The sequence below is a fragment of the Aurantimonas coralicida DSM 14790 genome (assembly GCF_000421645.1).
Classification (GTDB): domain Bacteria; phylum Pseudomonadota; class Alphaproteobacteria; order Rhizobiales; family Rhizobiaceae; genus Aurantimonas; species Aurantimonas coralicida.
Genome location: NZ_ATXK01000011.1, coordinates 111668 through 154565 on the forward strand (window position 1 = coordinate 111668; position 42898 = coordinate 154565).

Consider the following 42898-nt stretch of genomic DNA (forward strand, 5'->3'; position numbering starts at 1 on the left):
GCCCCGGCGTCGAGCTTTCCTGGTGCAGGACGACGAGGATCGGACGGGGATCGTCGGTTTCCAGCGTATAGGCATGCCGGGCGATGGCCTGCGCGACCGTATCGGCGCCGTCACTGATGCTGTTGTCGTAGTAGGCCATGAAATCAGTCGGCGACCCCGCTTCTCGTCGCTGCCTCCCGCTTCATCAACATCCGGTCCCGCGTCGAAACGCCGAGCAGGTCGGAGACCCGCCAGATCAGATTGTCTTCCAGCTCGTGAACCGAGCCGTCGGCATAGGTCACTTCCCACAAAAGCTCGACGAAGCGGATGCGCTCGGCCTCGCCCAGCCGGTTCTTCAGGACCGAGGTGAAATTATAGAGATCCACCGCCTCCGTGTCGGCCTCGTCCCCCGCCGCGACGATCCTGTCGACCTCGTCGGGCGCCAGCGCGAATTCCTCGCGCAGGACATCGTGCAGGCGGGTGCGCTCGTCATCGGTCACGACGCCGTCCGCCCGAACGATGTGGAACAGGAGTGCGGCCGTCGCCACGCGCAGATCGTCTTCCGGGTCCTTGCGGCTTTCCGCCGGCCCGGCCCCGATATTGCGCAGAAAATCGCGGAATGCTTCGAACATCGTTCCTCGCCGTGAGCGGCCGTCGGCCTCAAGAGCCGTCAGCCGAACCGCGCTTCCTTGCGCTCTTCGCTGGTCGGCGCGGGTTTGGTTTCCTTCGGCGGGTCAACTGCCTCGGGCTTGCGCGGTTCCGCCGGCTTCGTCGCATCCGTGGCGGCCGGCTGGGTCGCCGCTCCGCCGGTTCCGCCGCCATTCGCCGCGGGAGGCGTGGCCGGCTTTGCCGGTTCGGACGCCGCCGGCTTGGCCGGCGCAGGCGTTGCGGCAGGCACGGCCGCCGGTGTCGCCGGCTCGGGCGTTTTCGCCTCGGCACCGATCGTCTTTGAAGGACCGTGATCGGCCTCGCCATCATGCGCGTCGATCATCGGACCGTCGCCATCGCCGATCCGCTCGACCGGCACCTTCCATTCGAAGGCGTCGAGACGTCCGGTGACCGGCGAGATCGGCGCCCAGTTGCGCGACACGACGCCATCGGCCGTCCAGGCCGGATCGCGCGGCGCGCGGATGGCGCGGCCAAGCCACTCGCGCACCCGGCCGACTTCGCCGGTCTGCGCTTCCTCGATATCGGCGAGCAGCAGATAGGTGCTCTCGCGCGGCTCCGCATCGGCCGCAGCCATTGCGGATTTGCGGGCCAGATCGAATTCGCCGGCATCGAGCGCCGCCCGCGCCAGGCACATCTCGGCTTCCGCGCCGCTGTGCAGGCCGTGCAGCTTGCGGGCCCGCTTCAGCCGGTCCTCGGGCGAATCGCCCGGTCGGGCATGCACATAGGCCTCGGCGATGTCGGGATGCGGCTGGCTGATCCAGCTGGTCTCCAGCACCTTCGAGCCGCGGCGCAGATCGCCCAGGCGGAACAGCGCCTCGGCGGCGACCAGGGCCGCAGGCGGCAGGTCGGGCGCGAGCTTCTGCGCTTCCAGCCCGGCGGTCTTGGCCCCCGCCGGATCGCGCTCCGACAGCGTCATCGCCTTGGCGGTCAGAAGCACGGCGCGCATCCGCTTGGATTCGTCGCGATCGACAAGCCGGGTGTTCTTCTGGGCTTCCAGGATGGCGAGCGCGCCGTCCCAGTCGCCGGCATGGCACTTCGATTCCAAGACGGCGCCGCCGGCCCAGGGCACATGCGGCGCAATCCGCACGGCGCGCTCGGCATAATGGCGCGCGGCGGATTCGTCGCCGACGCGCTCGGCTTCGAGGAACAGGCCGCGCAGGGCGAGAAGCCGGGTCTCCGGGTCGCGCTCCATCTGCTCGAAGGCCGAGCGGGCGCGGGCGTGATCGCCCTCGATCATCGCCGTCTGGGCGTCGAGGAAGCGGATCAGCGGCTCGCGGCGCGTGCCGAGCAGCTTGTCGCTGCGCTTGGTCATGCGGCGGGCAAGCACGGCATCACCGGCGCCGGCGGCGATGATGCCGCTCGACAGGGCCTTGTAGCCGCGGTCGCGCCGGCTCGTGCTCCACCAGTTGCCGATGGCGCCGGGCGTCTTGAAGAAGGCCCGCACCAGCCAGACGACGAGCAGCACGGCGAAGATCAGGACGCCGAGGCCGATGAGGAAGACCATCAGGCTGGTGGCCACCTGCTGGCCCTGCCAGACGAAGGTGACGCTTCCCGGATTGTCGGCCAGCCAGGCAAAACCGATGCCGGCGGCCAGAACGACGAGAAGGAAGGCGAGGATTCGCAGCATGTCTGTTCCTTAGCCCTGATTGTCCTGGGCAGCCGGCTGAGCCGGCGCCGTGGCCGACGCAAGCGCGTCGGCGATGACCCGGTCGGCGGTCTGCCGGGCTTCGACCTGATCGGCGAAATCCTGGCTGGCCTCCTTGGCCGCGTCGGGAAGCGTCTGCCATTCGGCGGTCCAGGCGGACAGATCGCCCGCGCCGATGGCCGCGTCGAGCCGTGCCAGGCTTTCGTTCGGTCCGCCTTCGCCGGGCTCAGCCGAAGCCGACGGCTCGACCGGTCGCACCTGCACCAGCGAGCGCAGGCCCGACAGGAGCTGGTCGCCCACCGGCGCATCCGGTGCAACCGGCGTCAGCTGGCTGGCGATGCGGTCCTCGACCTCGGGCCAGCGCGTCGCCAGCTCGCGCTCGGTCGGCACGCCGTCCGCTGCAAGGGCCCGCAACTCCTCCGTCGCGCCCTCGCCACCGGCGATCTGCGCGTAATTCTCGAGCTGCTGCATGAACGGCCCGCCCGCATCGATCGCGGCCTTCAGATTGGCTGCCGCGAAGGCCTTGGAAGCCTGCAAGTTGCGCGCTTCAACAGTGGCGATCCGGCTGTCGAAGCCGGAAATCGTCTCGTTGATGCCGGCGATCCCTTCCTGCGCGCTGGCCGCCGTCGCCTGCGCGTCGCTCGCCGCCTTGGCGGCGGCATCGGCGCTCGACTGGGCCGCATTCGCCGCCTCCTGCGCGGCGCTGGCGGTCTGGCCGGCCTGATCGGCAGCCTGCTGGGCAGCCGTCGCGGTCTGGGTCGCACCCTCGGCGGCCGTGCGGGCCGCCTCGGCTGCCTGCGCAGCGCTGTCGTCCGCCGGTGCGGCTGCGGCCTGTTCCAGCGCATCGACGCGGCCCGTCAGGGCCTGCGTGTCCGCACCATCACCGGCCGGCGTCGCCGGCAGCGCCGCGAACTGCTCGCGCAGGGCCGCCACTTCGCCGTCCAGATCCTGCAGCGCGCTCTGGCTGGCGTAGCTTTCGCCGGTGGTCTGCTCGCTCGTACCGAAATTCGGCAGATAGCCGGCCGACTGCAGCGCGGCGCCGCCCACCAGGGCGACGATCGCGCCAACGAGGCCTGCCGCCGCCGCACCGCCGAAGCCGAGCCCGGAGGACCGGTCGGTCGCCGCCGATGTCGTCGTGCGGCCCGTCGATGGACCCGTGGTGCCGGTCGTGCGCGACGCGGCGCTCGTGCTGGAACTGCCGGACGAGGACGTCGTGGACCCCGTTGCGGCGGACGCTGGCTTGCTGCCGGGAGCCGTGCTGCCGGTCGTGGCTGGCGTTGCCGATGCCGGCCGCGCAGCACCCGTGGTCGAACCGGTGCCGCCCGAACCCGTCGAGGCGGGCTTGCCGGTGGTTGCAGCCGATGCGGTTGCCGATGCCGGGGTGGATGTCGGCTTGGCAGGCGAACTGCCGGTGGTCGCGGACCCACCGCTTGCGGAGGATGGTGCCGAACCGGAGGAGGCGGACGTCGGCGAAGCCGCGCCGCTGGAAGCCGCAGGCTTCGATGCGTCCTTGCCCGCGGTGGCTACCGGGCTGCCGGTCGCCGATCCCGTCGTCGGTGTTGACGTCGCGCCGCCCGATGCCGGTGTTGCGGCCGCACCACCCGTTGCAGGCGTTGCCGGCTTCGCGGTCGCGGTGGTCGCAGCCGGGGACGCGGTCGTGCTCGATGGCTTTGCAGTCGTTGCGGAGGATGCCGGTGCGGTTGCCGCCTTCGCATCGCTCGCCTTGGCGCCGGTCGCGGCGTTGGCCGAAGCCGACGTCGCAGCGGTCGCGGCGCTGGCGGAGCCGGTCTTGTCGGAGGCCTTCGGATCGCTGGCGGACTTGGCGACCGGCGACGATGTCGCTGCCGTTGCCGGCTTCGACGGCTCGGCCTTGGCCGCACCGGTCCCGGCCGTACCCGATGCCGACGCATCGCCGGTCTTGGGCTCGCTCGCACCGCGGCTCGAGGTGTACTTCACCTCGCTCTTCGCCGTGCCGGCGGACGCCGTGGACGCAGCGCCGCTCTTCGGCGCCGTCTTGCCATCCTTCGATGCGTCGGTCGGGCCGGCGGGCTTGGCAGATGCCGTCGCGCCGGTGTCGTCGTTTTTCTTGTCGGTCACCGGTTCGTTCTTTTCCGCTTTGAGATCGATCGTCTGGCCGCGCGTCTTGCTCGGCCTTGAGCGCCGGGGACGGTTGGTCATCGAAACTGCTCCATTCTCACCGGGCTTGGCAGGGATATCGGTCGATTTCCGCACCGCACGCATTCACGCTATTCGTCCTTCATTCGCACGGGCCGCGCAAGCGCCGCATCAGACCTGATCCTTCAACTAGGTTAGTCGAGCCGTTCGAAAAGCGAGGCAAGCCGGGTGTCGTCAGATAGGCGAACCGTTTCGGCGAGATTCGTGGGCAAAGCCGCGGCAATTCGCGCCGAGAGCGCCAGGATCTTCGGCGCTGGCTGGAAGAGATCGGGACAGGTCGCGACCAGTTCGCCATAGGCCGTCGCCTGCCCGGCCGACAAAAGCAGCACTGCGTCGGGCGGCCCGTCATGCAGGACAGCCGCGACGGCGCTCCGCTTCGGGCGATGGGCCACCGTCTCGTAGACCTCCCAAACGCGGCAGTCGATTTCTGCAGCGGCCAGCGCGGTTTCCAATGTTCCGGTGCGGGGCCGTCCGGCGGCATAGAGGATCGTCGCGGTCTCGCCGAGCCCTGCGCCCCGGGCCAATCGGGCCATATCCCCGGCCTCCCCCGCGGCACCCCGCACATCGGTGAAGCCGGCCGCCCGCAGCGCCGAGCCGGTCCGCTCACCGACGGCGAAGACCGGGCGCCCATCGCCCGGAAACGCCTTCGCCAGGGCCGGCACCGCGCGCATGCTGGTCGCGGCAAGCGCGGCGAAGTCGCCTGTCGGAGCGGGGCCGCCGATCGTCCGCATCGATTCCACCGGCAGAACGAGCGGCCGATGGCCGCGCTTGGCGAGCGCCTCGGCCGTCTGCACGGCCGCGTCCGCCGCGCGCAGAATCAGCACCCGGGCCATGGCCGGCCGCGCCGCGTCAGGCGCCCCAGCCGTCGAAGAAGCCCGGCCCCGCCGCGTCCAGCACGTCGCGGCCGGCCAACCGGCCCAGCGCTTCGGCATCGGTGGCGATGCCCGTGCGCCGGGTCTCGTGCATCCGGCTGCCGTCCGGCGTCAGGATCATGCCGTGCAGGGTGACCGTGCCGTCCTCGGCCAGCACCGCATGGGCGGCGATCGGCGTGCGGCAGGACCCGTCGAGTTCGGCGAGGAAGGCCCGCTCGGCGGTCAGCGCCACCGTCGTCCGCGGGTCGGCGATCGCCGCGACGAGGCCGTGCACCCGTTCGTCGCCGATCCGGTTCTGGATGCAGATCGCCCCCTGCCCCGGCGCCGGCAGGAAGCGCTCGACCTCGAGGATTTCCGTCGCGACGTCCTGCATCGCCATGCGGTTCAGGCCGGCCAGCGCCAGCAGCGTGGCATCCACCTGGCCCTCTTCCAGCTTGCGCAGCCGGCTCTGGACGTTACCCCGGAAGGTAATCACCTTCAGATCCGGGCGCATCCGCTTCAGGAGCGACTGGCGGCGCAGCGAGGCCGAGCCGATGGTCGCCCCGTGCGGCAGTTCGTCGATGGTCGCCGCCGTGCGGCCGATGAAGGCGTCGCGGACATCCTCGCGCGGCAGATAGGCGGAGACCTCCAGCCCCTCCGGCGAGGCGGTGGCCATGTCCTTGGACGAATGGGCCGCGATGTCGATGCGCCCGTCGATCAGCGCCGCCTCGATCTCCTTGGTGAACAGCCCCTTCCCGCCGACTTCCGACAGCGGCCGGTCGAGGATGCGGTCGCCGGTGGTCGAGATCACCTCGATCTCGAAGGCCTCCTCCGGCAGATCGTGCGCCGCCATCAGGCGGGCGCGCACCTCGCTCGCCTGCGCCTTGGCAAGCTGGCTGCCGCGCGTGCCGATCCGGATGATGTCGCTGGCCATGGTCTGTCCCGTCAGTTCGCTTTGCATGTCGTCGGCTCGTTCATAGGGCGGGCGAGCGCCCACCGGAACCGTCCGGGCCGGAATTTCGACCGCCGGTGACCGGTTCCGAGCGGCGATCGACGGTGGCGGGACGCGCGCCGATCGCCTATGTCGGCAGCACGCCATTACCGCCCGGACCGAACGTGACGCCTGCCAATCCGCCCCGCCCCCTGATCCTCGGCATCGAGACGAGCTGCGACGAGACCGCCGCGTCGGTCGTCGGGCGCGACGATGCGGGCGCGCCGGTGATCCTGTCCAATGTGGTGCTGAGCCAGGTCGAGGAACATGCCGCCTTCGGCGGTGTCGTGCCGGAGATCGCCGCGCGGGCCCATGTCGAGGCGCTGGACGGCATCGTGAAGGCGGCGATGGACGAGGCCGGCATCGGTTTCGACGAGCTCTCCGCCGTCGCGGCGACCACCGGCCCCGGCCTTGTCGGCGGCCTGATCGTCGGCGCCATGACCGGCAAGGCGATCGCCGCAGCGCGCCGGCTGCCCTTCCTGGCGATCAATCATCTCGAAGGCCACGCCCTGACGCCGCGCCTGACCGACCGCCTCGCCTATCCCTATCTCCTGCTGCTGGTCTCCGGCGGCCACAGCCAGATCGTGCTGGTGCGCGGGCTCGGCGCCTATGAGCGCTGGGGCACGACCATCGACGACGCGCTGGGCGAGGCCTTCGACAAGACCGCCAAGCTGCTTGGCCTGCCCAATCCCGGCGGGCCGCATGTCGAGCGGCGCGCGGCGGCGGGCGATCCGAAGCGCTTTGCCCTGCCGCGCCCGATGAAGGGCAATCCGCGGCTGGACTTCTCCTTCTCCGGCCTGAAGACGGCCCTGCGCATGGCGGCCCAGGCCGCCGCGCCGCTGTCGCCGACCGATGTCGACGATCTGTGCGCCGGTTTCCAGGCTGCCGCTGCCGACAGCCTTGCCGACCGGGTCGGCCGCGCCCTGACGCAGTTCCGCGACCGCTTTCCCGATCTGGCCGATCCGGTGCTGGCAGTGGCCGGCGGCGTCGCCGCCAACCGGGCGATCCGCACCGCGCTCGAGGTCGAGACTGCACGGACCGGCGTTCGGCTGGTCGCGCCGCCGCTGGCGCTGTGCACCGACAATGCCGCGATGATCGCCTATGCCGGGCTGGAGCGTTTCGAGGCCGGCATGGTCGATGGTCTCGACGCGCCGGTGCGCTCGCGCTGGCCCCTGGACGGGGATTCGGCGCCGATGATCGGCTTCGGCCGACGGGGAGCCAAGGCATGAGCCACTTCGCCATCATCGGCGGCGGCGCCTGGGGCACGGCGCTGGGCTGCCTCTATGCCCGGGCCGGCCACGCGCCGCGGATCCTGGCCCGCGACGCCGGGACCGTTGCCGCCATCAACGAGAGCCGGCGCAACCCGCGCTATCTGCCCGACACGCCGCTGCCGGCGGGCCTCACCGCCACCACGGACCCGGCCGAAGCCCTCGCCGGCGCCCGCACCATCCTCTTCGTTGTGCCGGCCCAGAGCCTGCGCACCGTCGCCGCCGATCTCGCCCCGCACATTGCCTCCGACGCCCTAGCGATCCTCTGCTCCAAGGGCATCGAGCGCGAGACCGGCCGCTTTGCCACCGATGTTCTGGCCGAGGTGCTGCCGGGCCGCCCCCTCGCCGTCCTCTCCGGCCCGAGCTTTGCCGCCGACGTGGCGCGCGGCCTGCCCACTGCGGTGACCATCGCGGCCGAGACCGAAGAGGCCGCCGACGCGGCGGCGCGGCGTCTATCGACCGAGACCTTTCGCGGCTATGCCACCGCCGACATGCGCGGCGTCGAGGCGGGCGGCGCGTTGAAGAACGTCCTGGCGCTGGCCGCCGGCGCGGTCGCCGGCCGCGGCCTCGGTGCCTCCGCCCAGGCCGCCATCGTCACCCGCGGCTTCGTCGAGCTGCGACGTCTGGGCGCGGCGCTCGGCGGCCGGCCCGACACGCTGATGGGCCTCTCCGGCCTTGGCGATCTGGTGCTGACCTGCTCCAGCGCCCAGTCGCGCAACTTCGCCTATGGCATGGCGCTCGGCCGCGGCGACGACCGCGCCGGGCTTAAGCTCGCCGAGGGCGTGTTCACCGCCGAGATCGCCGCCCGCCTGGCGCAGGAGCACCGCATCGACGCGCCGATCATCGCCACCGTCGCCGCCATTCTCGCCGGTCAGCTCGACATCGACGCGGCGATCGAGGCCCTGCTCGCCCGCCCTTTGAAGCGGGAAACCGTTTGAACCCGCGGCACCGGGCTGTCGCTCGCGTGCCGTTTTTCTGACCCACCAGACAAGGATCACCCGATGCTCTTTGCCATTCTCTGCGACGACAAGCCGGACAGCCTGCAGCTGCGCCTCGACACCCGCGCCGACCATCTGGCGTTCCTGCACGGTCTCGGCGACGGGCTGAAATTCGCCGGCCCGTTCCTCGGCCCCGACGACAAGCCCTGCGGCAGTCTGGTGGTGATCGAGGCGGACTCGCTGGAGGCAGCGAAGGCGACCGCGGCGAAGGATCCCTATGCGCTGGCCGGGCTCTTCGCCAAGGTCGATGTCCGCCCGTGGAACTGGGCCATCAAGAACCCGGCAGCGACGGCATGAGCGAGGGCATGCGCTACTGGCTGTTCAAGTCCGAGCCGTTCAAATGGTCCTTCGACCATCAGAAGAAGGCCGGCGACAAGGGGCAGGAGTGGGACGGGGTCCGCAACTACCAGGCCCGCAATTTCATGCGCGAGATGAAGGTCGGCGACCGCGGCTTCTTCTACCATTCCAACGAGGGCAAGGCCGTCGTCGGCATCGTCGAGGTGATCGCCGAGGCCCATCCCGATTCCACCGCCAAGGACGGCAAGTGGGAGTGCGTGGACATCAAGGCGGTGATGGACGTCCCCAATCCGGTGACCCTCGATGCGGTGAAGGCCGAGCCGGCGCTCAAGGACATGGTGCTGGTCAACAATTCCCGCCTGTCGGTGCAGCCGGTCGAACCGGACGAGTTCCGCAAAGTCTGCGAGATGGGCGGGCTCGACCCCGCCAGGGCCATGGGCAAATAGCCGCAGCGACGGCGCAACGGTGCTGTCGCGGGAACGGAGCCGCGCCATGAACATTTCCGGAACAACACAATCTTCGGAGACACGTCATGGATACTGCGAACGCCAAGGTCGACACCGGCTCGAACACCGAGAAGGACCCCGAAACCTGGACGACGGGCGGCGAGCCCATGACCGGGGCACAGGGGTCCTATCTCAAGACCCTCTGCGAGGAGACGGGCCACCCCTTCGACGAGACGCTGAGCAAGGCCGATGCGTCGATCCTGATCGACAAGCTGCGCGCCGAAAGCGATCGCGTGAAGAACGAAGCCTGATCGGTTTCCTTAAAGACGGTGCGGGCCGCTTCGGCGGCCCCGCTTTTTCATCGCCCGTACAGCCCGGCCTTCCGGCATGAAGGATCGCATTGTCCCCGCCGACGCCGAGCGCTTCATCCGCGCCAACACGGCGATCCTCGCTCCGCCCCATGTCCCGGAAATCCGGCTGCATCTGGCCGACGAGGCGCATGACCTGTGGCTGAAGACCGAGGCGGAACTGGACGCGATCGGCCTGCCGCCGCCCTTCTGGGCCTTTGCCTGGGCCGGCGGACAGGCGCTCGCCCGCCATGTCCTCGACCATCCCGAGATCGTTCGGGGCCGGCGCGTCGCCGATTTCGCGACCGGCTCCGGGCTCGTCGCCATCGCCGCCGCGCGTGCCGGCACGGCCGCCGTCACCGGCTACGACATCGACCCGTTCTGTGCCGCCGCGATCCGCCTCAATGCCGCCCTCAACGAGACACCGGTCGGCTTCGAAGCGCGCGACATCATCGGCGAGATCCCGCAGGCCGACATCATGCTTGCCGGCGACGTCTTCTTCGACGCGGACATGGCCCGGCGGATCACGCCGTGGTTCGACCGGCTGGGTGCCCAGGGCATCGCTATTCTCGTCGGCGATCCGGGTCGGGCCTATCTGCCGGCCGATCGCGTCAGCCGGCTGGCGACCTACGAAGTGCCGGTCACTCGGGCCCTGGAAGACGCCGAAATCAAGCGCACCAATGTCTGGCAGTGGACGGGCGCCTGATCGCCAGGCACCCGTCCTGCGCATGATTTCCGGGCCGTCAGCGGCGGAAGACCGGGACCCGGCTCAGGCCGCGGCCTGCCGGCCCCGCTTGGTCAGCCGCACCGGGATCGACTTGGCGGCCGGCACATGGGCCCGCCTGGAATGGTGCCAGAGCGGCAGCAGGGCGTTGAGTTCCGGGTAATAGCCGCCGCAATTGCCCTTCGGCATCGCCCAGGCATGGACCCGGTAATCCTCGACCTTGCGGACGATCCCGTCGTCGGTATGGGTCTGGACATCGACGCGGTCGTCGTTCCGAAGACCCAGCCGCTGCATGTCCTCCTCGTTCATCAGGATGACCATGCGGGTGCCGAACACCCCGCGCAGACGGTCGTCATAGCCGTAGATCGTCGTGTTGAACTGATCGTTCGAGCGCAGGGTGATCAGCTTCAGGACATCGGCGCTGGTCGTGTCGATGTCCGGGTCGACGTCGAAGGTGTCCGGGGTGAGGAAATTCGCCTTGCCGGATTCCGTGCGCCATTCGCGATAGGAGGCGCCGATGTCGCGATGGAACCCGCCGGGCGTGCCCATGCGCTTGTTGAAGTCGCGGAAATCGGTCGGATAGGCCCGCTCGATCGCGTCGCGGACCTTGGCGTAGTCGCCGACCCATTCATCCCACGGCACGGTCGATTTGCCCGGCACCAGCGCCTTGGCGAGTTCGGCGACGATCTTGGGCTCCGACAGGAGCTCGCGCGACGCCGGCTCGCGGTGGCCGAAGGAGGCATGGATGCAGGCGGTCGAATCCTCCATGGAAACCGTCTGCGGCCCGCTCGCCTGCGTGTCGCGCTCGATGCGGCCGATGCAGGGCAGGATGTAGTTGATCTCCGCCGTCAGCAGGTGGTTGCGGTTCAGCTTTGTGGAGATCTGGACATTGAGGCGCATACGCCGCCAGGCATCCTCCATGCGGGCCGTGTCGGGAATGGCGCGGGAGAAATTGCCGCCCAGCGCCACGAAGGCCTTCACCGATCCGTCGAGAATGCCCTCGCAGGTTCCGATCGTGTCGAGACCGTCTTCCTTGGGAACCGTGAAGCCGTAGAACTCCTCGAACTTTTCCACCGGGATCAGCTTCAGCTTCTCGGTGATGCCGACGGTGCGCTGGCCCTGCACGTTGGAATGGCCGCGGATCGGCGAGATGCCGGCGCCCGGCTTGCCCATCATGCCGCGCATCAGGAGGAGGTTGACCAGCATCTGCACGTTCTCGATGCCGTGCCGGTGCTGGGTGAGGCCCATGCCGTAATTGCCGATGACCTTCTCGGCCTTCGCATAGACCCGGCCGACATGCTCCAGCTCGTCCCGCGGCAGGCCGGAGCAGCGCACGATCTCGTCCCAGTCCGCCTGCCGCACGAAGCGCTCGAACTCGTCGAAGCCGTGGCAATGCGTCTCGATGAAATCGACGTCGAGCACTCGCGACCGGCCGGTCTCCCGGGCCGCATCGTCGAGGGCGAAGACCGCCTTGGCGATGCCGGTCATGGCCGCGATGTCGCCGCCGCCGCGCACCTGGTAATAGTCGCTCGACATCTTCGTCCCCTCGTCGGGGGACAACATCTCCGTCGGCGATTGCGGGTTCTTGAAGCGCATCAGGCCGCGCTCCAGCACCGGATTGAAGGTGATCACCGGCGCCCCGCGCTTGCGCGCCTCCTGCACCCAGTGCAGCAGCCGCGGCGCATTGGTGCCGGTGTTGTGGCCGAAGAAGAACATCATGTCGCACTGGTCGAAATCGTCCAGCGTGACCGTGCCCACCGGCGAGCCGATCGATTCCGGCAGGCCGACCGACGTGGATTCGTGGCACATGTTGGAGGAGTCGGGCAGGTTGTTGGACCCGTAGATCCGCGCCATCAGCTGCCACATATGCGAGGTCTCGAGCGCGGCGCGGCCCGAGACGTAGAACACCGCCGATTTCGGATCGATGGCGTTGAGCTCGGCGGCGATCTCACGGAAGGCGTCCTCCCACTTCACCGGCACATACTGGTCGAGCGTGCGGTCGTAGCGCATCGGGGTCGTCAGCCGGCCCTGCTTCTCCAGATCGTGGTCCGTCCACTCCAGAAGCTCGCTCACCGTATGCTTCGCGAAGAACTCGCGGTCGCAACGCTTCGGCGTCGTTTCCCAGATCGTCGCCTTGGCGCCGTTCTCGCAATATTCGAAGGTATGCGGCTCGGCGGGCTTGGCCCAGGAGCACGAGACGCATTGATAGCCGTCGGCCTTGTTCTGCTTCTGCAGGGTCGCCCACAGGGTGGACGCCAGCATGCCCTCGTCCTTGGCGTGGGACAGGAGCGACTTGACCGAGCCCCAGCCGCCGGTCGGCTGGTCATATTGTTCGATGGTCGGATTGTCGGTGTTTTCGCTGCGTTCCATGTCCGTCTCCATGCAACCTGTCAGGAGAGCTCAGGAGCCACTCCCGGCAAACCGTAAGCCTGACGGGTCAACTCCGCAGGCTCGCACGCGGTTGCATGTGACGAATTGTCGGGCCGCTGAAGAACGCCGCGCGTCAGCGCTGCACCACCAGCCTTGCGCCGCGCCTCAGATACGGCGCCAGCCGCAGCATGTCGGCCGGCGCCACCGCGACGCAGCCCTGCGTCGGTGGATAGCCGGGCTTGGCGACATGCAGGAAGATCGCGCTGCCGCGGCCCCGGCCGCGCTGCCGGATGTTCCAGTCGAGCACCACGACGAAATTGTAGAGGCGGTCGGCACGCGCCATTCGCTCGGCACTCGCCGGAAACGGCAGCCGGACATGGCGATTGTAGGCCGCGTGGTTGGGCGCGTCGCACCATCCGTCCACATCGGCCCGGATCCGCCGGATCGGCAACGGCGCGGCCGGGCGCGCCATCCGGCCCGGCCGGTGCCAGGCCGACAGCACGTCCATCGCGGCGACCGGCGTCGCGCCGTCGCCTTCGCGCTTGAAGATCGTCGTGCCCGACCGGCCGAGCGCGCAGGGCAGGCGCAAAGGCCCGGCACACAGGATGCCGCGACGGGGATTGCCGGGCGCGCGCCGGACCATCAGCACCGGTTTTTTTGGAATCATTCGCAACTGGACCATGACACGGCGGGAAAACCGCCTATGTCTATCACGAATTGTTACAGCCGCGAGCCGCTCCGTCGGCGCGACGGCAGAGAAAACCGGGCGACGATATCGCATGAGCGTACGCAGCATTCTCATCGTCGATGACGACACCGATCTTCGGCAGACCCTGGCCGACCAGCTCTCCCTCCACGAGGAGTTCACGGTCCTGCAGGAGCCCGACGCGACCAAGGGCATCAATGCCGCGCGGGCCGGGCTGATCGACCTCGTGGTGATGGATGTCGGCCTGCCCGACATGGACGGCCGCGAGGCGGTGAAGGTCCTGCGCAAGACCGGGTTCAAGGCGCCGATCATCATCCTGACCGGCCAGGACACCGACGCCGACACCATTCTCGGCCTCGAGGCGGGGGCGAACGACTACGTCACCAAGCCGTTCCGCTTTGCCGTGCTGCTGGCCCGCATCCGCGCCCAGCTGCGCCAGCACGAGAACAGCGAGGACGCCACCTTCCAGGTCGGCCCCTACATCTTCAAGCCCAGCCAGAAGGTGCTTCTCGACGACAAGGGCGGCAAGATCCGCCTGACCGAGAAGGAGACGGCGATCATCCGCTATCTCTACCGCGCCGACCGCCGGGTGATCACCCGCGACGTGCTGCTGGAGGAGGTCTGGGGCTACAATTCCGGCGTCACCACCCACACGCTGGAGACCCATGTCTACCGGCTGCGCCAGAAGATCGAGGCGGACCCGTCCAGTGCGCGGATCCTGATCACCGAATCCGGCGGCTACAAGCTCGTCCCCTGATGCTGGCCGCCCCGGAAAGCTGCGGATGAGCGCTGCCTGCCGGTCGGAAGCGGCAGGTCGTGAGTTTCCATCAATTCGCCGCTCCCGTATAACCATTCGCTAACGCTCCCTTGGCGGGGAAACAGGTCCGGCTGCGCCGGGCAACGAAACGACGGGCAGCCAGAGCTGCGACGGTGCTGGTCAACGGGCCGCCGCGAACCCGGCAGGAGATCGGTGCGCCGACCAGATGAGTCTCGAAAGCGACATCGCCGTCCTGCGCAACGTGCCCCTGTTCGAGGATCTGCATGCCGACCAGTTGCGGCTGCTGGCCTTTGGCGCCGAGCGCCGGCGGCTGCACCGCGACGAGTTCGTGTTCCGCGAGGATGCCCGCTCCGATGCCGGTCTGGTCATCGTGTCGGGCGAGATCGCGCTGCTGCGCGGCCGGCCGGAGCGCCAGATCGTCGTCGGCACCTACGGCCCCGGCACGCTTCTGGGCGAAATGGCCCTGATCACCGAGACCCGTCGCCCGACAAGCGCCCGCACGCTGACCGACTGCGAGCTGATCCGCATCACCCGGCCGCTGTTCCGGCGCATGCTGGAAGAATATCCCGACTACGCCGCCGGTCTTCACGCCAAGCTGAAGGCCCGGTTGGCCGAGATGACCGGCGACATCCTCGCCATGGAACACCGCTTCACGAGTTGAACCCAGGGCCGCGCCCGCAAGGGGCGCCCGTTCCCTAACTTAATCGATGTTGAAGCTCGCCAGCACCGGCACGTGGTCGGAGGGCCGCTCCCAGCTGCGTGCGGCGCTCATCACGTCGATCGTGGTCAGGGCCGGCGCGAGGTCCTGCGATCCCCAGATATGGTCGAGGCGTCGGCCGCGATTGGACGCCGCCCAGTCCTTGGAACGGTAGCTCCACCAGGTGAAGAGCTGCTCGTCCATCGGCACGTGATGGCGCATCAGGTCGGTCCAGCGCCCGTCGGCCTGCGCCCTCAGCAGCCCCTCGCATTCGATCGGCGTATGCGAGACCACCTTCAGAAGCTGCTTGTGCGACCAGACGTCGGTCTCGAAGGGGGCGATGTTGAGATCGCCGACGAGCAGCGAGGAGACGCCCGGCTCGGCCTCGGCGCTGATCAGCCGCATCTCCTCGATGAAGTCGAGCTTGTGCTTGAACTTGACGTTGACCTCCGGATTCGGCTCGTCACCCCCCGCCGGCACATAGAAATTGTGCACCCGCAGCCGCCGCCCGCCGATGCTCAGCCGCGTCGACAGATGGCGCGCATCGCCGATCTGGCAGAAATCCTGGCGCACGATGTCGTCGAAGGGCTGCTTCGAGACCGTGGCGACGCCGTGATAGCCCTTCTGGCCATGGATCGCGATGTGCTCGTAGCCGAGCGCCTTGAAGGCCTTTTCCGGAAACTGGTCGTTCGGGCACTTGGTCTCCTGCAGGCACAGGATGTCCGGCTGCCGCTCTTCCAGGAGCCGCTGCACCAGGGGCATGCGCAGGCGCACCGAATTGATGTTCCAGGTCGCGATGGTGAAGGGCATGGGCAGTTCCGGCGAAAACACGATGGGGCCCCCGCTTAGGCGGCCTGCCGGCACCGTTCAAGTCTTGCCCGCTCATGCAACCGGCGCCGCACGAGGCGGCGCCGGTCCGGTACGGTATGGCGAAGAAGCCGAAGGCCGGCACAGTCCTGCCGCCGTGCCGCGGCCCCACTCCAGCCGAAGGCCGATCAGCGGACCTGCTGCACGACCTTGCAGAGCGCCACGAGACCGCGGTCGAAGGCGTTCGGATCGGCCATGATGCCGGCGCAGCGGCGCACCATCGCCGTCTGCTCCGACCGCGACATGCCCTCGAAGGCCGCATGATAGCGCGCCTCGTCTCCGTCGAAGCCCTGCGCGGCGCCCGGATTGGGGATCTGCGGGCCGGTCGGCGCGGGCACGGCGGTGCCGCCCGGCTGCTGCGCCGTGCCGCCAAGGGAGACGCGGCCGTTCGTGTCGATGCCGTTCTGGCCGCCAAGGGCGACAGACACGCCCGCATCGGCGCCGCTGCCGCCGCCAACCGAGGCCCCGACACCGGCGTTCACGCCATTGCCGCCACCGATGGATGCACCGGCCCCCGCGTTGACGCCGCTGCTGCCACCGACCGAGGCCCCCGCACCAGCGTTGACGCCATTGCCTCCGCCAACCGATGCGCCGGCGCCCGCGCCGACACCGCCGCCGTCATGGCCTCCGGCCGAGGCGCCAGCCCCGGCACTGATGCCGCCGCCGCCACCGACCGACGCGCCCACGCCGGCACTGACCCCGCCGACGGAGGCGCCGACGCCCGCGCCAATCTGCGCCAGTGCGGGCGACGCCACCGCAAGCGCCGATCCGACAAGAAGAGTAGAAAGGATGATCCGAGGGTTTGCTGCACTCATGACTGCCTCCTTTTCTCGTGACTGCCGAACAGCAGTCGTCGAGCGGTTAATCCAGTCGGAGGACGGATCGTTTCAGGCCACCCGTCTTGCGTTAATCTTTTGATTAACACCGGGTAACCATGAAAAACCTGTTTCGAGCAAGATATTGCGCTGCGATACGCAGGGCGATGCCGGTCTTGGCGCCGCGGGATCGTGCCCGCGGCCGCCGAAGCGTGAACCGGCGAAGCGCCGCAGGGCTAGGCTTGCCAGCCCCGCGACGCGGGCCGCGTCAGTTGCCGGTCTGGCCCTGGGCGATCGCGGTATAGGGGATCTTGAACGTCGATTCGGCGATGTCCCCGCCATGCTTGACGTTGTAGATCATCACCGTGGTGTCCTTGCCCTGCTGGTCGCGGATCGTCCACTGCTTGAGTTCGTAGCTCTTCGGATCGAACATCAGCGTGATCCGCGAATTGCCGAAGATCGAGCTGTCGCCCATGACGATCGTCGTCAGGTCCGGCTCTTCCTTGACGCTCTGGATATTCGCCTGGGAGAGGTCGATCCGCCGGTCGAGCAGCAGCTTAAGCGGCGTCTTCGACAGCGGATAGGTGTCCCAGGTGTTCAGCTTCTTGTTGTTGATCGCCACGGTGGAGCCGTCGGCGATCACCCGTAGCGGCTGCTGGGTGTAGTCGAAGCGCACCTTGCCGGGCTTCTCGATATAGAACTTGCCCTCGGTCTGCCGGCCGTTCGGATCGAACTGCACGAAATCGCCGTGCATCGAGGGGATGCCGGCGAAATGATCGGCGATCTGCTGGGCGCCGGCCTGCGCCGCGGCAGGACCGGCCGCCATCGGACCGCAGACCGCGGCGACGGCAAGCGTCGCAGCCAGGGCGCGGGTCGTGGCGAAGCGGGAGATAATGTCGAATGTCTTGGCCATGGTGATGGATACTTCCCTTGTTCCGAAGTCCGCCCTTCGTCTCATGCGGGGGATATAGGGCCCCGGAGCCGTTTCGGCGCGGGGGGCCCTTCCTTGGACGTCAGTCTGGGGGAGCAATGGGGCGCGCGTGCGGCGCACTGGCCTTGTTTCGCGCGCCCTCCGGCGATCACATGCGGTCGTCTTCGGTCGGCACCAGGATCTCGCGCTTGCCGGCGTGGTTGGCCGCGCCGACGACGCCCTCGCGCTCCATCCGCTCGATGATCGAGGCGGCGCGGTTGTAGCCGATCGACAGCCGCCGCTGGACGTAGGAGGTAGAGGCCTTGCCGTCGCGCAGGACGATCGCCACCGCCTGGTCGTAGAGGTCGGCGCCCTCGTCCGGCTCGCCGCCGCCCGAACCGCCGCCGGAGCCGCTGTCGCCGCCATCTTCCTCGTCCTCCTCGAGGATCGAGTCGAGATAGTCCGGCACGCCCTGGCTCTTCAGGTGATTGACGATGTCCTCCACCTCGGCGTCGTCGACGAACGGGCCGTGGACGCGCTGGGTGCGGCCGCCGCCGGCCATGAACAGCATGTCGCCCATGCCCAGGAGCTGCTCGGCGCCCTGCTCCTGCAGAATGGTGCGCGAGTCGATCTTCGAGGTCACCTGGAAGGAGATACGGGTCGGGAAGTTGGCCTTGATCGTACCGGTGATGACGTCGACCGACGGGCGCTGGGTCGCCATGATGACGTGGATGCCGGCGGCGCGGGCCATCTGCGCCAGGCGCTGCACCGTGCCCTCGATGTCCTTGCCCGCGACCATCATCAGGTCGGCCATCTCGTCGATGATGACGACGATGTAGGGCAGCGGCGACAGGTCGAATTCCTCGGTCTCGAAGATCGGCTCGCCGGTCTCGCGGTCGAAGCCGGTCTGGACCGTGCGCGAGATCGTCTCGCCCTTCTCCATGGCGGCCTTCACCCGGGCATTGAAGCCGTCGATGTTGCGCACGCCGACCTTGGACATCTTGCGATAGCGGTCCTCCATCTCGCGGACGGTCCACTTCAGCGCGACGACCGCCTTCTTGGGGTCGGTGACCACCGGGGCCAAGAGATGCGGGATGCCGTCATAGATCGACAGTTCCAGCATCTTCGGGTCGATCATGATCAGGCGGCACTCGGCCGGGGTCATCCGGTAGAGCAGCGACAGGATCATGGTGTTGATCGACACCGACTTGCCCGAGCCGGTGGTACCGGCCACCAGCAGATGCGGCATCTTGGCGAGGTCGGCGATCACCGGCTCGCCGCCGATGGTCTTGCCCAGCGCCAGCGGCAGCTTGGCCTTGTTCTGGATGAACGCGTCGGAGCCGATCATCTCGCGGAAATAGACCGTGTCGCGACGCTGGTTCGGCAGCTCGATGCCGATGGCGTTCTTGCCGGGAATGACCGCGACGCGGGCGGCGATGGCGCTCATCGAGCGGGCGATGTCGTCCGACAGGCCGATGACGCGCGACGACTTGATGCCGGGTGCCGGCTCCAGTTCGTAGAGGGTGACGACCGGGCCCGGACGGACCTCGATGATCTCGCCCTTGACGCCGAAATCCTCCAGCACGCCTTCGAGCAGGCGGGCATTCTCCTGCAGCGCCTCGGGCGACAGCGAGCTGTCGCGGCTGCGCGGCTTGGGCGGCGTCAGGAATTCGATCGACGGCAGCTCGAAGCGCACCGGGTCGGCGACCGTGGTGACCGGCTTCAGGGCCGTGGCGCGGCCGGAGCCGGTGCGCAGGCGCTGCTGTTCGGCGGTGACGGTGGCCTGCGGCACGACGCGCACGCCGGCATCGGGCTGCGGGGCTGCGGCGCGCTGCGGCGGCCGGGCGGGTGCGCCCTGCCCTTCGGCACGGCCGCGTGGCTCGCTGCGCGGCGCTTCGGCGGCCGGCGCCTTGCGGCCCGGGAAGGCGACGATGTTGCCGGCCAGAAGCCCGCGCCAGCCGCCGTTCTCCTCGGGAATCGGTGCGGCGTTGGGCGACACGCGGTCGGCGGGGCCGACTACCATGGCATCGTCGCCGAGGGCCGGCTGCGCCTCGTCGAAGCTGCCGTCATAGGCCGCCGGCTCGTCGCCATAGGGCACGTCATCCTGCCAGTTGCCGGCATCGGTCATGCCGTCATCCTCGGGATAATCCGCCATCGGGTCGTGATATCCGGCGCCGGTCTCGACCTGCGCCGCGACGCGGATCTCGCGCCCGCTCTGCATCTGCGGCTGCTGCGCGGCCTGCGGCGTCGCGAAATCGTCGTCCTGCCAGTCGTCGAAGCGATCGCCGAATTCCGCCGGCTCGCGCGCGGCGCGCCGGGCTTCGAGGTGACGCTGCACCGAAGAGCGGACCGAATAGGCGGTATGGGCCAAAGCGCCGATGGCCAGCGCCACGCGGCTTTCGCCGGCCTCCTCGTCCTCATCCTCGACGGGACGGCGGCGAGTGTCCGCCACGGGCCTGGCGCGGTTGCGATCGATCAGACCGGCGCCGTTGAGGAACAGCCAGCCGGCCGGCGCGGCGATCATCACCGCGAAGACGAAGCCGAGAAAGCCGCTCGGATAGGCGCCGGTGGCCAGCGCCGGGAATTTCAGCACGATGTCGCCGGCCACGCCCCCAAGCCCGATCGGCAGCGGCCAACCGGCCGGGGCCGGCAGGCAGCCGAGGGCCGCCGAGGCGAGAACGATGCCGGCCAGCGCGTACCAGGCGCGGCGCCAGATATGATCGACGGACAGACCGGACAGGAACAGAAGGCCCCAGATCGCCGGCAGCGCGACGAGTAGCGCCGCGCCCAGGCCGAAGATCTGCATGGCGAGATCGGCGACCACGGCACCGGCCGGACCGGCCCAGTTCTCGACCATGTTCTGGTTCGACTGGCTCAGCGACGGATCACTGACCGTCCAGGTGGCGCAGGCGACGCCCAGATAGGCCGCCAGGCCGATCAGACCTGCCGCACCGCAGAGTTCGCCCTGCCGCCGGATGAAGGAAGTTTGGCTGTCGCCACTCGCCGTCGATGCCATCGTGTCCTGCCTGTCTCGTCGTCGCGGACCGGCCCGAAGCGGCGGGTCCACTGCTTGCGCGGAGAGTAGGCGCGGCTGGTTAAGACCCGTTTAAGCTTAAGAGGAAGTTGCGGCGGCTGCGGCAAAGCCCGCCGGAACCGCCTCCGGCTTGCCACGGCCAGCCTTGCCTCCCATGTCGCGGCCGACAGTGACAGATGGAGCAAAGGCATGGACATTCGCCACGAGAATCACGGCGGCAAGGGCCGCTTTTCGACGCCGGGCGGCAAGTCGGAGCTGACCTACACGATGGCCGGCGAGACGACGGCGATCTTCGAACACACCTATGTGCCGGCCAGCGAACGCGGCCAGGGCATCGCCGCGAAACTTCTGGCCGCGGCGGTCGACTGGGCCCGCGGCGCCGGCGTGACCGTGGTGCCGCAATGCTCCTACGTTCAGGCGCAGTTCCGCCGCCATCCCGAATACCGCGAGCTTCTTTGAGGGCGGCGCCGGCCGCCTCCCCTTGCAAACGCCAACGGGGACGGGCTTGCGCTCGTCCCCGTCGAGTCAGCCTTGGGAGGATGGCTTAGGAGTGGTAGGCGACCTCGCCGTGATAGGCGAGATCGAGGCCCTGGCGCTCGGCCTCGGCGGTCGGCCGCAGCCCCACGGCCATGTCGACGAGCTTGAACAGGATCGCCGAGATGACGCCGCACCACACGATGGTGACGAGGACGGCCCAGATCTGGATCATGGTCTGCCCGGCGATGGAGAAGTCCGCATCGCCCGTGCCGCCCAGCCAGGGCGCGGTGAAGATGCCGGTGCCGATCGCCCCGACGATGCCGCCGACGCCGTGGATGCCGAAGACGTCGAGGCTGTCGTCATAGCCGAACTTGTTCTTCACGACATCGACGAAGAAGTAGCAGATGCCGCTGGAGATCGCGCCGAGCACGATCGCTCCGACCGGCCCGACCGTGCCACAGGCCGGGGTCACCGCGACGAGGCCGGCGACGATGCCGGAGGCTGCGCCCAGCATCGAGGCCTTGCCGCGCATCATCGTCTCGATCACGCACCAGGCGACCAGCGCGCCGGCCGTGGCGGTGAAGGTGTTCAGCATGGCCAGCACCGCGCCGCCGGTCGCCTCGAGATTCGAGCCGGCGTTGAAGCCGAACCAGCCGACCCACAGGATCGAAGCGCCGACCATGGTCAGCGTCATCGAGTGCGGGGCCATCATGTCGCGGCCGAAGCCGGCGCGCTTGCCGACGAACAGGCAGCCCACCAGCGCCGCGATGCCGGCATTGATGTGGACGACGGTACCGCCGGCGAAATCGAGCGCGCCCCAGTTGAAGATCAGGCCCGAGCCGTCCCACACCATGTGGGCGATCGGGAAATAGACCAGCGTCACCCAGAGCACGGTGAACAGCATCACCGCCGAGAACTTGATGCGCTCGGCGAAGGCGCCGACGATCAGGGCGGGCGTGATGACCGCGAAGGTCATCTGGAAGGCGATGAACAGATATTCCGGCAGCGCGACCCCGTCGGTGAAGGTGGCCGCGGTGGAATCGACGGTCACGCCGGCAAGGAACAGCTTGCCGAAGCCGCCCCAGTAAGGGCTGGTGCCGCCGCCGAACGCCATGGAGTAGCCGTAGACCACCCAGATGATCATCACGACGCCGGCGATGACGGTGCACTGCATGAGCACCGACAGCATGTTCTTGGCCCGCACCAGCCCGCCATAGAACAGCGCCAGGCCCGGCAGTGTCATGAACAGGACGAGCAGCGTCGCGGTCATCATCCAGGCGACGTCGCCCTTCTCGACGACGGGCGCTGCCGCCGCAGCCGCATCAGCCACCGCGGCCTCCTGGGCCAGCGCCGGACAGGCAAGCGCCGCGGCAAGGCCGAGGCCTGCGGCGAGAGCCGGCAGATGGCGTTTCAGACGGGAAGTGGTGACCATGTCGCTCTTCTTTCCAGTGCGCCCCTGAAGGGGCCGGAGAGGAAGCGTCGCGGCGCTCCCGCGGGCAGACAATCAAAAGCCGTGCCATATCCCCGAAGCAGCGCGCAGCGCCTTAAAACTGGCCGATCTGACGCCATATCCGCCGCCAGGGCTGCGCAATCTGCCTGTTTCGCGCCCAGAGTGACGCTTTGTTAGGCATACCGGTCACGTGTTTGGCATCGGCGCCCCGAACGTGAAAAGGGGGCCACAAGGGCCCCCTTCTCGCATCGTTCGGCAGGATCGGATCAGGCGCGGCCGACCGAGAACTCCGGATAGGCTTCCACGCCCACCTCGGTTCGATCGAGGCCAAGCGCCTCTTCCTCCTCGCTGACCCGGATGCCCATCACCGCCTTCAGGATCGCCCAGACCACCAGGCTGACGACGAAGGTGAAGACACCGTAGGCGAGAACGCCGATCAGCTGCACGCTGAAGCTCGTCTCCGCATTGGTCAGCGGCACAGCCATCGTACCCCAGATACCGGCAAGCAGATGGACCGGGATCGCACCGACCACGTCGTCGATCTTCAGCTTGTCCAGCAGCGGCACCGCGAAGACCACGATCACGCCACCGACGGCACCGATCAGGATCGCCGACAGGGGCGACGGCTGCAGCGGCTCCGCCGTGATCGAGACGAGACCCGCCAGGGCGCCGTTCAGCACCATGGTCACGTCGACCCGCTTGTAGATGACCTGCAGCAGGATCAGCGTGGCGACCACGCCGCCGGCCGCGGCCAGGTTGGTGTTGGCGAAGATGCGCGACACGTCCGACACGTCGTTGATCGTGCCCATGGCGAGCTGCGATGCACCGTTGAAGCCGAACCAGCCGAGCCACAGGATGAACGTGCCCAGCGTGGCGAGCGGGATCGACGAACCCGGCATGGCGACGCCGCGACCGTCAGCGGTGAAGCGACCCTTGCGTGCGCCCAGAAGCAGCGCGCCCGCCAGTGCAGCCCAGCCACCGACCGAATGGACGAGGGTGGAACCGGCGAAGTCGGAGAAGCCCATCACCGACAGCCAGCCGGCGCCCCACTGCCAGGAACCGGCGATCGGGTAGATGAAGCCGGTCAGGATGACCGTGAAGGCGAGGAACGGCCACAGCTTGATGCGCTCGGCCAGCGTGCCCGAGACGATCGAGGCGGCGGTGGCCACGAAGACCATCTGGAAGAACCAGTCGGAGGCCGTCGAATAGCCGGTGGCGAGGTTGTTGCCGCCCACAGCGTCGAAGCTGTAGGTGCCGAAGGAGCCGAAATAGCCGCCGTCGACGCCGGTGTACATGAGGTTGTAGCCGACGATCCAGTACATGATGCCGGCGATGGAATAGAGCGCGATGTTCTTCAGGCACTGCATCGACACGTTCTTGGAACGCACGAGGCCGGCCTCGAGCATGGCGAAGCCCGCCGCCATCCACATCACCAGGAAGCCGCCCACGAGGAACAGCAGGGTGTTGAAGATGTAGGCGACGTTCGGCTCGGTCGCATAGGCGACGGCCGCCGCGGCAGCGTCGGAGCCCTGGCCCGCAGCTTCGGCCGCAGCAGGCGCGGCGTCCTGGGCGAAGGCGGCGGTGGCCGCCAGGCCGGTCAGCGTGCCGGCGGCGAATAGGAGTTTCGTGAACTTCATGGTCCGGTCGCTTCCTCTCACAGTGCGTTGACGTCGACTTCGCCGGTCCGGATGCGGACCGCCTGGTCGATGCCGAAGACGAAGATCTTGCCGTCGCCGATCTGGCCGGTCTTGGCGGCGGTCTGGATCGCCTCCACCGTCCGGTCGACCAGATCGACCGCGACCGCGACCTCGATTTTCAGCTTGGGCAGGAAGCTCACCGCGTATTCGGTTCCGCGGTAGATCTCGGTGTGGCCCTTCTGGCGCCCGTAGCCCTTGACCTCGGTGACCGTCAGCCCCTGGACGCCTATGCCGGTCAGTGCTTCGCGCACCTCGTCCAGCTTGAATGGCTTGATGATCGCCATCACGATTTTCATGTTCACCTCGAACCTTGGGCGGCTGGGAGCACCGCCGAGTTGAGCCAGCGAATGCCGGGAGCGTCATGCGCCCGACGGTTGACTGACTCAGAGGAAAACAAGGTCCGTGCCAAACGGGCCGAACAACCGCCAACCAAGCGATTTTTCTGGCCAGGGCCCTCGGGCGCCACTTTTTCAGGCACCCGGCATCAGACCGACCTGCATGTTTTATGTGCAGATCGGGCGGTCGTGATGGTTTTCTAGGCGCCCCGGCGCGGCCGGATCAGCCCTTCCTGCGCGACCGAGGCGGTCAGGACGCCGTCGGCGGAATAGAGCGAGCCGCGGGTCAGCCCGCGGGCGCCGGAGGAGGACGGGCTGTCCTGGGCGTAGAGCAGCCAGTCGGAGACCCGCACCGGCCGGTGGAACCACATGGCGTGGTCGAGGCTGGCGGCCTGGATGCGCTTGTCGAACACCGACAGGCCGTGGGCGAAGAGCGAGGTGTCGAGCAGCGTCATGTCCGATAGATAGGCCAGCACCGCCGCATTCAGTGCGCGGTCGTCGCCGATTTCGCCCGGGCAGCGCACCCAGACCCGCTGCACCGGCTCCAGCTTGTCGGTCGTCAGATAGTGGTCGAAGGAGATCGGCCGGAACTCGATCGGCCGCGGCCGCTCCCAGTAGCGCCGCACCGCTTCGGGCGCCCGCTTCAGGATCGTCTGGTTCAGATCCTCGCCATGCGGCACCTCGTCCGGCCCCGGCACGTCCGGCATCGTCGCCTGATGGTCCAGCCCCTCCTCGTCCTTCTGGAAAGAGGCCGACAGCGAGAAGATCGCGTGGCCGTGCTGGATGGCGACGACCCGGCGGGTGGTGAAGGAGCCGCCGTCACGGATCCGGTCGACGTCGTAGATGATCGGGGTGGCGGGGTCGCCGGGACGCATGAAGTAGGAATGCAGCGAATGACAGAAGCGGTCGGCCGGCACGGTGCGCTGCGCGGCGACCAGCGCCTGGGCGATCACCTGGCCGCCAAAGACCCGCTGCCAGCTCTGGTCCGGACTGGTGCCACGGAAGAGATTCTCCTCGATCCGCTCCAGGTCGAGGGTCTCGAGGAGCTTTTCAACGGCCTCTGTCATCCTAGATTCACTCCGGTACGCGGACAGATCGCCGCCGTTCGCCTGACCCGGCGTTGCACCACAAACCGGCAGATGGTCAACCGGTTTCGGACCGAATCTGCCCCGCCGCCCTCGCGCGTGCGCGATATCAGGAGCCTTGCATGTCCGACGACACCCTTGCCGATTCCCAGCCCGAGCACGCCGACATCGTGGTCGCCGGCGCCGGCTATGTCGGCCTGACGACGGCGGTGGCGATCGCGGATGCCGCGCCGTCTCTGAAGATCGTCCTCGTCGACGCCGCACCCGAGGGCGTCTGGCAGCGCGACGGCCGCGCCTCGGCCGTGGCCGCCGCCGCCATCCGCATGCTGGAGCAGCTCGGCATCTGGCAGGAGGTCGCCGACGAGGCCCAGCCGATCACCGAGATGATCGTTACCGATTCCCGCACCTCCGATCCGGTGCGGCCGGTCTTCCTGACCTTCGGCGGCGAGGCGCGACCGGGCGAGCCCTTCGCTCACATGCTGCCCAATGTCGCCCTGAACGGCGCCCTGCGCAAACGTGCCGACGCGCTCGGCATCGAGATCCGCGCGGCCACCGCGGTGTCCGGCATCGACCAGAAGCCGGCCTCGATCCGCGTCAAACTCGCCTCCGGCGGCGCCATCGAGGCGCGACTTCTCGTCGCCTGCGACGGCGTGCGCTCGGCGATCCGCGACATGGCCGGCATCGGCACCGTCCACTGGGATTACGGCCAGTCCGGCATCGTCGCGACCGTCGCCCACGAGCGTCCGCATCACGGCCGCGCCGAGGAGCATTTCCTCCCCTCCGGTCCCTTCGCCATCCTGCCGCTGAAGGGCAACCGTTCGTCGCTGGTCTGGACCGAGCCGACCCGCGAGGCCGACCGCCTCGTCGCCTCCGACGACATGATGTTCGAACTGGAGCTGGAGCAGCGCTTCGGCCACAAGCTGGGCGCCCTGACCGTCGAAGGAGGCCGCCGCGCCTTTCCGCTCGGCCTGACGCTCGCCCGCGACTTCGTGCGGCCGCGCATCGCGCTGGCCGGCGATGCGGCCCACGGCATCCACCCGATCGCCGGGCAGGGCCTCAATCTCGGCTTCAAGGACGCCGCGGCGCTGGCCGAGACCGTCGTCGAGGCCGCCCGCCTCGGGCTCGACATCGGCGCCCTCGACACCTTGCAGACCTACCAGCGCTGGCGGCGCTTCGACACCGTGCAGATGGGCATCACCACCGACGTCCTGAACCGGCTGTTTTCCAACGACAATGGCCTGTTGCGCGCGGCGCGCAGCTTCGGCCTGTCGCTGGTCGACCGCACCCCGCGGCTGAAGGATTTCTTCATCGGCCAGGCCGCCGGCCTGCATTCCGGCGCCTCGCCGCGGCTCCTCCAGGGCGAGGCCATCTGAGGGCTCCGCCCCGGCGAAACGGCAGCATTTCGGGGCGTCTGGAACGATTCTATCGCCCCGCACGCCCCCGGCAGCAAATTCTTTCCCGCCTTGCCGCTGCTCGGCAATGCCCGCCGCCGATCCGAGGATCGAATACGCCTATGTAGGGTCAACGCGACGTGGCCTTATGGGGCCGATGGCAGGGAGCAACCGACATGGCGAAGGATCACCGCGCCGGATCGAAGGTCAGGGGCGACAAGCTGCCGGCGATCGTGATGGCCAATCACCTTCTGGAAGGCGACGTCGTCTTCCTCGCCGACAGCGGCTGGACGCTCGACCCGTCCAAGGCCCGCGTCGCCTATGACGCCGAGACGGCCGACGCCATGGAGGCCGAGGGCAAGGCGGCGCTCGCCGCCAACATGGTGGTCGACCCCTATCTCGTTCCAGTCGACATCGAGGGGTCCGGCCTGCCGGTCGCCCGGCATTTTCGCGACGCCATGCGCCAGAAGGGTCCGTCGATCCATCCGGACATGGGCAAGCAGGCCGAATACGAGACGCCCGCCTGAGCCGCGCATCTGCGCGACAGGGGATGGCAGCCGGCCGGACCGGCGCCGAGACGAGCTTGAAGAGGACACGAGCATGTATCGCTATGACGAGTTCGACGAGGAGTTCGTGCGCGAACGCGTGGCCCAGTTCCGCGGTCAGGTGGCCCGGCGGCTGGACGGCTCGCTCTCGGAAGACGAGTTCAAGCCGCTGCGGCTGAAGAACGGCCTCTATCTCCAGCTCCACGCCTACATGCTGCGCATCGCCGTGCCCTACGGCACGCTGAGCTCGAAGCAGCTGCGCCAGCTCGCCGACATCGCCGAGACCTACGACAAGGGCTACGGCCACTTCACCACGCGTCAGAACCTGCAGTTCAACTGGCCGAAGCTGAAGGACGTGCCGGCGATCCTCGACATGCTCGCCGATGTCGAGATGCACTGCATCCAGACCTCCGGCAACTGCATCCGCAACGTCACCGCCGACCAGTTCGCCGGCGTCGCCGCCGACGAGGTGGAGGATCCGCGCCCGACCGCCGAGCTGATCCGCCAGTGGTCGAGCCTGCATCCCGAATTCACCTGGCTGCCGCGCAAGTTCAAGATTGCCGTCACCGGCGCCGAGCACGACCGCGCCGCGATCATGGTCCACGACGTCGGGCTGAAGATGAAGCGCGGCCCGGACGGCGAGCCCGGCTACGAGGTCGTCGTGGGCGGCGGTCTCGGCCGCACGCCGATGATCGGCAAGATCGTTCGCGACTTCATTCCGCGCGACGAGCTGCTCGCCTATCTCGAGGCGATCATGCGGGTCTACAATTCCGAGGGCCGGCGCGACAACAAGTTCAAGGCGCGGGTGAAGATTCTTGTCCACGAGACCGGCGAGGAGGAATTCCGCCGCCGGGTCGAGGCCGAATACGCCCAGCTCGACGGGCCGACGATCAACGCGCCCGAGGACGAGGTCGCGCGCATCGCCGCCTATTTCGCGCCGCCGGCCTACGAGACCCTGCCCGACACCTCCGAGACGCTGGAAGCCGCGCGCCGCGCCGATCCGGGCCTCGATCATTTCGTCACGCAGAACGGCTTTGCCCACAAGCAGCCTGGCTACATCGCCCTGACCATCTCGCTGAAGGCCATCGGCGAGGTGCCGGGCGACATGTCGGCCGAGCAGATGCGCGTCTTCGCCGACATCGCCGAGCGCCATTCCCTGTCGGAGCTGCGCGTCACCCATTCGCAGAACCTCGTCCTTCCCTATGTGAAGAAGGACGAGGTGCCGGCGGTCTATGCGGCGCTGAAGGCGGCGGGCCTGGCGACGGCCAATGCCGGCCTCGTCACCGACATCATCGCCTGCCCCGGCCTCGACTATTGCGCGCTGGCGACGGCGAAATCGATCCCGATCGCCCAGGAGATCGCCCGGACGTTCCAGGACGAGGACCGCCAGCGCGACATCGGCCCGCTGCCGATCAAGATCTCCGGCTGCATCAATGCCTGCGGCCACCACCATGTCGGTGCCATCGGCATTCTCGGCCTCGAAAAGGCCGGCAAGGAGAACTACCAGATCACCGTCGGCGGCGACGCCACGGAGAACGCCGCCCTTGGCGAGCGCCTCGGCCCCGGCATCGACGCCGAGGACGTGCCGGGCGCGATCGAGAGCATCGTGCAGGTCTATCTCGGCGAGCGCCGGGAGGGCGAGGAGTTCATCCAGACCGTGCGCCGCGCCGGGCTGGAGCCGTTCAAGGCCGGCTTCACCGCCTATATCGCTTCGCGCCAGGCCGCGACGGAGGCAGCCGAATGACCCTGATCCGCGAGACCGGCGAGACGTCGGACCATTATCGCCGCGTCGACAGCATCGAGGCCCTAGGCACGGATGGCGCGCTGATCGTGCCGCTGGCCCTGGCAGAGGCGGCCAAGGACCATCTCGCCGGCCGCCGCTTCGGCCTGTCGGTACCCAACAACGCCGCGGTGGAGGACATCGCGCCGTTGCTGGCGGACGTGGACCTGGTCGTGGTCGAGTTCCCGGCCTTCTCCGATGGCCGCGGCTTCTCGCTGGCCAAGCGCCTGCGCCGGGCCGGCTTCGAGGGCACGCTGCGCGCTTCGGGCCCGCTCATCGCCGACCAGTTCGCCGATGCGCTGGCCTGCGGCTTCGACGAGGTGGAGCTGCCCGAGACCATGGCCAACCGCCAGCCCGTCCAGCAGTGGATGGAGGCCAAGGACACCATGAGCCGCCACTACCAGAACGGCTACGGCGACGACCGCAGCATTCTGAGAAAACGGCTGGCCGCCCGCGAGGCTTGAAACGATGACCGCAACCCTGCCCGATCTGGCCGCGACACTGAACGGTGAATTCGCGGGCCTGACGCCGCTCGAACGCCTGCAGGCGATGGTCGCGCGCGTCGACGGTCCCGTCGTCTTCACCACCAGTCTCGGCATCGAGGACCAGATGATCACCCATCTGATCTTCTCGAACGATCTGCCGATCCAGGTGAAGACGCTGGACACCGGCCGGCTGTTTCCCGAGACCTACGCGCTGTGGCGCGAGACCGAGGAGAAATACGGCCGTCGCATCCGGGCGATGTATCCGCAGGCCGAAGCGCTGGAGGAACTGGTCAACGATCAGGGCATCGACGGCTTCTACTACGCGCCGGAATTTCGCAAGAATTGCTGCGGCGTGCGCAAGGTGGAGCCGCTCGGCCGGGCGCTGGCCGGGGCAGCGGGCTGGATCACCGGCCTGCGCCGCGACCAGTCGGCCAACCGTTCCGACATGGATTACGTCGCCTTCGACGGCGCCCGCGGGCTGATCAAGGCGAACCCGATCTTCGACTGGACGCGCGAACGCATCGCCTCCTTCACCGCCGCCGAAGGCGTGCCGGTGAACGCGCTGCACGCGCAGAACTTCCTGTCGATCGGCTGTGCGCCCTGCACCCGCGCCATCCGGCCGGGCGAGCCCGAGCGGGCCGGCCGCTGGTGGTGGGAAGAAGAGACCAAGCGCGAATGCGGCCTGCATGTCGATGACGACGGCCGGCCCATGCGCGCCGACAACAACCGTCCCGCCGAAGGGGACGCGGCCTTCGAAAGGCTCCCGCAATGAAGCACATGACCCATCTGCAGCGGCTTGAGGCCGAGTCGATCTTCATCATCCGCGAGGTTGCGGCGACCGCCGACAATCCGGTGATGATGTATTCGATCGGCAAGGATTCGGCCGTCATGCTGCATCTCGCCATGAAGGCCTTCGCCCCCGGCAAGCCGCCCTTCCCGCTGCTTCATGTCGACACGACCTGGAAGTTTCGCGAGATGATCGAGTTCCGCGACCGCCGGGCGCGCGAGCTGGGCCTCGACCTCATCGTCCACACCAATCAGGACGGCGTGCGCGACGGCATCAGCCCGTTCGCCTCGGGCAGCCGGGTGCACACCGAGGTGATGAAGACCCAGGCGCTAAAGCAGGCCCTCGACAAGTACCAGTTCGACGCGGCCTTCGGCGGCGCGCGCCGCGACGAGGAGAAGTCCCGCGCCAAGGAGCGCATCTTCTCGCTGCGTTCGGCCGAACATCGCTGGGACGCCAAGAACCAGCGGCCCGAGCCCTGGCGGCTGTTCAACACCCGCAAGAAGAAGGGCGAGAGCTTCCGCGTCTTCCCGCTGTCCAACTGGACCGAGCAGGATGTGTGGGACTACATCGCCCTGGAGAACATCCCGGTGGTGCCGCTCTATTTCGCCAAGACCCGGCCGATCGTGCGCCGCGACGGCGCGCTGATCATGCGCGACGACGAGCGCATGGAACTGCGCCCGGGCGAGACCGTCGAGAACATGATGGTCCGCTTCCGCACCCTTGGCTGCTACCCGCTGACCGGCGCGGTGGAATCCGAGGCGGCCGATCTCAAGGACATCATCTTAGAAATGCGGGGCTCCCGCACCTCCGAGCGCCAGGGTCGGGTCATCGACCAGGATTCCGGCGCCTCGATGGAAGAGAAGAAGCAGGAAGGCTATTTCTGACATGACCATCGCCGTGCAGAAACGCCCCCGCGAGGATGCGGTCGACACCGCCCTCACCGGCCATGCCAATCCCGCCGTGATCGCCGAGGACGAACGCTTCGCAGGCCCCGCGCCCGACGATGGCGATGTGGCCGTGGTCGATCCGCAGGCCGCCATGCAGCCTGCGCTGGCGCCGGCCGAATCCCTCCTGCGCTTCATCACCTGCGGCTCGGTGGACGACGGCAAGTCGACCCTGATCGGCCGTCTGCTCTTCGAGACCAATGCGGTCTTCGACGACCAGATGGACACGCTGAAGCGCGATTCCCGCAAGTTCGGCACGACCGGCGAGGATCTCGACTTCGCGCTGCTGGTCGACGGCCTGTCGGCAGAGCGCGAGCAGGGCATCACCATCGATGTCGCCTATCGCTATTTCTCGACCGGCAACCGCGCCTTCATCATCGCCGACACGCCGGGCCACGAGCAGTACACCCGCAACATGGCGACCGGCGCCTCGCAGGCCGAGCTCGCCGTCATCCTCGTCGATGCGCGCAAGGGCATCCTGCCGCAGACGCGGCGGCACTCCTTCATCACCTCGCTCGTCGGCATCAAGAGCGTCGTGATCGCCATCAACAAGATGGACCTCGTCGACTTCAGCCAGGAACGCTACGAGGCGATCCGGCGCGACTACGAGGCGATCCTGCCGCAGCTCGGCTTCACCGACGTCTCCTATGTGCCGCTGTCGGCTAAGAATGGCGACAACATCGCCGCCCCGTCGCCGAACATGCCCTGGTATGATGGCCAGACGCTGCTGCAGCGCCTGGAGACCGCGACACCGGAGACCTTCGACGCCGGCTCGGCGCCGTTCCGCCTGCCGGTGCAGTGGGTCAACCGCCCCAATCTCGACTTCCGCGGCTTTGCCGGCACCATCGTCGGCGGGCGTGTCGCCCCCGGCGACGCGATCGCCGTCATGCCCGGCCGCCGCACCACCACCGTCAAGGCGGTCTGGGGTCCCGACGGCGAGGTGGCCAGCGCCGAGGCCGGCGAGGCGGTCACCCTCACCCTTGCCGACGAGGTCGATGTCTCGCGCGGCGATGTCCTCGTCGGGCCCTCCGACACGATCGCCGCCCAGAAGACCGTGACCGCCGACATCCTTTGGATGGCCGACCGGCCGCTGATTTCCGGCGGTCGCTACGTCGCGCGCCTCGCCACCTCGACGACGCCCGCCTCGGTGCGCAGCCTCGACAACGCCATCGACATCCACACCTTCGAATCCGGTGCGGCCAACGTTCTTCTGATGAACGAGATCGGCCAGATCACCCTCGGCTTCGACCGGCCGGTGATGGCGACGACCTACGAGGAAAACCGCGAGCTCGGCTCCTTCATCCTGATCGATTCGCTGACCAACGAGACCATGGCGCTCGGCATCGTGCGCACGGTCTCCGCCTCCGACGAGATCACCCAGGCCGTGCCGGCCGAAGCGCCGCTGTCCCCTCTCGCCCGGGCGCAGGCCCTGTGGTTCGGCGCCGCCGAGGGCGAGCATCGCAAGGGCCACGGCAAGCTGATCCGCTACCGGGCGGCCGGTGCGGTGATGATCGGCATCCTCGCGCTGCTGTTTGGGCTGGGGATCGGTTTCGCCGTTCTTCTGGCGGCGATCGACTTCGTGCTGCGGCCGTTCCTGGCGCTCATGACCGGCGGCGGTGATCTGCCCGGAAAGAACGGCGCCGACCCGACCACGGTGGGCGACGGAGCCGGCATTTGATGGCGGCAGGCACGATCGGGCCCTGCACCGAGGATCGCGGCAACCCGAGCGACGACATTCGCCGCTCGCGGCGGGTGCGGCGGCGGCTGCCGCTGATCGAACTGATGCTGCTGGTCGCCTCGATCGCGGTCTGCGCCGCCTTCGTGCTGGACTGGCTCGGCTGACCGGGTGATCGCGATCCTCCCCGTCGAGGCCGTTAACCGGCACGGCGGGGAGATGGCCGCAGCATGGCCCCTGCCCGAAAATCGTCCCTGAATGAGCACCTCGCAGTCACGTCCCCGCCATCCACCGCGCCGAGGTTCTGGCCATGGACGGATCGGAGCCTTCGATCCGCATCGACGGAGTGACCTCATGAAGACCACCCTTCTCGCCGCCGCGGTTCTCGCCTTCGGCGCCGGCGGCGCCTTCGCCCAGGAAGCCCAGACCGCACCGCAGAAGACCCCGACCTGCGCCGAGGCCCTGCCCCAGATCGAATCGCTGATCGGCCAGGCCGACCAGGCCGGTCTGAAGACCGAGACCGCCGAGGATCACGTCGAGACGGCGCGCGCCGCCCAGACCTCGCAGGACGAGGAAGGCTGCATCCGCGCCCTCGTCATGGCGCAGAACGATGTGCTGACGCAGGCGCAAGAGGCCACGCCGGCGCCCGAGACCAGGCAGCAGTAAGCTGCGCATATCCAGACAATGCACGAAGGGCCGGCGCATCAGCGACCGGCCCTTTTCATGTCGGCACAAATCGGCGCGGCTCAGTCGAGGGTGCGCGCCTCGGACGGCAGCATGATCGGGATGCCGTCGCGGATCGGATAGGCGAGCCGCGCCGCCTCCGACACCAGCTCGTTGCGCTCCCGGTCGTAGCTCAGCGTCGTCTTGGTCAGCGGGCACACCAGCAGCTCCAGCAGCTTGGGGTCCGGCTGGCCGGCCTGGTGCCGGGGGCTCGTCTCGGTCATGGCATGTCCTTCAGCGCGGCGTTGCGGCGGCCGTTGCGCGTCTTATCGCCCGCCGGCCAAGCGGCCGCAATCGCCGTCGGCCGGCATGGGTCGCCTATTGCAGCGTGTGTGGCGGCGAACCGTCGCCACCATCGCCATCGCGGGCCAGCGAGATCTCGGTGATCGCGATCAGCGTCTCGGCCCGCGTCTTCAGGTCCGGCGCTTCCAGCAGCGCCTGCTTCTCGGCCGCGCCATAGGGCGACATCATGCAAAGCGCGTTGACCAGCGTCTCGTTCGACGCCCGGGTGACGCTTTCCCAGTCGGCCTCGAGCTGGTTGGCGTCGAGATATTGCCGGAACGCCTTCAGCAGCGCGTCGCGGTTCACCTCGTCCGCACCCTTGCCGAAATCGAGATCGCCGAGGAACGGCTTGACCCGGAAGGAGCGATAGGGCGCGCGGGTGGCCAGCTCTTCCAGGGTCCGGAAGCGCACCACGCCATGCAGATTGAGGATGTAGCGGCCGTCGCCCGATTCGGTCAGGGAGGTGATCCGGCCGAAGCAGCCGACCTGGCAGAGTTCGGGTTCGCCGTCGGAACGCGCGCCGCCGTCGAGGCTGGGCTGGATCATGCCGATGATCCGCGCGCCCGCCATGGCGTCGTCGATCATCTCCAGATAGCGCGGCTCGAAGATGTTGAGCGGCAGTTGACCGCCCGGCAGGAGCAGGGCTCCCGAGAGCGGGAACACCGGGACCGTGTCCGGCAGGTCCGAAGCGGTCCGGTAGTTGATATTGCCAGCGTGAACCAAACGATGTCTCCGTGTCAGACACCGAAGTTGGATCGGTCGCCGGCGATCTCAAGGGATGCGGCAGAAGGCGGCAGGCACGGCGCGCCCTGTCGTCCCCCCGAACAGGCCGCACCGGACCGCGCATTGTCGCGCGGTCCGGAACGGAATTCAGGAGAACAGGAGGCCCGACAGGCGCCGCCGCGCGTCCTTGGTCGCCGGATCGGTCGGTCCCCAGGCCTGGAAGAACTCCAGGAGCTTGGTGCGGGCCGCATCGTCGTCGAAGCTGCGGTCGCGGCGGATGATCTCCAGGAGGTGCCCCGCCGCCGTCTGGCGGTCGCCCTTGGCCTGGGCGATCAGCGCCAGGTCGTAGCGCGCCCGGTGATCGTCCGGATCGCTCTCGATGCGCTGCTGCAGCAGCACCGGATCGCCGAGCTGGGCGATCTCCTCGGCGAGCTTCAGCTTGGTGCGCACCGCTTCCACGGCCGGGTCCTCGGTCTTCCCCTCGCCGGCGACGTCATACTGGTCGATCAGCGCCTTGGCGCGGGCCGCGTCGCCGGTCGCCAGATAGCATTCGGCCAGGCCGCCCGTCGCGCCGGCATGGCCCGGCTCGTGCTGCAGGACGGCGCCGAAGATCTGTGCCGCACCGCCGGCGTCGCCATCGGCCAGAAGCTGGTTCGCCTGCTCCATCGCCTGGGCCACCGGATCGTTGCCGCTGCCCCCCTGGCCCTTGGTCACGCGATCGATGAAGGCCTTGATCTCGCTCTCGGGCAGCGCGCCCATGAAGCCGTCCACCGGCTGCCCGCCGACAAAGGCGAACACCGCCGGGATCGACTGCACGCCGAGCTGACCGGCGATCGACGGATGGTCGTCGATATTCATCTTGACCAGCTTCACCTTGCCGCCGGCGGCCGCGACGGCGCGCTCCAGGATCGGCGTCAGCTGCTTGCAGGGGCCGCACCAGGGCGCCCAGAAATCGACGAGCACCGGCTGGTTGCGCGATTCCTGGATGACGTCGGCCGGGAACTGCGCCGTCGTCGTGTCCTTGACGAGGTCGGCTGCGGCCGGGGCGGAGGCGTCGCCGAAACCCTGCAGGGTGGTCGTCGGAGCGGCGGGCGCTGCCGGGGCCGCGGGCTGGCGCGGCGCGGCGGCGGACGGCGCCGCCGGCGTGGTCGACTGCTGGCCGTAGCCGCCATAGGAGGTGCCGCCGTAGGGGGCGTAGGGATTGTCGCTCATTCTGCCTGTCCGTCGCCGGCCGGCGCCTCGAGCCCGATGACAAGCGGCTCGTGCCCCGTTGATTGGAAGAACGCCATCAGGTCCGCCGTCGCGATCGTCGTCGTCGCTTCGTTGGTCATGGGATGGCAGTTCACCATATCGTGCATCAGAAGGCCTTCATCAAGCACGAGCCGGACCATGCCGTCGCGATCGTTGACGACGCCGAAGGCGGTCACCGATCCCGGCTCGACGCCGAGCAACGCGCGCATCTGGTCGGCGCTGGCGAAGGACAGCCGCCCCGATGCGCCGATGCGCTTGTGCAGGCCCTTCAGATCGACCGTCCGGCTCTCTTCGGCGACGACCAGGAAGATCGTCCCCTTCTTGTCCTTCAGGAACAGGTTCTTGGTGTGCCCGCCGGCGATCGTGCCGCGCAGCGCCTGGCTTTCCTCCACCGTGTGCAGCGGCGGGTGCGCCACGGTCGTGGTGGCGATGCCGAGCCCGTCGAGATAGGCCATCAGAGCGTCGCGGTCCTTCATCAGGCGTCTTCCCTTGCGATTGGCGAACAGCCGCCGGTTACCGCACCTGCGCCCGCTTGCGAAGTCCCGTCCCCGAACCGCTGCGCCGCCCGGCATGACAATGGCACCGGATTCACGACACGATCTCCAGCGCGATCTGGCCCGGTTGGTCGAGCATGAGCGTCTTAGCTCGGGTCCAGTCTGAAAGATCCTGGGAGAGGATCGTCGTCTCCCGTGCTGCCTTTGATCTCGTTCAGCCCGCGGCCCTTTCCGCCCTCCTGCGCCGCCCATCGGCACCTTACGACCCTTCCCGACCGCTGCGCCCCCCGCACTCCGTGGCTCCGGGACCCCGTCGGATCCCTCGCCAGACACCCCGGAATCCCGCGCATTCCGGCCCCCACAGGCCATCACGAAAATCCCGTTCGATTCCCGTCATTTCGCTGTTGCAATCCACCGATGATTGGGGCATACACCGCTCGTCCGCGGCGCTCAGGCGCCGCACGGAGCGGGCGGGCGTAGCTCAGGGGTAGAGCACAACCTTGCCAAGGTTGGGGTCGTGGGTTCGAATCCCATCGCCCGCTCCAATTTTCCCCATCTCGACATTTCTGACTGCGTTGATCGCGATACGGTCCTGCCGGTTTCGTTCGTGCGGGCGCGCGTCTGTTTCGGCGTGCCGTGCGAACCTACCCGCCGCGAGGCGCATTTCTCGGACTGCACGAGCATCGGCCGCATTCTGTACAACGCCCCGTGACCTCCTTCGCCCGCCGCCTAGATGGCAGGGCAAAGGAGTTCCCACCATGAACAAGCTCATTCCCATCGCCCTGACGGCGCTTCTGGCCCTCTCGGCATGCAGCGACGAAACCGAGACCGACGCCGCCGATCCGGCCGTGTCCACCACCAGCGAGCCGGCTTCCGCGCCGTCGACGACCGAACGCGAGACCGGCGAAGCCATGGAGGCGATCGGCGAGGCCGGGCGCCAGACCGGCGAAGCAGCCCGTTCGGCGCTGGAAGACCTGTCCGAGGCCGCCGGTCCGGCCATCGACCAGGCGCGCGAGGCCGGCAGCAAGGCTCTCGACGACGCGAAGGAGGGGCTGAACAACGCCACCCGCAGCGCCGCCTGCCGGACGGCCCGTGCCGCCGAGGACGCCGACGGTATCGCCGCCAATTGCTAGAGCGGCAGTGCCGCCCAGCGATGCGTGGCGGGGTGATGCTCCGCCCACACCGCCGGGCGGCCTTTTGGACCAAGCCGACACTCCGACTACGATCGCGCCGGGCGGGCCGGAAGGGCGATCCCGGCAACTCTCCCCGCTCGGCAAGCCATGGCAACGACCGCCAGCCGGACGAACGGGTTCAGGCCCCGCCCGCCTTTTCTTTCGGTAAGATGTCGGTCGCCCGGTGATCGTCGCCGACACCCTCGATCAGGAAGATCTCGCCCTCCGTGCCCTGCATCCGCAGGGGCCTGATGGCCTGATAGTCCGGCGAACCGTACCATGCCCGCGCCAGGCCCATGTCCGGGAAGGCGAGAACGACGATGTCGTCGGTCACCTCTCCCTCACAAAGCTCCTTCGCGCCGCCATGGATGAGGAAGCGGCCGCCAAACGGCGCCAGCGTGGCGTCGATCCGCTCGAGATAGTCGACAATGCCCTGGTTCAGAGTGACATTGCGCAGATGGGCGATGGCGTAAGCGGGCATGGCGGCCTCCCTGTTCATTTTCAGGCCAGTGCCCGACCGGACCGCTGTGCCGTCTCGAACTCGAGAACGGCCAGAAGAGCGACGACACCGGCCTGGGCGAGGAGACAGATCCAGCCAGGAAGATTGGGCGCGAGAACGCCGCTCACAGGCAAGGCCACGCTGGCGACGACCCACAGCGCATTGCCGAGAACGACCATGTGAGCCGCCCAGCCCGGTATCGGTCGAAGCCGGGCGACGGCGACCATGAAGGCGGCGATCGGGAGGAGAAGCATGCCGGCGCCCGAAAGAAAGCCGGCGGGAATCTGCGTCACGCTGGCGATGGGGCCGGAGGCGGCCAGGAGGAGACCGCCCATCACGGTGCAGGTGACGGCATCAAGGGTCAGCAGGGTGCGGAGGGTGGGAATGCGCGCATGGCGTTCCATCGGTTCAGCCTTTCCTGAGCGATGCGGCTCGATCCGCCGGGCCGCTGCCGGCGATCCTGATCGCGTATGGGACCTCTGTCGATTACGTCCGAGGTCATTGCGCAGGCCAGGCGGGGTTGTGGAGACACGGCCATGACACGCGCACGACGATCCGCGGGAGACCTCTTGCGCCAATGGCGGCAGCGGCGGCGCTTCAGCCAGCTCGGTCTCGCCCTCGATGCCGGCATTTCCCAACGCCATCTCAGCTTTCTGGAATCAGGCCGGTCGGCGCCGAGCCGTGCGATGCTCCTGCGCCTTACGGACCATCTCGACATGCCGCTGGAGGCGCGCAACGCCCTTCTCCTTGCGGCCGGCTTTGCGCCGATCTTCCCGCAGCACGATCTGGCGGACGCCGAACTGACCGCCGCCAGAGAAATTATCGACCGGATCCTGGCCGGCCACGCGCCCCACCCTGCCCTGGCCGTGGACCGTCACTGGACGCTGCTTTCCGCCAATGCCGCGATTGCGGCCCTGACGGACGGCGTCGCGGGGCACCTCCTCGCCGGCGCAGTCAATGTCCTGCGCCTCGGCCTGCATCCGGAGGGACTGGCCCCGCGGATCGTGAATTTCGCCGAATGGCGCGCGCATCTCCTGCGGCGCCTCGCCCGCGACGTCGCCCTGTCGGCCGACCCCGTGCTGGCCGCTCTCCTTGAGGAGCTCGAATCCTACCCGGCGTCCATCGCGGTCGACTTGTCACCAACCCCGGAACCGCCCGAACCGGCCGTGGCCGTGCCGCTGATCATCGCCAGCCCGCACGGGCCGCTGACCTTCCTCAGCACCACCACGATGTTCGGCACGGCCACCGACGTCACCCTGGCCGGAATCGCCATCGAGAGCTTCTTTCCGGCGAACCGGCAGACGGCCGACGCCATGGCGACATTCGCCGGCAGCGTCCAGGACGCCCTGTCCGGGCCGCGGGAATAGATCGGTCTGGGGGGAGTCGTAGCGGGGTCCGAAAAGCGGACCATGCAGGCAAGGCCAGAGGTTTCGGCCACGCCAGACGGACGCTGAGAGATTGCAGCGCCAGAACCGACCCAACAGCGACACAACAGAGGCCCCAAACGACAAACACTCCCGGAGCCGGGGCTCGCGGGAGTGTTTGAAACTTGGTTGCGGGGACAGGATTTGAACCTGTGACCTTCAGGTTATGAGCCTGACGAGCTACCGGGCTGCTCCACCCCGCGCCATTGCCGTGCGGCGCGTTCCGCGTCGCCGGTGACCTCCATATATGCGACAGGCGGATGAATGTGAAGAGGAAATCTCGTGGAATTTCGAGAAAACGAAATCCTCTCCGGCTCACGCGACGCTCGCGGGCCGATCCCTCCTGTCAGGCCCGAAAGGCTAGCAGAGGTGGCGTCGGTTGAGAAGCGTCGCCACCTGCCCTCCGGGCCGAAGCCACGGCGGCCGCTGCCGCCGATGCTTCGGCTGCGACGGTTCAGTTGCGCAATTCGCGCCGCAGCACCTTGCCGACGCCGCTCTTGGGCAGCTCGTCGCGGAACTCCACCTCGCGCGGCCGCTTGTAGCCGGTCAGATTGTCCCGGCAGAACGCCTTGACCTTGTCGGCCGTCAGCTCCGGATCGCTCGCCACGACGAACAGCTTCACCGCCTCGCCGGAATTCTCGTCCGGGATGGCGATCGCGGCCGCTTCCACGACGCCGGGCATCCGCGTGACGATCTCCTCGATCTCGTTGGGATAGACGTTGAAGCCGGAGACGTTGATCATGTCCTTCTTGCGGTCGACGATCCTGAACCGGCCGGTCTCGTCCATCACGCCGATATCGCCGGTGCGGAAGAAGCCGTCGGCGGTCATCACCCGGGCCGTTTCGTCGGGACGGTTCCAGTAGCCGACCATGACCTGCGGGCCGCGGATGGCGATCTCGCCGCGTTCGCCCATCGGCACCTCGCCGCCCTCCTCGTCGAGGATCTTCAGCTCGGTCGAGGGGATCGGCACGCCGATCGTCCCGCTGTATTCGGTGGAATCGGTTGGATTGCAGCAGGCCGACGGCGCGGTTTCCGACAGGCCGTAGCCCTCGCAGATCGAACAGCCGGTCTGCTTGCGCCACAGCTCCGCCGTCGCCGCCTGGACGGCCATGCCGCCGCCCACCGACAGGCGCAGATGCGACCAGTCGACACTCTTGGCGTCGGGGTGCCGCGCCAGGGCGCCGAACAGTGTGTTGACCGCCGGGAAGGAGTGGAAGCGATACTTCTTCAGCTCCTTCAGCGTCGCGGGAATGTCGCGCGGATTGGGAATCAGGATGTTGCAGCCGCCGGTGCGCATCGACAGCATCATGTTCACGGTGAAACCGAAGATATGGTAGAGCGGCAGCGCGCAGACCGTCGTGATCTGCTCGTTCGCCGGCATGTTCTTCAGCGCCGGCGCGTGCCAGGCTTCCGACTGCAGGACATTGGCAATGATATTGCCATGGGTCAGGGTCGCGCCCTTGGAAACGCCGGTCGTGCCGCCGGTATATTGCAGCACCGCCGGCTCGTCGCGCTCCGAGGCGACCGCGGTGAAGCTCGCCGCCCGCCCGCGCGCCATGGCATCGCGGAAGGCGATGGCCCCGTCCAGCTTGTAGGCCGGCACCATCTTGCGCACCTTGCGGACGACGAAATTGACCAGGTGCCGCTTCAATGTCGGCAGCATGTCGCCCATCGACGTCACGATGACATGCTCGACCGGCGTCTCGGCCCGGCAGGCCTCGAGCGTCGAGGCCATGTTCTCGAGAATGACGATCGCCTTGGCGCCGGAATCGCGCAGCTGGTGCGACAGCTCCCGCGGCGTATAGAGCGGGTTGGTGTTGACCACGATCAGCCCGGCCCGCAACACGCCCGCGACCGCCACCGGATACTGGAACAGGTTCGGCATCATCAGCGCGACGCGGTCACCCTTCTGCAGTCCCAGCGACTGCAGGAAGGCGGCGAAATGGCGTGACTCTTCGTCCAGCTCCTTAAACCGCATGGTGGCGCCCATGAAGTGGAACGCCGGCTGGTCCTTGTGCTGGATGAACGCTTCGCTCAGCAGCTCGCCGAGGGAATGATAGGGGAAATCCGGCAGCTCGGCCGGAACGCCGTCCGGATAGATCTGCAACCAGGGTTTCTGCATTCTCGACACCTCCCGTTGTCCGCCCATACCGATAGCGCAGACTGGGGAGAAACGGAACGCTCTACCGTTTACGTCAACGGAAATTCTGCGGCTTTTCTCGGAAGGCGGACGAGCCTAGTGATCGCGGTCGCCGGGCGGGAGTCGGCCGCGCACCGATAGCGACCCGGCCGGCAGGGCGGGCCGGGTCGCTTTGGACGGTCGGGTCTGACCCGCCTAGAGGTTCCGGCCGATGGCGCCGCCGGCGACCGCACCGCCGACGCCGCCGATGACCGCACCGCCGGTACCGCCGACCGCATTGCCGATGACGGCGCCGCCGACACCGCCGACGGCCGCGCCGCCGATGGTCTTCTGGGTCCGGCTGCAGCCGGCGGCCGCAAGCATCACGGCCATGACGACGGTGACGGTGTAGAGCTTGGTGTTCATGCCGCAATTCTCCCTGCGAAGGCCCGCCATTCGTCGCGAATGCGGTGTCCCACAAGAACTAAGCCGACGGAATGATGCGGCAAGAACGCGGCACTGGGTTTTGCGGCTGCCGCCGGATCACGGTCCCGTCAGGGGCACAGCAGCTACTCCCGGAGCCCCTGAACGCAAAAAGCCCCTCGGCTGGTGAGCGCGAGGGGCTTTGCGTGGTGTGGTGTGAAGAAGATTTTATCGGACAACTTGCGATTTGCAGACCTGGCGGCGACCGACTTTCCCGCGTCTTGAGACGAAGTATCATGGGCGCTGGGGCGTTTCACGGCCGAGTTCGGAATGGGATCGGGTGCGGCCGCCCCGCTAGAACCACCAGGTCGGCAAATGGCAAGTTGGAAGCTGGTCTTGGGAGGGCATTGTGATTGTGTTGCGCACCCTGTTTGGGTGGGCATTGACGAATGAGAATGATCAAGCCGATCGAGCGATTAGTACCGGTAAGCTTCATGCGTTGCCGCACGTCCACACCCGGCCTATCAACGTGGTGGTCTACCACGGCTCTGATAGGGAGAACTCGTTTTC

General features: G+C 68.2%; 46 protein-coding genes, 2 tRNA genes and 2 rRNA genes (1 of these 50 only partly in view). 23 read left to right on the forward strand and 27 right to left on the reverse strand.

Features of this window, described 5'->3' with window-relative positions; translation table 11 throughout:
• The 4 genes in view from H536_RS0118780 to H536_RS23410 are tightly spaced (at most 38 nt apart) and all read right to left on the reverse strand, a layout consistent with a single transcriptional unit that may run on beyond the window.
• A protein-coding gene (locus H536_RS0118780; RefSeq protein ID WP_155898552.1) for a glutamine amidotransferase crosses the window boundary here: on the reverse strand, nucleotides 1–139 show its start. It extends 650 nt beyond the left edge of the window; 139 of the gene's 789 nt are visible here — the first part of the coding sequence; the start codon lies at nucleotides 137–139; its stop codon lies beyond the left edge, outside the window.
• 4 nt (nucleotides 140–143) lie between these two features.
• Nucleotides 144–611: a tellurite resistance TerB family protein gene (locus H536_RS0118785; protein ID WP_024351916.1), complete on the reverse strand. Its 468-nt coding sequence runs from the start codon at nucleotides 609–611 to the stop codon at nucleotides 144–146.
• A gap of 38 nt (nucleotides 612–649) precedes the next feature.
• Entirely contained in the window at nucleotides 650–2275 is a 1626-nt protein-coding gene (locus H536_RS0118790) for a heme biosynthesis protein HemY (RefSeq protein WP_024351917.1), read from the reverse strand.
• Between the two features lie 9 nt (nucleotides 2276–2284).
• Nucleotides 2285–3340, reverse strand: a complete 1056-nt coding sequence (locus tag H536_RS23410) for a COG4223 family protein (protein WP_024351918.1) — start codon at nucleotides 3338–3340, stop codon at nucleotides 2285–2287.
• A gap of 112 nt (nucleotides 3341–3452) precedes the next feature.
• On the opposite strand from H536_RS23410, the gene H536_RS23415 reads away from it, so the two are divergent.
• Complete coding sequence (locus H536_RS23415; RefSeq protein WP_156421810.1) at nucleotides 3453–4589, forward strand: hypothetical protein; 1137 nt, start codon at nucleotides 3453–3455, stop codon at nucleotides 4587–4589.
• 13 nt (nucleotides 4590–4602) lie between these two features.
• Here H536_RS23415 and H536_RS23420 read toward each other — a convergent pair whose 3' ends face one another.
• Both H536_RS23420 and hemC read right to left on the reverse strand, forming a co-directional pair.
• Nucleotides 4603–5301 carry a uroporphyrinogen-III synthase gene (locus tag H536_RS23420; RefSeq protein ID WP_024351920.1) on the reverse strand — a complete coding sequence of 233 codons (699 nt, stop codon included), beginning with the start codon at nucleotides 5299–5301 and terminating at the stop codon, nucleotides 4603–4605.
• A gap of 16 nt (nucleotides 5302–5317) precedes the next feature.
• Nucleotides 5318–6253 (reverse strand): hydroxymethylbilane synthase, encoded by a 936-nt coding sequence (hemC, locus tag H536_RS0118810; RefSeq protein ID WP_024351921.1) that lies wholly within the window; start codon nucleotides 6251–6253, stop codon nucleotides 5318–5320.
• A 209-nt stretch (nucleotides 6254–6462) separates the two neighbouring features.
• Between hemC and tsaD the strand changes: the two genes are divergently transcribed.
• The 6 genes from tsaD to H536_RS0118840 all read left to right on the forward strand — a co-directional run bounded on the left by tsaD (nucleotide 6463) and on the right by H536_RS0118840 (nucleotide 10372).
• The gene (gene tsaD / locus H536_RS0118815) at nucleotides 6463–7539 is read left to right on the forward strand and encodes a tRNA (adenosine(37)-N6)-threonylcarbamoyltransferase complex transferase subunit TsaD (protein WP_024351922.1); all 1077 of its coding nucleotides are present in this window, start codon (nucleotides 6463–6465) and stop codon (nucleotides 7537–7539) included.
• Entirely contained in the window at nucleotides 7536–8516 is a 981-nt protein-coding gene (locus tag H536_RS0118820; RefSeq protein WP_024351923.1) for an NAD(P)H-dependent glycerol-3-phosphate dehydrogenase, read from the forward strand. The genes tsaD and H536_RS0118820 overlap by 4 nt, the downstream gene beginning before the upstream one ends.
• 63 nt (nucleotides 8517–8579) lie before the next feature.
• Complete coding sequence (locus H536_RS0118825) at nucleotides 8580–8873, forward strand: YciI-like protein (protein WP_024351924.1); 294 nt, start codon at nucleotides 8580–8582, stop codon at nucleotides 8871–8873.
• A gap of 8 nt (nucleotides 8874–8881) precedes the next feature.
• A complete protein-coding gene (locus H536_RS0118830) occupies nucleotides 8882–9319 on the forward strand; it encodes an EVE domain-containing protein (RefSeq protein ID WP_024351925.1) in 438 nt (145 codons plus the stop codon).
• A gap of 86 nt (nucleotides 9320–9405) precedes the next feature.
• Complete coding sequence (locus H536_RS0118835; protein WP_024351926.1) at nucleotides 9406–9630, forward strand: DUF3072 domain-containing protein; 225 nt, start codon at nucleotides 9406–9408, stop codon at nucleotides 9628–9630.
• 76 nt (nucleotides 9631–9706) lie between these two features.
• Entirely contained in the window at nucleotides 9707–10372 is a 666-nt protein-coding gene (locus H536_RS0118840; protein ID WP_029703661.1) for a class I SAM-dependent methyltransferase, read from the forward strand.
• 63 nt (nucleotides 10373–10435) lie between these two features.
• On the opposite strand, the gene H536_RS0118845 is transcribed toward H536_RS0118840, so the two are convergent.
• Nucleotides 10436–12760: an FdhF/YdeP family oxidoreductase gene (locus H536_RS0118845; RefSeq protein ID WP_024351928.1), complete on the reverse strand. Its 2325-nt coding sequence runs from the start codon at nucleotides 12758–12760 to the stop codon at nucleotides 10436–10438.
• A gap of 133 nt (nucleotides 12761–12893) precedes the next feature.
• Nucleotides 12894–13427, reverse strand: coding sequence for a L,D-transpeptidase family protein (locus tag H536_RS0118850; protein ID WP_024351929.1), 534 nt, complete (start codon nucleotides 13425–13427; stop codon nucleotides 12894–12896).
• A gap of 112 nt (nucleotides 13428–13539) precedes the next feature.
• On the opposite strand from H536_RS0118850, the gene H536_RS0118855 reads away from it, so the two are divergent.
• Nucleotides 13540–14223, forward strand: coding sequence for a response regulator transcription factor (locus tag H536_RS0118855; RefSeq protein WP_009211447.1), 684 nt, complete (start codon nucleotides 13540–13542; stop codon nucleotides 14221–14223).
• A gap of 226 nt (nucleotides 14224–14449) precedes the next feature.
• Nucleotides 14450–14905: a cyclic nucleotide-binding domain-containing protein gene (locus H536_RS0118860; RefSeq protein ID WP_024351930.1), complete on the forward strand. Its 456-nt coding sequence runs from the start codon at nucleotides 14450–14452 to the stop codon at nucleotides 14903–14905.
• Nucleotides 14906–14944: 39 nt separating this feature from the next.
• Here H536_RS0118860 and H536_RS0118865 read toward each other — a convergent pair whose 3' ends face one another.
• From H536_RS0118865 to H536_RS0118880, 4 genes are all read right to left on the reverse strand, one after another.
• Nucleotides 14945–15751 carry an exodeoxyribonuclease III gene (locus H536_RS0118865; protein ID WP_024351931.1) on the reverse strand — a complete coding sequence of 269 codons (807 nt, stop codon included), beginning with the start codon at nucleotides 15749–15751 and terminating at the stop codon, nucleotides 14945–14947.
• A gap of 185 nt (nucleotides 15752–15936) precedes the next feature.
• The gene (locus H536_RS0118870) at nucleotides 15937–16623 is read right to left on the reverse strand and encodes a hypothetical protein (protein WP_024351932.1); all 687 of its coding nucleotides are present in this window, start codon (nucleotides 16621–16623) and stop codon (nucleotides 15937–15939) included.
• Between the two features lie 268 nt (nucleotides 16624–16891).
• Nucleotides 16892–17536, reverse strand: a complete 645-nt coding sequence (locus H536_RS0118875; protein ID WP_024351933.1) for an outer-membrane lipoprotein carrier protein LolA — start codon at nucleotides 17534–17536, stop codon at nucleotides 16892–16894.
• Between the two features lie 166 nt (nucleotides 17537–17702).
• The gene (locus H536_RS0118880; protein ID WP_024351934.1) at nucleotides 17703–20549 is read right to left on the reverse strand and encodes a DNA translocase FtsK; all 2847 of its coding nucleotides are present in this window, start codon (nucleotides 20547–20549) and stop codon (nucleotides 17703–17705) included.
• A 207-nt stretch (nucleotides 20550–20756) separates the two neighbouring features.
• Here H536_RS0118880 and H536_RS0118885 point away from each other — a divergent pair, with 207 nt between their 5' ends.
• Nucleotides 20757–21026: a GNAT family N-acetyltransferase gene (locus H536_RS0118885; RefSeq protein WP_024351935.1), complete on the forward strand. Its 270-nt coding sequence runs from the start codon at nucleotides 20757–20759 to the stop codon at nucleotides 21024–21026.
• An 85-nt stretch (nucleotides 21027–21111) separates the two neighbouring features.
• On the opposite strand, the gene H536_RS0118890 is transcribed toward H536_RS0118885, so the two are convergent.
• The 4 genes from H536_RS0118890 to tesB all read right to left on the reverse strand — a co-directional run bounded on the left by H536_RS0118890 (nucleotide 21112) and on the right by tesB (nucleotide 25593).
• A complete protein-coding gene (locus H536_RS0118890; RefSeq protein ID WP_024351936.1) occupies nucleotides 21112–22476 on the reverse strand; it encodes an ammonium transporter in 1365 nt (454 codons plus the stop codon).
• 284 nt (nucleotides 22477–22760) lie between these two features.
• Complete coding sequence (locus H536_RS0118895; protein ID WP_024351937.1) at nucleotides 22761–24131, reverse strand: ammonium transporter; 1371 nt, start codon at nucleotides 24129–24131, stop codon at nucleotides 22761–22763.
• Between the two features lie 17 nt (nucleotides 24132–24148).
• Nucleotides 24149–24487: a P-II family nitrogen regulator gene (locus H536_RS0118900; protein ID WP_029703667.1), complete on the reverse strand. Its 339-nt coding sequence runs from the start codon at nucleotides 24485–24487 to the stop codon at nucleotides 24149–24151.
• Between the two features lie 239 nt (nucleotides 24488–24726).
• Nucleotides 24727–25593 carry an acyl-CoA thioesterase II gene (tesB, locus tag H536_RS0118905; RefSeq protein ID WP_024351938.1) on the reverse strand — a complete coding sequence of 289 codons (867 nt, stop codon included), beginning with the start codon at nucleotides 25591–25593 and terminating at the stop codon, nucleotides 24727–24729.
• A 140-nt stretch (nucleotides 25594–25733) separates the two neighbouring features.
• On the opposite strand from tesB, the gene H536_RS0118910 reads away from it, so the two are divergent.
• From H536_RS0118910 to H536_RS0118950, 9 genes are all read left to right on the forward strand, one after another.
• Complete coding sequence (locus H536_RS0118910) at nucleotides 25734–26984, forward strand: ubiquinone biosynthesis hydroxylase (protein WP_024351939.1); 1251 nt, start codon at nucleotides 25734–25736, stop codon at nucleotides 26982–26984.
• Between the two features lie 194 nt (nucleotides 26985–27178).
• Nucleotides 27179–27529 carry a DUF2849 domain-containing protein gene (locus H536_RS0118915; RefSeq protein WP_024351940.1) on the forward strand — a complete coding sequence of 117 codons (351 nt, stop codon included), beginning with the start codon at nucleotides 27179–27181 and terminating at the stop codon, nucleotides 27527–27529.
• A gap of 73 nt (nucleotides 27530–27602) precedes the next feature.
• The gene (locus H536_RS0118920) at nucleotides 27603–29291 is read left to right on the forward strand and encodes a nitrite/sulfite reductase (RefSeq protein WP_024351941.1); all 1689 of its coding nucleotides are present in this window, start codon (nucleotides 27603–27605) and stop codon (nucleotides 29289–29291) included.
• A complete protein-coding gene (locus H536_RS0118925) occupies nucleotides 29288–29791 on the forward strand; it encodes a DUF934 domain-containing protein (RefSeq protein WP_024351942.1) in 504 nt (167 codons plus the stop codon). Before H536_RS0118920 ends, H536_RS0118925 begins: the two co-directional genes overlap by 4 nt.
• Before the next feature lie 4 nt (nucleotides 29792–29795).
• Nucleotides 29796–30584: a phosphoadenylyl-sulfate reductase gene (locus H536_RS0118930; protein ID WP_024351943.1), complete on the forward strand. Its 789-nt coding sequence runs from the start codon at nucleotides 29796–29798 to the stop codon at nucleotides 30582–30584.
• Nucleotides 30581–31483: a sulfate adenylyltransferase subunit CysD gene (cysD, locus tag H536_RS0118935; RefSeq protein WP_024351944.1), complete on the forward strand. Its 903-nt coding sequence runs from the start codon at nucleotides 30581–30583 to the stop codon at nucleotides 31481–31483. Before H536_RS0118930 ends, cysD begins: the two co-directional genes overlap by 4 nt.
• A 1-nt stretch (nucleotide 31484) precedes the next feature.
• Nucleotides 31485–33221, forward strand: a complete 1737-nt coding sequence (gene cysN / locus H536_RS0118940; protein ID WP_024351945.1) for a sulfate adenylyltransferase subunit CysN — start codon at nucleotides 31485–31487, stop codon at nucleotides 33219–33221.
• A complete protein-coding gene (locus tag H536_RS24515; protein WP_155898553.1) occupies nucleotides 33221–33385 on the forward strand; it encodes a hypothetical protein in 165 nt (54 codons plus the stop codon). Before cysN ends, H536_RS24515 begins: the two co-directional genes overlap by 1 nt.
• Nucleotides 33386–33572: 187 nt before the next feature.
• Nucleotides 33573–33884 carry a hypothetical protein gene (locus H536_RS0118950; protein ID WP_024351946.1) on the forward strand — a complete coding sequence of 104 codons (312 nt, stop codon included), beginning with the start codon at nucleotides 33573–33575 and terminating at the stop codon, nucleotides 33882–33884.
• Nucleotides 33885–33964: 80 nt separating this feature from the next.
• On the opposite strand, the gene H536_RS0118955 is transcribed toward H536_RS0118950, so the two are convergent.
• The 4 genes from H536_RS0118955 to H536_RS0118970 form a co-directional block, all read right to left on the reverse strand.
• Complete coding sequence (locus tag H536_RS0118955) at nucleotides 33965–34165, reverse strand: Trm112 family protein (RefSeq protein ID WP_024351947.1); 201 nt, start codon at nucleotides 34163–34165, stop codon at nucleotides 33965–33967.
• A gap of 94 nt (nucleotides 34166–34259) precedes the next feature.
• Nucleotides 34260–34946 carry an LON peptidase substrate-binding domain-containing protein gene (locus H536_RS0118960; RefSeq protein WP_024351948.1) on the reverse strand — a complete coding sequence of 229 codons (687 nt, stop codon included), beginning with the start codon at nucleotides 34944–34946 and terminating at the stop codon, nucleotides 34260–34262.
• A gap of 147 nt (nucleotides 34947–35093) precedes the next feature.
• A complete protein-coding gene (gene trxA / locus H536_RS0118965) occupies nucleotides 35094–36158 on the reverse strand; it encodes a thioredoxin (protein ID WP_024351949.1) in 1065 nt (354 codons plus the stop codon).
• Nucleotides 36155–36673 carry a prolyl-tRNA synthetase associated domain-containing protein gene (locus H536_RS0118970; protein WP_029703681.1) on the reverse strand — a complete coding sequence of 173 codons (519 nt, stop codon included), beginning with the start codon at nucleotides 36671–36673 and terminating at the stop codon, nucleotides 36155–36157. The genes trxA and H536_RS0118970 overlap by 4 nt, the downstream gene beginning before the upstream one ends.
• A gap of 488 nt (nucleotides 36674–37161) precedes the next feature.
• Here H536_RS0118970 and H536_RS0118975 point away from each other — a divergent pair.
• The 3 genes from H536_RS0118975 (at nucleotide 37162) to H536_RS0118985 (ending at nucleotide 37824) form a co-directional block, all read left to right on the forward strand.
• A tRNA-Gly gene (locus H536_RS0118975) sits at nucleotides 37162–37236 on the forward strand.
• Nucleotides 37209–37403 (forward strand): hypothetical protein, encoded by a 195-nt coding sequence (locus H536_RS24520; RefSeq protein ID WP_024351951.1) that lies wholly within the window; start codon nucleotides 37209–37211, stop codon nucleotides 37401–37403. Before H536_RS0118975 ends, H536_RS24520 begins: the two co-directional genes overlap by 28 nt.
• Nucleotides 37404–37449: 46 nt before the next feature.
• Entirely contained in the window at nucleotides 37450–37824 is a 375-nt protein-coding gene (locus H536_RS0118985; RefSeq protein WP_024351952.1) for a hypothetical protein, read from the forward strand.
• Between the two features lie 178 nt (nucleotides 37825–38002).
• Here the strand turns inward: H536_RS0118985 and H536_RS0118990 are convergent, their stop codons facing one another.
• Both H536_RS0118990 and H536_RS24525 read right to left on the reverse strand, forming a co-directional pair.
• Complete coding sequence (locus H536_RS0118990) at nucleotides 38003–38344, reverse strand: DUF1330 domain-containing protein (RefSeq protein ID WP_024351953.1); 342 nt, start codon at nucleotides 38342–38344, stop codon at nucleotides 38003–38005.
• A gap of 20 nt (nucleotides 38345–38364) precedes the next feature.
• Nucleotides 38365–38766 (reverse strand): hypothetical protein, encoded by a 402-nt coding sequence (locus tag H536_RS24525; protein ID WP_024351954.1) that lies wholly within the window; start codon nucleotides 38764–38766, stop codon nucleotides 38365–38367.
• 132 nt (nucleotides 38767–38898) lie between these two features.
• On the opposite strand from H536_RS24525, the gene H536_RS0119000 reads away from it, so the two are divergent.
• The gene (locus H536_RS0119000; protein ID WP_024351955.1) at nucleotides 38899–39729 is read left to right on the forward strand and encodes a helix-turn-helix transcriptional regulator; all 831 of its coding nucleotides are present in this window, start codon (nucleotides 38899–38901) and stop codon (nucleotides 39727–39729) included.
• A gap of 183 nt (nucleotides 39730–39912) precedes the next feature.
• Here H536_RS0119000 and H536_RS0119005 read toward each other — a convergent pair.
• From H536_RS0119005 to H536_RS0119025, 5 genes are all read right to left on the reverse strand, one after another.
• A tRNA-Met gene (locus H536_RS0119005) sits at nucleotides 39913–39989 on the reverse strand.
• 251 nt (nucleotides 39990–40240) lie between these two features.
• Complete coding sequence (locus H536_RS0119010) at nucleotides 40241–41908, reverse strand: long-chain-fatty-acid--CoA ligase (RefSeq protein ID WP_024351956.1); 1668 nt, start codon at nucleotides 41906–41908, stop codon at nucleotides 40241–40243.
• Between the two features lie 213 nt (nucleotides 41909–42121).
• Nucleotides 42122–42331 carry a glycine zipper 2TM domain-containing protein gene (locus tag H536_RS24530; RefSeq protein ID WP_024351957.1) on the reverse strand — a complete coding sequence of 70 codons (210 nt, stop codon included), beginning with the start codon at nucleotides 42329–42331 and terminating at the stop codon, nucleotides 42122–42124.
• A gap of 250 nt (nucleotides 42332–42581) precedes the next feature.
• Nucleotides 42582–42696 (reverse strand): 5S ribosomal RNA (rrf, locus tag H536_RS0119020).
• An 87-nt stretch (nucleotides 42697–42783) separates the two neighbouring features.
• Nucleotides 42784–42898: ribosomal RNA gene (locus H536_RS0119025) — 23S ribosomal RNA — on the reverse strand; the annotation flags it as partial.

What these genes read in the sequence shown, in the direction of transcription:
- H536_RS0118925 (WP_024351942.1), top strand. Translation starts at nt 29,288, where the DNA reads ATGACCCTGATCCGCGAGACCGGCGAGACGTCGGACCATTATCGCCGC.
- trxA (WP_024351949.1), bottom strand. Translation starts at nt 36,158, where the DNA reads ATGAGCGACAATCCCTACGCCCCCTACGGCGGCACCTCCTATGGCGGC.
- H536_RS0118885 (WP_024351935.1), top strand. Translation starts at nt 20,757, where the DNA reads ATGGACATTCGCCACGAGAATCACGGCGGCAAGGGCCGCTTTTCGACG.
- H536_RS0118870 (WP_024351932.1), bottom strand. Translation starts at nt 16,623, where the DNA reads ATGAGTGCAGCAAACCCTCGGATCATCCTTTCTACTCTTCTTGTCGGA.
- H536_RS24525 (WP_024351954.1), bottom strand. Translation starts at nt 38,766, where the DNA reads ATGGAACGCCATGCGCGCATTCCCACCCTCCGCACCCTGCTGACCCTT.
- H536_RS0119000 (WP_024351955.1), top strand. Translation starts at nt 38,899, where the DNA reads ATGACACGCGCACGACGATCCGCGGGAGACCTCTTGCGCCAATGGCGG.
- H536_RS23420 (WP_024351920.1), bottom strand. Translation starts at nt 5,301, where the DNA reads ATGGCCCGGGTGCTGATTCTGCGCGCGGCGGACGCGGCCGTGCAGACG.
- H536_RS0118880 (WP_024351934.1), bottom strand. Translation starts at nt 20,549, where the DNA reads ATGGCATCGACGGCGAGTGGCGACAGCCAAACTTCCTTCATCCGGCGG.
- H536_RS0118835 (WP_024351926.1), top strand. Translation starts at nt 9,406, where the DNA reads ATGGATACTGCGAACGCCAAGGTCGACACCGGCTCGAACACCGAGAAG.
- H536_RS0118860 (WP_024351930.1), top strand. Translation starts at nt 14,450, where the DNA reads ATGAGTCTCGAAAGCGACATCGCCGTCCTGCGCAACGTGCCCCTGTTC.
- H536_RS0118845 (WP_024351928.1), bottom strand. Translation starts at nt 12,760, where the DNA reads ATGGAACGCAGCGAAAACACCGACAATCCGACCATCGAACAATATGAC.
- H536_RS0118985 (WP_024351952.1), top strand. Translation starts at nt 37,450, where the DNA reads ATGAACAAGCTCATTCCCATCGCCCTGACGGCGCTTCTGGCCCTCTCG.
- H536_RS0118920 (WP_024351941.1), top strand. Translation starts at nt 27,603, where the DNA reads ATGTATCGCTATGACGAGTTCGACGAGGAGTTCGTGCGCGAACGCGTG.
- hemC (WP_024351921.1), bottom strand. Translation starts at nt 6,253, where the DNA reads ATGGCCAGCGACATCATCCGGATCGGCACGCGCGGCAGCCAGCTTGCC.
- H536_RS0118890 (WP_024351936.1), bottom strand. Translation starts at nt 22,476, where the DNA reads ATGGTCACCACTTCCCGTCTGAAACGCCATCTGCCGGCTCTCGCCGCA.
- H536_RS0118970 (WP_029703681.1), bottom strand. Translation starts at nt 36,673, where the DNA reads ATGAAGGACCGCGACGCTCTGATGGCCTATCTCGACGGGCTCGGCATC.
- H536_RS0118820 (WP_024351923.1), top strand. Translation starts at nt 7,536, where the DNA reads ATGAGCCACTTCGCCATCATCGGCGGCGGCGCCTGGGGCACGGCGCTG.
- H536_RS0118915 (WP_024351940.1), top strand. Translation starts at nt 27,179, where the DNA reads ATGGCGAAGGATCACCGCGCCGGATCGAAGGTCAGGGGCGACAAGCTG.
- H536_RS0118900 (WP_029703667.1), bottom strand. Translation starts at nt 24,487, where the DNA reads ATGAAAATCGTGATGGCGATCATCAAGCCATTCAAGCTGGACGAGGTG.
- H536_RS0118930 (WP_024351943.1), top strand. Translation starts at nt 29,796, where the DNA reads ATGACCGCAACCCTGCCCGATCTGGCCGCGACACTGAACGGTGAATTC.
- H536_RS0118825 (WP_024351924.1), top strand. Translation starts at nt 8,580, where the DNA reads ATGCTCTTTGCCATTCTCTGCGACGACAAGCCGGACAGCCTGCAGCTG.
- H536_RS0118990 (WP_024351953.1), bottom strand. Translation starts at nt 38,344, where the DNA reads ATGCCCGCTTACGCCATCGCCCATCTGCGCAATGTCACTCTGAACCAG.
- H536_RS0119010 (WP_024351956.1), bottom strand. Translation starts at nt 41,908, where the DNA reads ATGCAGAAACCCTGGTTGCAGATCTATCCGGACGGCGTTCCGGCCGAG.
- H536_RS0118850 (WP_024351929.1), bottom strand. Translation starts at nt 13,427, where the DNA reads ATGATTCCAAAAAAACCGGTGCTGATGGTCCGGCGCGCGCCCGGCAAT.
- H536_RS0118875 (WP_024351933.1), bottom strand. Translation starts at nt 17,536, where the DNA reads ATGGCCAAGACATTCGACATTATCTCCCGCTTCGCCACGACCCGCGCC.
- H536_RS24515 (WP_155898553.1), top strand. Translation starts at nt 33,221, where the DNA reads ATGGCGGCAGGCACGATCGGGCCCTGCACCGAGGATCGCGGCAACCCG.
- H536_RS0118955 (WP_024351947.1), bottom strand. Translation starts at nt 34,165, where the DNA reads ATGACCGAGACGAGCCCCCGGCACCAGGCCGGCCAGCCGGACCCCAAG.
- H536_RS0118910 (WP_024351939.1), top strand. Translation starts at nt 25,734, where the DNA reads ATGTCCGACGACACCCTTGCCGATTCCCAGCCCGAGCACGCCGACATC.
- H536_RS0118830 (WP_024351925.1), top strand. Translation starts at nt 8,882, where the DNA reads ATGCGCTACTGGCTGTTCAAGTCCGAGCCGTTCAAATGGTCCTTCGAC.
- H536_RS0118895 (WP_024351937.1), bottom strand. Translation starts at nt 24,131, where the DNA reads ATGAAGTTCACGAAACTCCTATTCGCCGCCGGCACGCTGACCGGCCTG.
- H536_RS0118855 (WP_009211447.1), top strand. Translation starts at nt 13,540, where the DNA reads ATGAGCGTACGCAGCATTCTCATCGTCGATGACGACACCGATCTTCGG.
- cysN (WP_024351945.1), top strand. Translation starts at nt 31,485, where the DNA reads ATGACCATCGCCGTGCAGAAACGCCCCCGCGAGGATGCGGTCGACACC.
- H536_RS0118840 (WP_029703661.1), top strand. Translation starts at nt 9,707, where the DNA reads ATGAAGGATCGCATTGTCCCCGCCGACGCCGAGCGCTTCATCCGCGCC.
- H536_RS0118790 (WP_024351917.1), bottom strand. Translation starts at nt 2,275, where the DNA reads ATGCTGCGAATCCTCGCCTTCCTTCTCGTCGTTCTGGCCGCCGGCATC.
- H536_RS0118785 (WP_024351916.1), bottom strand. Translation starts at nt 611, where the DNA reads ATGTTCGAAGCATTCCGCGATTTTCTGCGCAATATCGGGGCCGGGCCG.
- tesB (WP_024351938.1), bottom strand. Translation starts at nt 25,593, where the DNA reads ATGACAGAGGCCGTTGAAAAGCTCCTCGAGACCCTCGACCTGGAGCGG.
- H536_RS0118865 (WP_024351931.1), bottom strand. Translation starts at nt 15,751, where the DNA reads ATGCCCTTCACCATCGCGACCTGGAACATCAATTCGGTGCGCCTGCGC.
- H536_RS0118950 (WP_024351946.1), top strand. Translation starts at nt 33,573, where the DNA reads ATGAAGACCACCCTTCTCGCCGCCGCGGTTCTCGCCTTCGGCGCCGGC.
- cysD (WP_024351944.1), top strand. Translation starts at nt 30,581, where the DNA reads ATGAAGCACATGACCCATCTGCAGCGGCTTGAGGCCGAGTCGATCTTC.
- H536_RS24530 (WP_024351957.1), bottom strand. Translation starts at nt 42,331, where the DNA reads ATGAACACCAAGCTCTACACCGTCACCGTCGTCATGGCCGTGATGCTT.